54 protein-coding genes, 2 tRNA genes and 3 pseudogenes (2 of these 59 cut by a window edge) are annotated in these 57,093 nt (G+C 71.1%); 46 read left to right on the top strand and 13 right to left on the bottom strand.

The window, feature by feature from the left end:
• Positions 1–86 carry the 3' end of a GNAT family N-acetyltransferase gene (locus Sfulv_RS03965; protein ID WP_173311410.1) on the top strand. Its footprint begins 751 nt before the window's first position, so only the last 86 of its 837 coding nucleotides appear in the window; its start codon lies beyond the left edge, outside the window; its stop codon occupies positions 84–86.
• Positions 87–116: 30 nt separating this feature from the next.
• On the opposite strand, the gene Sfulv_RS03960 is transcribed toward Sfulv_RS03965, so the two are convergent.
• On the bottom strand, positions 117–632 hold the full coding sequence (locus Sfulv_RS03960; protein WP_173311407.1) for a DsbA family protein: 516 nt from the start codon (positions 630–632) through the stop codon (positions 117–119).
• Between the two features lie 154 nt (positions 633–786).
• On the opposite strand from Sfulv_RS03960, the gene Sfulv_RS03955 reads away from it, so the two are divergent.
• Both Sfulv_RS03955 and Sfulv_RS03950 read left to right on the top strand, forming a co-directional pair.
• The gene (locus Sfulv_RS03955; protein WP_173311404.1) at positions 787–1,236 is read left to right on the top strand and encodes a hypothetical protein; all 450 of its coding nucleotides are present in this window, start codon (positions 787–789) and stop codon (positions 1,234–1,236) included.
• Positions 1,237–1,398: 162 nt separating this feature from the next.
• Positions 1,399–1,554 (top strand): hypothetical protein, encoded by a 156-nt coding sequence (locus Sfulv_RS03950; protein WP_164711272.1) that lies wholly within the window; start codon positions 1,399–1,401, stop codon positions 1,552–1,554.
• 64 nt (positions 1,555–1,618) lie between these two features.
• Here Sfulv_RS03950 and Sfulv_RS03945 read toward each other — a convergent pair whose 3' ends face one another.
• Both Sfulv_RS03945 and Sfulv_RS03940 read right to left on the bottom strand, forming a co-directional pair.
• Entirely contained in the window at positions 1,619–2,191 is a 573-nt protein-coding gene (locus Sfulv_RS03945) for a CGNR zinc finger domain-containing protein (RefSeq protein WP_173311401.1), read from the bottom strand.
• Positions 2,192–2,575: 384 nt separating this feature from the next.
• Entirely contained in the window at positions 2,576–2,989 is a 414-nt protein-coding gene (locus tag Sfulv_RS03940) for an SsgA family sporulation/cell division regulator (RefSeq protein ID WP_016905455.1), read from the bottom strand.
• Between the two features lie 190 nt (positions 2,990–3,179).
• Here Sfulv_RS03940 and Sfulv_RS03935 point away from each other — a divergent pair, with 190 nt between their 5' ends.
• A complete protein-coding gene (locus tag Sfulv_RS03935) occupies positions 3,180–3,632 on the top strand; it encodes a TIGR02611 family protein (protein ID WP_173311398.1) in 453 nt (150 codons plus the stop codon).
• Positions 3,633–3,695: 63 nt separating this feature from the next.
• A tRNA-Val gene (locus tag Sfulv_RS03930) sits at positions 3,696–3,767 on the top strand.
• Between the two features lie 317 nt (positions 3,768–4,084).
• On the opposite strand, the gene Sfulv_RS03925 is transcribed toward Sfulv_RS03930, so the two are convergent.
• Positions 4,085–6,292 (bottom strand): SCO7613 C-terminal domain-containing membrane protein, encoded by a 2,208-nt coding sequence (locus Sfulv_RS03925; protein ID WP_371874625.1) that lies wholly within the window; start codon positions 6,290–6,292, stop codon positions 4,085–4,087.
• Positions 6,262–6,534 (bottom strand): hypothetical protein, encoded by a 273-nt coding sequence (locus tag Sfulv_RS31395; protein WP_371874624.1) that lies wholly within the window; start codon positions 6,532–6,534, stop codon positions 6,262–6,264. Before Sfulv_RS31395 ends, Sfulv_RS03925 begins: the two co-directional genes overlap by 31 nt.
• A gap of 114 nt (positions 6,535–6,648) precedes the next feature.
• Between Sfulv_RS31395 and Sfulv_RS03920 the strand changes: the two genes are divergently transcribed.
• Together Sfulv_RS03920 and Sfulv_RS03915 are read left to right on the top strand one after the other, a co-directional pair.
• The gene (locus Sfulv_RS03920) at positions 6,649–7,095 is read left to right on the top strand and encodes an SRPBCC family protein (RefSeq protein ID WP_173311396.1); all 447 of its coding nucleotides are present in this window, start codon (positions 6,649–6,651) and stop codon (positions 7,093–7,095) included.
• A 39-nt stretch (positions 7,096–7,134) separates the two neighbouring features.
• Positions 7,135–7,206, top strand: a tRNA-Val gene (locus tag Sfulv_RS03915).
• Between the two features lie 79 nt (positions 7,207–7,285).
• Here the strand turns inward: Sfulv_RS03915 and Sfulv_RS03910 are convergent.
• Entirely contained in the window at positions 7,286–8,011 is a 726-nt protein-coding gene (locus tag Sfulv_RS03910; RefSeq protein ID WP_173311393.1) for a 3'-5' exonuclease, read from the bottom strand.
• Positions 8,012–8,207: 196 nt separating this feature from the next.
• Here Sfulv_RS03910 and Sfulv_RS03905 point away from each other — a divergent pair, with 196 nt between their 5' ends.
• The 3 genes from Sfulv_RS03905 (at position 8,208) to thrS (ending at position 12,150) form a co-directional block, all read left to right on the top strand.
• Positions 8,208–8,804, top strand: a complete 597-nt coding sequence (locus Sfulv_RS03905) for a DUF4365 domain-containing protein (protein WP_173311390.1) — start codon at positions 8,208–8,210, stop codon at positions 8,802–8,804.
• A complete protein-coding gene (locus Sfulv_RS03900; RefSeq protein WP_173311387.1) occupies positions 8,804–10,063 on the top strand; it encodes a hypothetical protein in 1,260 nt (419 codons plus the stop codon). The genes Sfulv_RS03905 and Sfulv_RS03900 overlap by 1 nt, the downstream gene beginning before the upstream one ends.
• A gap of 110 nt (positions 10,064–10,173) precedes the next feature.
• Complete coding sequence (gene thrS / locus Sfulv_RS03895) at positions 10,174–12,150, top strand: threonine--tRNA ligase (RefSeq protein WP_173311385.1); 1,977 nt, start codon at positions 10,174–10,176, stop codon at positions 12,148–12,150.
• Between the two features lie 29 nt (positions 12,151–12,179).
• Here thrS and Sfulv_RS03890 read toward each other — a convergent pair whose 3' ends face one another.
• On the bottom strand, positions 12,180–12,857 hold the full coding sequence (locus tag Sfulv_RS03890; protein WP_173311381.1) for a potassium channel family protein: 678 nt from the start codon (positions 12,855–12,857) through the stop codon (positions 12,180–12,182).
• 65 nt (positions 12,858–12,922) lie between these two features.
• Between Sfulv_RS03890 and Sfulv_RS03885 the strand changes: the two genes are divergently transcribed.
• Positions 12,923–13,483: an HIT family protein gene (locus Sfulv_RS03885; protein WP_173311378.1), complete on the top strand. Its 561-nt coding sequence runs from the start codon at positions 12,923–12,925 to the stop codon at positions 13,481–13,483.
• Positions 13,484–13,549: 66 nt separating this feature from the next.
• On the opposite strand, the gene Sfulv_RS03880 is transcribed toward Sfulv_RS03885, so the two are convergent.
• Entirely contained in the window at positions 13,550–15,220 is a 1,671-nt protein-coding gene (locus tag Sfulv_RS03880) for an AbeC-like domain-containing protein (protein ID WP_173317567.1), read from the bottom strand.
• Positions 15,221–15,662: 442 nt separating this feature from the next.
• Between Sfulv_RS03880 and pgsA the strand changes: the two genes are divergently transcribed.
• The 15 genes from pgsA to Sfulv_RS03805 all read left to right on the top strand — a co-directional run bounded on the left by pgsA (position 15,663) and on the right by Sfulv_RS03805 (position 31,073).
• Complete coding sequence (pgsA, locus tag Sfulv_RS03875) at positions 15,663–16,334, top strand: phosphatidylinositol phosphate synthase (RefSeq protein WP_173311375.1); 672 nt, start codon at positions 15,663–15,665, stop codon at positions 16,332–16,334.
• Complete coding sequence (locus Sfulv_RS03870) at positions 16,331–17,254, top strand: phosphatidylinositol mannoside acyltransferase (RefSeq protein WP_173311372.1); 924 nt, start codon at positions 16,331–16,333, stop codon at positions 17,252–17,254. The genes pgsA and Sfulv_RS03870 overlap by 4 nt, the downstream gene beginning before the upstream one ends.
• Positions 17,251–18,411, top strand: a complete 1,161-nt coding sequence (locus tag Sfulv_RS03865) for a glycosyltransferase family 4 protein (protein WP_173311369.1) — start codon at positions 17,251–17,253, stop codon at positions 18,409–18,411. The genes Sfulv_RS03870 and Sfulv_RS03865 overlap by 4 nt, the downstream gene beginning before the upstream one ends.
• Positions 18,412–18,563: 152 nt before the next feature.
• Positions 18,564–19,109 (top strand): hypothetical protein, encoded by a 546-nt coding sequence (locus Sfulv_RS03860; protein WP_173311366.1) that lies wholly within the window; start codon positions 18,564–18,566, stop codon positions 19,107–19,109.
• 113 nt (positions 19,110–19,222) lie between these two features.
• Complete coding sequence (gene pdxS / locus Sfulv_RS03855; protein WP_173311363.1) at positions 19,223–20,143, top strand: pyridoxal 5'-phosphate synthase lyase subunit PdxS; 921 nt, start codon at positions 19,223–19,225, stop codon at positions 20,141–20,143.
• A gap of 6 nt (positions 20,144–20,149) precedes the next feature.
• A complete protein-coding gene (gene pdxT, locus Sfulv_RS03850; RefSeq protein WP_173311360.1) occupies positions 20,150–20,743 on the top strand; it encodes a pyridoxal 5'-phosphate synthase glutaminase subunit PdxT in 594 nt (197 codons plus the stop codon).
• Positions 20,744–20,804: 61 nt separating this feature from the next.
• The gene (locus Sfulv_RS03845) at positions 20,805–21,557 is read left to right on the top strand and encodes a YebC/PmpR family DNA-binding transcriptional regulator (RefSeq protein ID WP_173311357.1); all 753 of its coding nucleotides are present in this window, start codon (positions 20,805–20,807) and stop codon (positions 21,555–21,557) included.
• Between the two features lie 140 nt (positions 21,558–21,697).
• Complete coding sequence (ruvC, locus tag Sfulv_RS03840; RefSeq protein WP_173311354.1) at positions 21,698–22,231, top strand: crossover junction endodeoxyribonuclease RuvC; 534 nt, start codon at positions 21,698–21,700, stop codon at positions 22,229–22,231.
• Entirely contained in the window at positions 22,228–22,854 is a 627-nt protein-coding gene (gene ruvA / locus Sfulv_RS03835; protein WP_173311351.1) for a Holliday junction branch migration protein RuvA, read from the top strand. The genes ruvC and ruvA overlap by 4 nt, the downstream gene beginning before the upstream one ends.
• 68 nt (positions 22,855–22,922) lie before the next feature.
• Entirely contained in the window at positions 22,923–24,014 is a 1,092-nt protein-coding gene (gene ruvB, locus Sfulv_RS03830; RefSeq protein ID WP_173311348.1) for a Holliday junction branch migration DNA helicase RuvB, read from the top strand.
• A gap of 165 nt (positions 24,015–24,179) precedes the next feature.
• Complete coding sequence (gene yajC, locus Sfulv_RS03825; RefSeq protein ID WP_173311345.1) at positions 24,180–24,647, top strand: preprotein translocase subunit YajC; 468 nt, start codon at positions 24,180–24,182, stop codon at positions 24,645–24,647.
• 148 nt (positions 24,648–24,795) lie between these two features.
• Positions 24,796–26,556, top strand: a complete 1,761-nt coding sequence (secD, locus tag Sfulv_RS03820; RefSeq protein ID WP_173311342.1) for a protein translocase subunit SecD — start codon at positions 24,796–24,798, stop codon at positions 26,554–26,556.
• Position 26,557: 1 nt separating this feature from the next.
• A complete protein-coding gene (secF, locus tag Sfulv_RS03815) occupies positions 26,558–27,661 on the top strand; it encodes a protein translocase subunit SecF (protein ID WP_173311340.1) in 1,104 nt (367 codons plus the stop codon).
• Complete coding sequence (locus tag Sfulv_RS03810; RefSeq protein ID WP_173311337.1) at positions 27,658–28,209, top strand: adenine phosphoribosyltransferase; 552 nt, start codon at positions 27,658–27,660, stop codon at positions 28,207–28,209. Before secF ends, Sfulv_RS03810 begins: the two co-directional genes overlap by 4 nt.
• 194 nt (positions 28,210–28,403) lie before the next feature.
• Entirely contained in the window at positions 28,404–31,073 is a 2,670-nt protein-coding gene (locus tag Sfulv_RS03805) for a RelA/SpoT family protein (protein WP_173311334.1), read from the top strand.
• Between the two features lie 79 nt (positions 31,074–31,152).
• On the opposite strand, the gene Sfulv_RS03800 is transcribed toward Sfulv_RS03805, so the two are convergent.
• Positions 31,153–32,382 (bottom strand): DUF349 domain-containing protein, encoded by a 1,230-nt coding sequence (locus tag Sfulv_RS03800; protein WP_173311331.1) that lies wholly within the window; start codon positions 32,380–32,382, stop codon positions 31,153–31,155.
• 187 nt (positions 32,383–32,569) lie between these two features.
• Positions 32,570–33,370: a peptidylprolyl isomerase gene (locus tag Sfulv_RS03795; protein ID WP_173311328.1), complete on the bottom strand. Its 801-nt coding sequence runs from the start codon at positions 33,368–33,370 to the stop codon at positions 32,570–32,572.
• 148 nt (positions 33,371–33,518) lie between these two features.
• Here Sfulv_RS03795 and Sfulv_RS03790 point away from each other — a divergent pair, with 148 nt between their 5' ends.
• The 4 genes and pseudogenes from Sfulv_RS03790 to Sfulv_RS03775 all read left to right on the top strand — a co-directional run bounded on the left by Sfulv_RS03790 (position 33,519) and on the right by Sfulv_RS03775 (position 37,936).
• The gene (locus tag Sfulv_RS03790; protein ID WP_173311325.1) at positions 33,519–34,205 is read left to right on the top strand and encodes an MBL fold metallo-hydrolase; all 687 of its coding nucleotides are present in this window, start codon (positions 33,519–33,521) and stop codon (positions 34,203–34,205) included.
• A 15-nt stretch (positions 34,206–34,220) separates the two neighbouring features.
• Positions 34,221–35,495: a histidine--tRNA ligase gene (gene hisS / locus Sfulv_RS03785; RefSeq protein WP_173311323.1), complete on the top strand. Its 1,275-nt coding sequence runs from the start codon at positions 34,221–34,223 to the stop codon at positions 35,493–35,495.
• 373 nt (positions 35,496–35,868) lie between these two features.
• Positions 35,869–36,504, top strand: a complete 636-nt coding sequence (locus Sfulv_RS03780) for a vitamin K epoxide reductase family protein (protein WP_173311320.1) — start codon at positions 35,869–35,871, stop codon at positions 36,502–36,504.
• Between the two features lie 44 nt (positions 36,505–36,548).
• Positions 36,549–37,936: pseudogene (locus Sfulv_RS03775) on the top strand (replication-associated recombination protein A).
• A gap of 28 nt (positions 37,937–37,964) precedes the next feature.
• Here the strand turns inward: Sfulv_RS03775 and Sfulv_RS03770 are convergent.
• Positions 37,965–38,666 (bottom strand): DUF2470 domain-containing protein, encoded by a 702-nt coding sequence (locus Sfulv_RS03770; RefSeq protein WP_173311317.1) that lies wholly within the window; start codon positions 38,664–38,666, stop codon positions 37,965–37,967.
• A 193-nt stretch (positions 38,667–38,859) separates the two neighbouring features.
• Between Sfulv_RS03770 and rpsD the strand changes: the two genes are divergently transcribed.
• Positions 38,860–39,474, top strand: a complete 615-nt coding sequence (gene rpsD / locus Sfulv_RS03765; RefSeq protein ID WP_018960518.1) for a 30S ribosomal protein S4 — start codon at positions 38,860–38,862, stop codon at positions 39,472–39,474.
• Positions 39,475–39,488: 14 nt separating this feature from the next.
• Here rpsD and Sfulv_RS03760 read toward each other — a convergent pair whose 3' ends face one another.
• Positions 39,489–41,687, bottom strand: coding sequence for an ATP-binding protein (locus tag Sfulv_RS03760; protein ID WP_173311314.1), 2,199 nt, complete (start codon positions 41,685–41,687; stop codon positions 39,489–39,491).
• 237 nt (positions 41,688–41,924) lie between these two features.
• Here Sfulv_RS03760 and Sfulv_RS03755 point away from each other — a divergent pair, with 237 nt between their 5' ends.
• The 13 genes and pseudogenes from Sfulv_RS03755 (at position 41,925) to nusB (ending at position 55,041) form a co-directional block, all read left to right on the top strand.
• Positions 41,925–42,374 (top strand): DUF948 domain-containing protein, encoded by a 450-nt coding sequence (locus tag Sfulv_RS03755; protein WP_173311311.1) that lies wholly within the window; start codon positions 41,925–41,927, stop codon positions 42,372–42,374.
• Between the two features lie 7 nt (positions 42,375–42,381).
• Positions 42,382–42,720 (top strand): DUF6167 family protein, encoded by a 339-nt coding sequence (locus Sfulv_RS03750; RefSeq protein WP_173311308.1) that lies wholly within the window; start codon positions 42,382–42,384, stop codon positions 42,718–42,720.
• Positions 42,720–45,389, top strand: a complete 2,670-nt coding sequence (alaS, locus tag Sfulv_RS03745; protein WP_173311305.1) for an alanine--tRNA ligase — start codon at positions 42,720–42,722, stop codon at positions 45,387–45,389. The genes Sfulv_RS03750 and alaS overlap by 1 nt, the downstream gene beginning before the upstream one ends.
• Positions 45,389–45,865, top strand: coding sequence for a Holliday junction resolvase RuvX (ruvX, locus tag Sfulv_RS03740; RefSeq protein ID WP_173311302.1), 477 nt, complete (start codon positions 45,389–45,391; stop codon positions 45,863–45,865). Before alaS ends, ruvX begins: the two co-directional genes overlap by 1 nt.
• A gap of 94 nt (positions 45,866–45,959) precedes the next feature.
• A pseudogene (gene mltG, locus Sfulv_RS03735) lies at positions 45,960–47,629 on the top strand (endolytic transglycosylase MltG).
• Positions 47,626–48,453: a shikimate dehydrogenase gene (locus Sfulv_RS03730; protein ID WP_173311299.1), complete on the top strand. Its 828-nt coding sequence runs from the start codon at positions 47,626–47,628 to the stop codon at positions 48,451–48,453. The pseudogene mltG and the gene Sfulv_RS03730 overlap by 4 nt, the downstream one beginning before the upstream one ends.
• 146 nt (positions 48,454–48,599) lie before the next feature.
• Positions 48,600–49,784: a chorismate synthase gene (aroC, locus tag Sfulv_RS03725; protein WP_173311296.1), complete on the top strand. Its 1,185-nt coding sequence runs from the start codon at positions 48,600–48,602 to the stop codon at positions 49,782–49,784.
• Entirely contained in the window at positions 49,781–51,430 is a 1,650-nt protein-coding gene (gene aroB, locus Sfulv_RS03720) for a 3-dehydroquinate synthase (RefSeq protein WP_173311293.1), read from the top strand. The genes aroC and aroB overlap by 4 nt, the downstream gene beginning before the upstream one ends.
• On the top strand, positions 51,427–51,867 hold the full coding sequence (gene aroQ / locus Sfulv_RS03715) for a type II 3-dehydroquinate dehydratase (RefSeq protein WP_173311290.1): 441 nt from the start codon (positions 51,427–51,429) through the stop codon (positions 51,865–51,867). Before aroB ends, aroQ begins: the two co-directional genes overlap by 4 nt.
• Before the next feature lie 125 nt (positions 51,868–51,992).
• Positions 51,993–52,808 carry a Pro-rich N-terminal domain-containing protein gene (locus Sfulv_RS03710; RefSeq protein WP_173311287.1) on the top strand — a complete coding sequence of 272 codons (816 nt, stop codon included), beginning with the start codon at positions 51,993–51,995 and terminating at the stop codon, positions 52,806–52,808.
• A gap of 70 nt (positions 52,809–52,878) precedes the next feature.
• Complete coding sequence (locus Sfulv_RS03705; protein ID WP_173311284.1) at positions 52,879–53,991, top strand: M24 family metallopeptidase; 1,113 nt, start codon at positions 52,879–52,881, stop codon at positions 53,989–53,991.
• Between the two features lie 49 nt (positions 53,992–54,040).
• Positions 54,041–54,607 (top strand): elongation factor P, encoded by a 567-nt coding sequence (efp, locus tag Sfulv_RS03700; RefSeq protein ID WP_031097761.1) that lies wholly within the window; start codon positions 54,041–54,043, stop codon positions 54,605–54,607.
• A 2-nt stretch (positions 54,608–54,609) separates the two neighbouring features.
• Positions 54,610–55,041 carry a transcription antitermination factor NusB gene (nusB, locus tag Sfulv_RS03695; RefSeq protein ID WP_173311281.1) on the top strand — a complete coding sequence of 144 codons (432 nt, stop codon included), beginning with the start codon at positions 54,610–54,612 and terminating at the stop codon, positions 55,039–55,041.
• Positions 55,042–55,217: 176 nt separating this feature from the next.
• Here nusB and bldD read toward each other — a convergent pair whose 3' ends face one another.
• A complete protein-coding gene (gene bldD / locus Sfulv_RS03690) occupies positions 55,218–55,718 on the bottom strand; it encodes a transcriptional regulator BldD (RefSeq protein WP_014157378.1) in 501 nt (166 codons plus the stop codon).
• Positions 55,719–55,939: 221 nt separating this feature from the next.
• Here bldD and pyrR point away from each other — a divergent pair, with 221 nt between their 5' ends.
• Both pyrR and Sfulv_RS03680 read left to right on the top strand, forming a co-directional pair.
• Positions 55,940–56,524, top strand: coding sequence for a bifunctional pyr operon transcriptional regulator/uracil phosphoribosyltransferase PyrR (gene pyrR, locus Sfulv_RS03685; protein WP_173311278.1), 585 nt, complete (start codon positions 55,940–55,942; stop codon positions 56,522–56,524).
• A gap of 98 nt (positions 56,525–56,622) precedes the next feature.
• Positions 56,623–57,093, top strand: a pseudogene (locus tag Sfulv_RS03680) (aspartate carbamoyltransferase catalytic subunit); it runs 554 nt beyond the window's last position.

Raw genomic sequence — 57,093 nt, 5'->3', positions numbered from 1 at the left:
TCTTCGCGGCCAACACCCCGGCGCTCCGGCTGTACGAGTCCCTGGGCTACGAGACGACCAACCACAACCTGGCCAAGCCACTGTAACCGGCCCGGCCTCGTCCCCTGCGGTTCCGGTCAGCCCCGCGCGGCGACCAGCCGGTCGGCGATCTCCTCGATCCGCGCGCGCAGCCCCTCCTGGCTCTTTCCGCCGTCGAGCCGCTCGTCGCCGATCACGTACGTGGGAGTCCCGGTCACGCCGATGGCCTTGCCCTCGGCCTGGTCGGCGTCGACGATCAGGAGGTGCCGGCCGTCGATCAGGGCCGTGTCGAACTCCTCGGCGTCCAGGCCGAGTTCCCGTGCCACGTCGAGGAGCACCGACTCGCCCGCGCGGGCCAGGTCCGCGGTACGGGCGAGCAGGGCCTCGGCGTACGGCCAGCCCACGCCCTGCGCGTACGCCTCCTCGGCGGCCTGCGCGGCGGCGTAGGCGTGCTTGTGCCTCTCCAGGGGGAAGTGCCGCAGGCGTACGTCCAGCCGGTCGCCGTACCGGGCGCGCAGCGCGTGTACGTCGGTGAGGGCCTGGTGGCAGTCGGGGCACTGGAGGTCGCACCAGATGTCGAGGACGACCGGGGCCGGGGGTGTGGTTTCGCTCATGAAATCAGTCTTTCAGGCCGGAAGGGAGCTTCCCAATCGGGACCTGGGGAGGAGCGCGGCCCTGAGATGTCCCTGAGGGTGGAACGGGGTCGTGGCCCCGGCACGGGTGACGGTGCAGGATGGAAGGGACGTTTCCCACGCCCTGGAGGCCCTGATGCTTGCCGAGACCATCTGTTCAGCGGCTTCGGCGGCGGGCCTGGGCATCGCCGCGGTCACCGCCTACCGCAAACGGTTCCTCGCCGCCACCCGGATCGCCGCGTACTCGTTGATTCCGGTCGGCCTGGTGATGACCGGAGTCGTCGAGTGGGTGTCCGGCATCGCCTTCAGGCCGAGCGTCTGGCTCGGCTTCGGAGTGCTCGGACTGTCCTGGCTGCTCTTCATGACGACGCGAGCGGTGGAACGCCGGCGCGGTACCACCCGAGTGGACCGCAAGGCCGCCCGCGCGGCACGGAAGGGCAACGTGGCGCCCGCCGCCCCGGCGCCTCCGCCGGCCACGGGCAGCCCGGCCGGGCTGCCCCGCCCGAAGCCGGGGAAGGAGCGGGCCGCGGCCCCGGCCGACGACTTCAGCGACATCGAGGCCATCCTGAAGAAGCACGGTCTCTGAGGCCGGGCGGGGAAACGGGTCCCCGCGATCCCGAGGTCCCGAAAGCCTGATGGCGGATCGGACACCGGAGCGATTCATACCGGCCACGGGAGGGCTGAACTCCCTTTTCGAAAAAGTGTGTTGATCGCCAACCGGTGGTCGACTACGCCATGATCGCCCGAGATGGTGGACACATCCCGGGGCGAAGCCCCCGCACCCCCCGCCGAAGAGCCGCGTGGCTGCCTCTTCGCTCTTTCCCAGCCGCCCTTGATGATCTTCCTCACGGTGATCGGGAGCCTGCTGCTGATGGCCGCGTTGCACGACCTGTTCCTGCTGTGAGCACCGGCGCGGCACCCCGTGCCGGGGAGGGCGGCCCCGCACGCGGCGACCCGGGCCGGGCGGGTCAGCGGGCGGCTTCCTTGCGCCGGGCCCGGTACGCGGCGACGTGGAGCCGGTTGCCGCAGGTGCGGCTGGAGCAGTAGCGCCGTGAACGGTTGCGGGACAGGTCGACGAAGGCGTGCCGGCAGTCCGGTGCCTCGCACCGCCGCAGCCGTTCCTGCTCGCCCGTCACGACGATGAAGGCGAGGGCCATGCCGCAGTCGGCGGCGAGGTGGTCGGCGATCGAGGCGCCCGGGGCGAAGTAGTGGACGTGCCAGTCGTAACCGTCGTGGTCGGTGAGCTGCGGGGTGGTTCCGGCCGCGGCCACCAGCCGGTTGATGAGATCGGCCGCGGCGCGGGCGTCGGGCGCGGCGAAGATCTCCGCGAACCTGGCGCGTACGGCCCGCACGGCCCGCAGGTCCTTCTCGGCGAGCCGGGCGACACCGCTGATGAGGTGCCGCTCCGCGAAGTCGTAGAGCGCCTCCACGTCGGGGAGGCCGTCCGTCCGCTCGCTCTCCGGCAGCTCGGACTCCGGCGCGGTGTTCACCAGATCGACCACCGTGTCGAGGGCGATCCGGGTGTCGTGTGGGATCAGCACGCTTCGCTCCCTGGAATCCGGCGGGCGGGCGCCCGCCGCTGACTCTACTGGCTCACGAAGGGCCCATCCGGCCGGAGCGGGCCCGGGGACGTCGCGGCGACCAAGTGGATCAGCCGGGCGGTCCCGCGGCCCCTGGCGGCCCCGGTGGCGGCCGCGCCGGGTGCTTCGCGGGTGGAGGCGAGGGCCGGGGGCGGGAAGTGCCGGTCCGGGACCGGTGGCCGAGGCGGCTCGGAGGACGGCGGCCTGCGGGGCGCGGCCCGGACGTGCGCCGGCGCCGTCACCGCGGTGGATTCCGCGGTGACGGCGCCGGTATGTGCCCTATGAGGTTGTCCACGTGACGCCGTCGCCCCGAGTCGGACGGCGTTCCGCGGCTCTCGGCCTGGCTCAGCTCTCGGCCAGGATGTGCGAGAGCTCCGTGTCGAGGTCGAAGTGGCGATGCTCGGTGCCCGGCGGAACCGCGGCGTCGGTCCTCTTCAGGAACGACTCCAGGGCCCTCGCCGGGGCTTCGAGCAGGGCCTCGCCCTCTGGGGAGCTCAGCGCGATACAGGCGACGCCCTGGCCGTGACTACGTGATGGCCAGACGCGGACGTCTCCGGTGCCGGTGGGCCTGTGCAGCCCCTCGGCAAGGAGGTCGCGGGCGAATACCCATTCGACCGTCTCCTCCGCTCCGGTGTGGAAGGTGGCGTGCACGGCATAGGGATCGGCCGTGTCATACCGCAGGCCCGCGGGTACAGGCAGTGAGGACTCGCTCGACACAACGAGGCGCAGGTGCAGCTCGCAGCTGACCGTGGTGTTCATAAGCGCCAGGGCCTTTCGCTCAGTGTGCGCTCGGGGATTCGCACGTCGGCGAAATCGACATGCCACCTACGGTGGCGTTGTAAACCCCTCTGACCCATTTGTGGCCCTTCGGGTCCCTCGTACGGGCGTGTGTGACTTCGCGTTATGCGGCCATTCCGGTGACGGAGACCGTTCAGGTAGGTTGGTGACCATGAATGCGGAGAGTGACGAGCGGAGAGGGGCCACCGCGCAGGCCCCCCAGCCCGCCGACGAGGGTGCGGCGGGGGCCGGGCGGGAGCTGGGATCGCGGGCGCCGTCCTTCATCAAGGCGTCGAAACCCCTGCACATGAGCTGGCAGGTCGGGGTGTTCGTCATCGGCCTCGCCGTGGTGGCGGCGGGCGTCGCCATGCTGGTGCTGCCGGGTCCCGGCTGGTTCGTGATCTTCGGTGGCATGGCGATCTGGGCGACCGAGTTCGTCTGGGCGCAGCTCGTGCTGCGCTGGACCAGGCGCAAGGTCACCGAGGCCGCCCAGAAGGCCCTCGATCCCAAGGTGCGCAGGCGAAACGTCATACTCACCACGGTCGGTCTCGTGGTCGTCGCGGTGCTGGTCGCGGTGTACCTGTGGAAGTTCGGCATCGCCATGCCGTGGGAGATCGCGCAGTGATCGCGGGCCGCTCCGGATGGTCCCGGAGCGCCGGTGACATGGGGTAATGTTTGCCGTGTGCCCGGGCGATTAGCTCAGTGGGAGAGCGCTTCGTTCACACCGAAGAGGTCACTGGTTCGAACCCAGTATCGCCCACCCGGGCAGAGGGCCCGTGAGACTGAGAAGTCTCACGGGCCCTCTGGCGTTCTCCGGCCGGGCCCGCCGCGCGGCCCTCTCTCCGCCGACGGCGGCGCACCTTTTCCGCGCGTCATCCATGAGGGCGGTCACCGCTCCCACCCGCGCTGTCGCGGCGCGCGCTCCCGCGGCCGTGTCCCGCCCCGGTGACCTGATCCTCTTCCAGGGGCACTCACGCCTCGGTGCGTACGCCGCCGTGCGGACGGGCGGCGGGAAGCTCGCCGCCCGTCCCTGGGAGAAGTTCGACAACAGCGACGGCCACCGCGAATCCGCCCACGTCACCGCATCCGGCCCAGGGCCTCCCGCAGGCGCCGGGCGTCCCGCAACCGCTGCTCGTAGGTGGCCCCCACCACCAGGAGCAGCACCCCCGCCAGCGCGGGCGGAAGCCAGCGCGGCAGCGTCCCGGCCACCTGCACCACATAGGGTGCCAGCTCGTGCAGCGCGACCAGCGCCAGCACCGTACCGCCCAGCAGGAGCAGCGACTGGAGCCGGAACCGGGCCCCCGCCAACGTGATCCCCAGGGCCGCGCACCCCAGCAGCAGCGGCCGCACCCAGTACGGATCGGCCCACGCCGCGAGGAGACTCGGCACCAGCGTCGCCGCGAGGCCAGGACCGTACGCCGTCCACGAGGAGGCCGCCGGATCACGGCGCCGCCGCAGCACACCCACCACCAGGGCGGGAACCGTCACCGGCAGCGTGTACGCCTCGGGGACCGTCACCCCGGACGCGCCCAGCCGCACCCACGTGGCCGCCACGAACAGCACCGCCGAGAGGTACCCGGCGATCCGCCTGCGCTCCGGGCGCACCGCGGTACCCGCCGCCAGCACCCCGCACAGCGCCAGCACCAGGGCCAGGAACGGCGCGTCCGACGCCGACGACGCCACCGCGATCACCGCGCCGAACGCCCCCGTGAGCTCGACCGCCGACCCCACCGGGCCGCCCCGCAGCCGGAACCCGAGCAGCACGGTCACCGCCGGGACCACCAGCAGGACGGGTGCGCCCTCGTGGGCCGCCAGACCCAGCGACGTGGCCGCGGCGGACGTCACCACGATCCCGCACAGCACCGCGACGCAGGCCGACACCGCCCGCACCGAGGTCATCCGCGACCGGACCGCCGCGCCCGCGAACAGCGCCAGCAGCACCCCGGACACCGCGTACGTCGCCGCCTCCCAGGCCAGCGACAGCACACCCACCGCAGCCGCCCCGGCAACGGCGCACGCCAGCGCGGTCACCGCCACACCCGCCGGACCACGCACCGCGACCGCCAGCACCACGGCCACCAGCACCGTCTCCACGAGCACCGCCGACGCGTACCCGGCATCCAGCGCGGCCGGCACGACCAGCAGGGCGGCCCAGCCGAGGCACAGGCCACCGGCCGCCGCCCCGTCGCGCCACCCGGTGCCGGCCGCGACCGGCGCCCCGGGCGCCTGCGCGGGCCCGTACCTGTACGCCGCGCCCAGCACACCCGCCGCCACCGCGAGCACCACAGGCGAGGCCGCCATGCCCGGCCACGGCACCGTAGCCCCCATCGCCTCCCGGATTCCGTCCGGGGCGCCCGACCACACGTCCGTCAGCAGCGACATCGGACCCAGCAGCACCGCGGCCACCGGAGGAAGTGCCCAGAGCACCGCGCCCGCGACCACGATCCCGCCGGCCGTCAGCGCGCCCCGCCCCGCGTGGCCCGGGACCCGGGCCCCCAGCGCGGCCAGGAGCACCACCGCGCACACCAGGTACGCCACGACCGACCAGTCCTGCGGCACCGCCGTCCGCAGCACGCCGCCCACCGCCGCCACCGCGGCGAGCCCCGCCAGACAGCCGGTGGCCAGTGCGAACTCCCGCTGGGCCCACCTGGCCCCGGCCCACGCCACTCCCGCTCCGGCGAGCAGCAGGCACCCTGGCCACACCGCGGGCAGCGGCCCGTCCGCCGACACCGACTTCAGCAGCCCCAGCCCCAGCGCGACCAGCCCGGTCACCGCCGCGCCGGTGCCCGCGGTGACCCGCACCGCGAGCCCCTTGCCCCACAACGCGACCGCACCGTCCACGGCAGCGGTGACCAGCAGCGCCCACCCGAAGACGAGCGTGGGCGCCCCCGCCGCCCACGCCCACAGCACCAGGGGCAGCTGACCGGCCACCACGGCCGCCGGCAGCGGCAGGCGCAGTCCGCGCAGGGCCAGCCCGTATCCCGCCCACCCCACGGCCAGTACGCCGGAGGCGACGGCCGCGAAGACGAGACCGTCCGTGTCCGGCGCCGCCACCGCGTGCAGCGCGTACGCGTCGAGCACCGTCAGCACCAGTGCGAGAGCGGCCAGCGACTCGGCCGTCGAGGACAGACCGCGCTTCAGCAGGACGGCGGGCGCGACGAGGGCGCCGGCCGTCACCGCCGCGAGCACGGCGGAGCGGCCACCGATGCCCATGGCGCCCCAGCTGACCAGGGTGAACGCGATCGCCGCGATGATCAGCAGCAGGCCGCCCAGGGACAGCAGCACGTTCTGCGCACTGCGGGGCGCGGCTGCCCGGCCGGGGCCCCGGGGCGCAGCGGGGCGGCGTAGCGACCGGCGGCCGGCGGCACAGGGTGTGCGGGAAAGGGCGGGAGCGGGGTGGCCGGCTGCTGCAGCACACCGAGCAGCCAGGTACGCCGGTGCAGCAGCTGGACCCTTCGGGCGTCCAGCCGCACCAGTTCACGGTCGAGGAGCGCCAGTTCCTCGGCGGGTGGCGGCAGATGATTCATGGACGCGAGTGTGGCCCCTGCCACACCCTCGTACATGCGCTCGGATACTCAGTTCCCGGGATGTTCCGCGGCGGGTGCGACTGAGTAGGCGCCTCGGCGCGCAGACTTGAATACATGGACTGGAGTCACTACCGCTTCACGAGCGTCTGGGAAATGCCCGCACCGCCCGCCACCGTCTACACCGCGCTCGAACGCGTCGAGGAGTATCCGCGGTGGTGGCCCGAGGTGCGCGCGGTCACCGCCGCCGACGACACGAGCGGAACCGCGCGCTTCCGCTCCTTCCTGCCCTACGAGCTGGTCGTCGACCTGCGTCGAACCCGCCGGGACCCCCGCACCGGGGTACTGGAAGTGGAGATGACCGGCGATCTGGACGGCTGGGCCCGCTGGACCGTCGCTCCGCGCACCGGCGGGAGCAGAGCGGTGTACGAGCAGGAGGTCGTCGTCCGCCGCGCGCTGATGCGGCGCGTCGCCGTACCCGGACGCCTCGTCTTCCGCGCCAACCACGCCCTGATGATGCGCTCGGGGCACCGCGGACTCAGGGCCCTGCTGCGAGGAGTTTGAACCGAGCCCGCGGCGCCCTGTATGGTTCAACCCGTTCCCGGGCGATTAGCTCAGTGGGAGAGCGCTTCGTTCACACCGAAGAGGTCACTGGTTCGAAACCAGTATCGCCCACCGGGAAGAGCCGGTCCGTCAGCACCGTCGACGGGCCGGCTTCCGCGTTCCCGTACGCGCCGGGGCGGCGGTCCCGGTCTCAGGCGGCGGTGCGCAGCTCCGGGCGCAGCGGCCACGCCGGGTCCACCACCTCAGGCGTCCCGCTCCTCGCGAACCACGCCGTCAGACCACGTGCCTGCGCCGCGTGCCACACGGCCTGGAGGGTGTGGAGCTCGGCCGGGGTGAGCTGCTCCAGCCGTCCGGAGAAGCGCCGCCCCACCGCCCGTACCAGCTCCATCGAGGCCGCCGCGTCGGCCGCGGCGTCGTGCGCCTCCTCCAGCGCCACCCCGTACAGCGCGCACAGGTCCGACAGCGTGCGGCGGCCCTTGCGGTAGCGGTCCAGATGCTTGTCGAGCACGCGCGGGTCCAGCACGCACAGCGGTGAGTTCTGCAGGTAGCGGCTGAGCGACGACGCCCTGTGCCTCCTCAGCTCCCGGTCGAGCAGGGTCAGGTCGAACGGCGCGTTCATCACGACCAGCGGGCGTCCCGTCGCGCACTGCTCCGCCAGCGCCCGGGCTATCTCCTCGACCACCGGCGCGGGCCAACGGCCCCTGCGCTGGAGGTGATCGTCGGTCAGGCCGTGGATCTCGGTGGCCCCGGCGGGCACCGGGACCCCCGGATTGACCAGCCAGCGGGTGACCCGTGTGCGCCCGCCCGCGGTGTCCTGGACGACGAGAGCGGCCGAGACGATCCGGTCCTCCTCGACGTCCACGCCTGTCGTCTCGGTGTCAAAAGCGGCCAGTGGGCCTTCGAACCAGTGCATCATCCCCGAACTCCTCGCACCCGCACGGCGGATGGCATGATTCCTCCGCCCGGAACGGTGATACCCGGCGTGTTTGCCTGATACGCCGTTTACGACCCACCTCCTGCGGTGACAACACAGGTGACGGGAAAGGAAGTTGACCTGCCCGTCGGCAGAGGCCGGGTGACCGGTCGGCACAGCCCGGAAGGCACACGCAGCCATGGCGCTCGCGCAGCCGAACCCAGGAGGCCCCTCCCGCGCCGAGAACCACGGAGGAGTCCTGCCGGTGCGGCGGAACACACCGCCGCGCGGCACCCTCGCCACCACCGCCTGCATGGAGACGCTCCAGGTGGGCTACCTGCACGCGGTAGCCGCTGCGGCCGGCTGCTCCCTGTCGCAGCCGTTCCCGGACAACGGCATCGACTGGCACGTCAGCCACGGCGCCCCTGACCACGTCGTCGACGACGAGGTGACCATCAAGGTGCAGCTCAAATGCACCTACCAGCTCCCTCCGTACCCACCGGGCCCGGCGTTCTCCTTCACGCTCGACAACGCCCACCTCGTGAAGCTCGCCAGGACCCCCGTGTCGGTGCACAAGATCCTGGTCGTGATGCTCGTGCCACGCAGCCGCGAGGAGTGGCTGAGCGCCGGACACGGACAACTCGGCCTGCGGCACTGCTGCTACTGGACCAACCTGGCGGGCCACGCAGTGACGGGCCGGCACAGGACCACCGTGCGCGTTCCGACCACGCGGATCTTCGACGACCGGGCGCTCTGCGAGATCATGGCCCGGGTCGGGGCGGGAGGGAGACCCTGATGGACAGGCCGACGGACGAACCGTTCGACGGAGCGGCGCCCGCGGGCCCACGCCCGCACCCGGGGGCGCACCCGGACGGACGACGGACCACCGGGGGCGTCCCCGATCCGGCCCTCGTCGACCCCGCCGTCCTCGGCGCGCTCCTCGGCCGGCACGGCTGGCGGCGGCGCGGCGGGGCGCCGGGACGCTACAGCCGCTGGACACCGCCCGGACCGGCCGGCGGCACGACGAGCCTGCTGGTGCCCGAGACGGCCGCGTTCCCGGACAGCGAGGACCTCATAGCCGAGGCACTCACCGCGCTCGCCGGCAGCGCGCACCCCTCCGCCAGGGACGTTCTCGTCGGCCTCGCGGTGCCCAGCGACGAGATCCGGTGGTGGCGCGACGTCCCCGAGTCGGCCGCCGGGGCCGCCGGAGCGGCCGGCTGGTCCGAGGACGAGCACCTGCGCTCGGCGGCCCGGCAGATCCTGCTGGCGGGCGCCCTGGCCGTCCGCGCCCCGGCCGGCTACCACGGCGACCGCCACCGCCGGAAGGCCCGGGCGGCGCTGGACACCACCCTGGTGGGGCCCGCGCCCGGCGGGCGCAGACTCACCGCGTTCGTGCCCGTCGCCTCGGGCCGAGCCGTCGCCGTACGGCTCCACCACGCCCTGCACGCCACCCGGGAGGCCGTCGACTACCAGCGGGCCACCGGCGGCATGGACGCCTTCGGCTCCGCCGTCGCCGCGGGCGTCAGCCGGGAACTGACCGAGGCCGTCATCGCCCTGGTCCGGGGCTCCGAAGGCGCCGGGGTCGCCGTGGAGTGGGCGCCTGCCGCCGGAACGCCCGACGGCTGCCCCGCCCGTCCGGAGCCCGTCGAGTTCTCCCCCGGTGATCTGCCCGCCCTGCGCCGGGCGGGCGCCCGCTACCTCCGGGACGAACCGGCCGCCGCCGTACGCATCACCGGCGCCGTCGTCCGGATGCGCCGCTCCGGGCCCCGCGGTCCCGGGATCGTACGGCTGAGGGTGCTGGCCGGCGCGGAGGTCGCCCACGTACGGATGGAGCTGGACGAGGAGGCGTACCGCATCGCGGGCCAGGCCCACCTGGTCGGGCTGCCGATCCGGGTGGAGGGGCGGCTGGAGAGCAGGGGAGGCTTCCGGCGGCTCAGCGGCGCCTCGCAGGTGGCTCCCGTCCAGGTCGACGAGACGGAGCGGGACCGGCTGATGAAGTCGCTCCAGGAGAACCTGGACTTCTTCGAGGAGGCGTGCGCGGGGGAGGAGGCGTAGGGGGCGCCCCGGCCGTGCCGTATCCCTTTCGCTAAGGGCGCCTCCGGCTCGGTACGATCCCTCTTGCGCGCGCGATACGAGGCGCGCACCCCCTCAGTCAGGAGAGACCGGTGTCAGACGTCCGTGTGATCATCCAACGCGATTCCGAGCGGGAAGAGCGCGTGGTGACGACGGGGACTACGGCGGCCGAGCTCTTCCCCGGTCAGCGCACCGTCGTCGCCGCGCGTGTCGAGGGCGAGCTGAAGGACCTCGCGTACGAGCTGAGGGACGGCGAGACCGTCGAGCCCGTCGAGATCTCCTCCCAGGACGGCCTCGACATCCTGCGGCACTCCACCGCGCACGTCATGGCGCAGGCCGTGCAGGAACTGCACCCCGACGCCAAGCTCGGCATCGGACCGCCGGTCAAGGACGGTTTCTACTACGACTTCGACGTCGAGAAGCCGTTCACGCCCGAGGACCTCAAGGCCATCGAGAAGAAGATGCAGGAGATCCAGAAGCGGGGCCAGCGCTTCTCGCGCCGGGTCGTCACCGACGAGGCCGCCCGCGAGGAGCTCGCCGACGAGCCGTACAAGCTGGAGCTCATCGGCATCAAGGGCTCGGCGTCCTCGGAGGACGGCGCGGACGTCGAGGTCGGCGGCGGCGAGCTGACCATCTACGACAACCTGGACCCGAAGACCGGCGAGCTGTGCTGGAAGGACCTCTGCCGGGGTCCGCACCTGCCCACCACCCGGTTCATCCCGGCGTTCAAGCTGATGCGGAACGCCTCCGCCTACTGGCGCGGCAGCGAGAAGAACAAGCAGCTCCAGCGCATCTACGGCACCGCGTGGCCCACCAAGGACGAGCTCAGGGCGCACCTGGAGTTCCTGGAGGAGGCCGCCAAGCGCGACCACCGCAAGCTCGGCAACGAGCTGGACCTCTTCTCCTTCCCGGACGAGATCGGCCCCGGCCTCGCGGTCTTCCACCCCAAGGGCGGCGTCATCCGCCGGGCCATGGAGGACTACTCGCGGCGCCGCCACGAGGAGGAGGGCTACGAGTTCGTCTACAGCCCTCACGCCACCAAGGGCAAGCTCTTCGAGAAGTCCGGCCACCTGGACTGGTACGCCGACGGCATGTACCCGCCCATGCAGCTCGACGACGGGGTGGACTACTACCTCAAGCCGATGAACTGCCCGATGCACAACCTGATCTTCGACGCGCGCGGCCGGTCGTACCGCGAACTGCCGCTGCGCCTCTTCGAGTTCGGCACGGTGTACCGGTACGAGAAGTCGGGCGTCGTCCACGGCCTGACCCGCTCGCGCGGCTTCACCCAGGACGACGCGCACATCTACTGCACCAAGGAGCAGATGGCGGAGGAGCTCGACCGGACGCTGACCTTCGTCCTGAACCTGCTCCGCGACTACGGTCTGACCGACTTCTACCTGGAGCTCTCGACCAAGGACCCGGAGAAGTTCGTCGGCTCGGACGAGGTCTGGGAAGAGGCCACCGAGACACTCCGTCAGGTCGCGGAGAAGCAGAATCTGCCGCTCGTCCCCGACCCGGGCGGCGCCGCGTTCTACGGACCGAAGATCTCCGTGCAGTGCAAGGACGCGATCGGCCGCACCTGGCAGATGTCGACGGTGCAGCTCGACTTCAACCTGCCGGAGCGCTTCGACCTGGAGTACACCGGCCCGGACGGCACCAAGCAGCGCCCGGTCATGATCCACCGCGCGCTGTTCGGTTCCATCGAGCGCTTCTTCGCGGTGCTCCTGGAGCACTACGCGGGTGCGTTCCCGGTATGGCTGGCCCCGGTCCAGGCGGTCGGTATCCCGATCGGCGACGCGCACATCCCGTATCTCCAGGAGTTCGCCGCCCAGGCGCGGAAGCAGGGGCTGCGGGTGGACGTGGACGCCTCCTCCGACCGGATGCAGAAGAAGATCCGCAACCAGCAGAAGGCCAAGGTCCCGTTCATGATCATCGCGGGCGACGAGGACATGGCCAACGGTGCCGTCTCCTTCCGCTACCGCGACGGTTCGCAGGAGAACGGCATCCCGGTCGAGGACGCCCTCGCCAAGATCGCGAAGGCTGTCGAGGACCGCGTGCAGGTCTGACCGCACACCGTGAGGAGGCCCCCGGAGCGTCAACCGCGCTCCGGGGGTCTCTTCTCGTCCTCCCGGGTGAACACCTGCAGAAGCCACGAGGAGAACGAGCCGGTCACCGCCCCCAGCAGGGCGAGACCGCAGACCATCAGCAGGGCCGCGACCGTCCGGCCGCCCGGGGTGACCGGGGAGACGTCCCCGTACCCCACCGTCGTCAGCGTCGCGCACACCCACCACGCCGCGTCGCCGAAGGTGCGGATCGTGGCACCCGGCGCGCCGTGCTCCTGGTGGTAGACGGCGAGCGCGGCGGAGAAGCCGAGCAGCACCGCCGCCAGGCCGGCGTACGTCATCGCGCGCGCGTACAGGTCGAGCCGCGGGCGGTCCCGCCGCCGCTGTACGGCGGTGTAGACGCGGACCAGGCGCAGAGGGCGCAGGAGCGGCAGGAGGAGGACCACCGTGTCCAGCCAGTGGGCGCGGACGAACCGGAGGCCCAGACCGCTGAGGCGCAGCCGGACCGCGTAGTCGGCGAGGAAGAGCAGCCACGTGGCGCCGACCAGGGCGAGGGCGAGATCGCGCCAAGGTTCGGTGTTCCGTGGGGCGAGGACGTGGACCGCGTACCCGGCGAGGAAGAACAGCGAGGCGACGAACAGGGGTACTTCGGTGCGTTTCTCCCAGTGTGTCAGCCTGCCGGGGGCGGCGTGGGCGGATCGGTCGCTCATGGCCACAGCATCGCGGGCGGCTGCCGGGCCTGGCCCCGGCGACACGCTCCGCGGGCCGAAGCAATATGCTGACCGGCATGACGAGTGAGCCGGAGCAGCAGATCGGAGTGGGAACGCCCGACGCGTTCCAGCGCTTGTGGACGCCCCACCGGATGGCCTACATCCAGGGGGAGAACAAGCCCAGCGGCCCGGGCGCCGAGGACGGCTGTCCGTTCTGCGTCATCCCCGGCAAATCGGACGAGGACGGGCTGGTCGTGGCGCGCGGTGAGCGCGTCTACGCCGTGCTGAACCTCTATCCGTACACCGGTGGCCACCTCATGGTCGTCCCCTACCGGCACGTCGCCGACTACACGGACCTGGACGCCGCGGAGACCGCCGAGCTGGCCGACTTCACCAAGCGCGCCATGGCCGCGCTGCGGGCCGCCTCGGGAGCGCACGGCTTCAACATCGGGATGAACCAGGGTGCGGTCGCGGGGGCGGGAATCGCCGCCCATCTGCATCAGCACCTGGTGCCCCGCTGGGGCGGGGACACCAACTTCATGCCGGTGGTCGGCCATACGAAGGTGCTGCCGCAGCTGCTCGGGAACACCCGCGCGATGCTGGCGGACGCCTGGCCGGCGCTCTGAGCGGACGGTCCCCGTAAGCGAGGGGCGCCCCCGGCACACGCCGGGACAGCCCCTCGCGGGGCGTTCCTACGCGTCGTACACGTCGGCCTTCCTCGGAGCGGCGTCCTGCACCAGACCGCTGAGAACCATGGAGCGGTTGTCGAAGCGTTCGGTGTCGACCCCGCTCTCCTCCAGCACGCGGATCGCCGCGGCGTGCACGGCGCGCAGGACGGGGGCGGCCGCGCGCAGGGCGTCGTCCGCCATGAACCGGTGGTTCCACGGCTGCGCCGCCCAGGCGTGACGGAGGCCGAAGGGCTCGGGGAGGACTATCTTGCCGCCCAGGTAGTCCAGGAGCGGCGGGTACCAGGTCAGAGGAGCGCGCAGGGCGAGCCTGACGACCTCGTCGGCCTTGACGATCGGCAGGGTGATCTTGCGGGTCTCCCAGAACCTGACGGCCTTCTTCACCGTCCTGGTCTCGGCCTCGGGCTTGGTGAGGAAGAGCCCGTGCACGGGTCCCAGCGCGTGCCCGGTGACCTCGATGCGCAGCGTCTCGTGCAGCACGGTCACGGTGATCATCATGGTGATCACCAGCTGGCCGTCCCAGAGCGTGAACTGGACGCCCAGGTAGTGCCGGTCGCCGCTGCCGAACTGCTGGTGGTTGCAGATGCGCTGTATCTCGTGCGGCTTGACCTGGAAGGTGGCGACGTCCTCGCCGGCGGGACGGGAGACCGAGTCCGCGTTCTCGCCCACGGGGGAGACGATCCAGTGCTTCACGGACGGGGTGGGGAAGCCGCCGGTGTTGAGCGGGCCGCGTTCCAGCATCTTCAGCTGGTCGTGGATGACCCTTATCAGGTCCCAGCTGCGGAACTGGTGGATCTCCTTGCCCGGGTCCCTGGCGACGAGGTTCTCGGCGAGCTGCCAGCTGCCCCAGCGGGTACCCATGCCGAGGATGCCCTTGGGACCCGCGTAGAAGATGGAGTTGGACTGCTGCTCGGCGGAGAGCTTCTCCAGGCCCTGGCGCAGTGCTTCACGAGCGGTCTCGTTGGGGTTCTTGGGTACGGAGTCCGGGATCTTGGCGATGACGCCGGCGCCGGCGAGCAGCCCTTCCCAGCGGGAGCGCATGTCCTTCGCCGAGGCTTCCGCGATCCGCTTGGCCAGGAACCAGCCGATGGCGGGGGCGATGATCATCCCGCGCAGGTAGAGCGCGAGGAGGCCGGAGACCGGGAGCGTGATGAAGAGGACCAGGGCGCCGATGCCGAAGGCGGCGAGCAGCACGCCGCCCAGGACCCGGAATGCGGTGTCCTTCGACTTGTTGAGGGAGTCGCGCAGCCAGAAGGCGAGCACCCAGAGCAGCAGGCCGGGGAGGAACACGAAACCGCAGAGCGTGGTGACGAGGGTCAGCTTCTTGTCCCGCGCCTTGCGGAGGCCGTTCGCGGACAGGCAGTGTTCGACGACGGTCTGCGGGTCGGTGCCGAAGGACTGGATGAGCGCCTTGCGGCCACCGCCCAGCGTGCGTTCCTGGACGGCGCGGGAGAACGCCTCACCGAGATTCGGCTTGAAGTAGGCGGACTTGAAGAGCTTGGAATCGCCCGCTTTCACTTCCGATCTGTGCCGATCGTTGTTGGCCTTGAGGATGTCCTCGACCGGGCTGTCGCGGTACGCGGCGGAGGCGAGGGCGTTGGTCGCCACCGCCTGTCCGGCCGAGCCCTGGAGCGGGATCTGCGCTCCAGGAGAGAAATCGAATCCGTCGTTGGCCACTGCCGCCCCCACTCGCCGCACGGTCTGCCCTAGGCGCTTTTCCCAACTACCGTACGCGGCACACCTTCTGAGCTGGGCCCTCAGCGTATCGTTCCGGCCCGGCCGGCGTCCCGCCGCGTGTCGCCCGCGTCGAGGCGGGCGGCACGCCTCCTCCTCCCCTTCCGCCCGATGCCCGTTCGCCGGCGACGCCGCGACGGCCTGCCAGGGCGGTCCCGGTGCCGGGGTACGTCCTGTCGCCATGGGGTGAGCCGTCCGCGGCGCCCGCGGCCGGTCCGGGCTTTCCACTCCCACGGGGCGGCGTCGGACACGTCACGCGTGGGCGGCCGGGGCGCCGACACACTTCCGGAGCGGGTGCCCGGCCGGTAGAGCACACGGGTCGTGACTACGATGGGCCAGCCGGTGGCCGCAGTGGCCGCACGGCCCGCCGAACCTCGGGAAGGCCATGCTGAACAAGTACGCGCGTGCATTCTTTACGCGTGTCCTCACACCGTTCGCCGCTCTGCTGCTCCGCCTAGGGGTCAGCCCCGACGCGGTCACGCTCATCGGCACGGCCGGAGTGATGGCAGGTGCGCTGGTCTTCTACCCGATGGGGGAGTTCTTCTGGGGCACGATCGTCATCACGCTCTTCGTCTTCTCGGACCTCGTCGACGGCAACATGGCCCGGCAGGCCGGGATCTCCAGCCGGTGGGGCGCGTTCCTCGACTCGACGCTCGACCGTGTCGCGGACGGGGCGGTCTTCGCCGGGTTCGCGCTCTGGTACGCGGGCGGCGGTGACGACAACGTGCTGTGCGCGGTGGCGATCTTCTGTCTGGCGAGCGGCCAGGTGGTCTCGTACACGAAGGCGCGCGGAGAGTCGATCGGCCTGCCGGTCGCGGTCAACGGTCTGGTGGAGCGCGCCGAGCGGCTCGTGATCTCGCTGGTCGCCGCCGGGCTCGCGGGACTGCACGCCTTCGGTGTCCCCGGGATCGACGTCCTGCTGCCGGTCGCCCTGTGGATCGTCGCCGCCGGAAGCCTGGTGACACTGATCCAGCGAGTGGTGACCGTGCGCCGGGAGTCCGCGGAGGCCGACGCGGCCGCCGCGTCGACGGAGCAGGGGAGCGAGGCCGCCCAGTGAGCGGTACGGACGACGGGCTGCGGGAACGGCTGACGGACAGGCTGTACGGGCTGGGCTGGGGAGCGGTCAAGACGCTCCCCGAGCCGGTGGCCCGGGCGCTCTTCCGTACCCTCGCCGACCAGGTGTGGAAGCGGCGCGGCAAGAGCGTGCTGCGGCTGGAGTCGAATCTGGCGCGGGTGGTGCCCGACGCGGACGCCGCCCGCCTCGCCGAGCTGTCCAAGGCCGCCATGCGCTCGTACATGCGCTACTGGCTGGAGTCCTTCAGGCTGCCGACATGGAGCCCCCGGCGGATCAAGGACAGCATCGAGGTGCGGGACACCCACCACCTGACGCGTGCCCTCGACGCCGGGCGGGGCGTCGTCGTGGCCCTTCCGCACCTGGCCAACTGGGACCTCGCCGGCGCCTGGGCGACCACCGAACTCAAGATCGGCCTCACCACCGTCGCGGAACGCCTCAAGCCGGAATCGCTCTACGACAGGTTCGTCGCCTACCGCGAGAGCCTCGGTATGGAGGTGCTGCCGCACAGCGGCGGCGCCGCCTTCGGCACCCTGGCGCGGCGGCTGCGGGCCGGCGGCCTCGTCTGCCTGGTCGCCGACCGGGACCTGTCGGCGTCCGGGGTCGAGGTGACGTTCTTCGGCGACACCGCCAGGATGCCGGCGGGGCCGGCACTGCTGGCCCAGCAGACCGGGGCGGCCCTGCTCCCCGCCACGCTCTGGTACGACGGCACACCGGTCATGAAGGTGCGCATCCACCCGCCCGTGGAGCCGCCGGCCACGGGCAACCGCGTCGAGAAGGCCGCGGTGATGACACAGGCGCTGGCCGATGCCTTCGCCATCGGAATCGCCGAACACCCGGAGGACTGGCACATGCTCCAGCGCCTCTGGACCTCCGATCTGGAGCCCCGAGGGGAACAGCCGTGAAGATCGGCATCGTCTGCCCGTACTCCTGGGACGTCCCGGGTGGCGTGCAGTTCCACATCCGCGACCTCGCCGAGCACCTGATCCGCCTCGGCCACCAGGTCTCGGTACTGGCGCCCGCCGACGACGAGACCCCGCTGCCGCCGTACGTCCTCTCGGCGGGCCGGGCCGTCCCCGTCCCGTACAACGGCTCCGTCGCCCGGCTGAACTTCGGCTTCCTGTCGGCGGCGCGGGTGCGCAGGTGGCTGCATGACGGCACCTTCGACGTGATCCACATCCACGAACCCACCTCGCCCTCGCTGGGACTGCTCGCCTGCTGGGCGGCCCAGGGGCCGATCGTCGCCACCTTCCACACCTCCAACCCGCGGTCCCGGGCGATGATCGCGGCCTATCCGATCCTCCAGCCCGCGCTGGAGAAGATCCGCGCGCGGATCGCGGTGAGCGAGTACGCCCGCCGGACCCTTGTCGAGCATCTGGGCGGCGACGCCGTCGTCATCCCCAACGGCGTCGACGTGGACTTCTTCGCCCGGGCCGAGCCCAAGGCCGAGTGGCAGGGCGGGACGATCGGGTTCATCGGGCGCATCGACGAGCCGCGCAAGGGCCTGCCGGTCCTCATGAGGGCCCTGCCGGCGATCCTGGCCGCCCGCCCGGAGTCGAGGCTGCTGGTTGCCGGCCGGGGTGACGAGGAGGAGGCGGTCGCCTCCCTGCCAGGAGAACTGCGTGACCGCGTCGAGTTCCTCGGCATGGTCAGCGACGAGGACAAGGCACGCCTGCTGCGCAGCGTCGACGTGTACGTCGCGCCGAACACCGGGGGCGAGAGCTTCGGCATCATCCTGGTCGAGGCGCTCTCGGCGGGGGCGCCGGTGCTCGCCAGCGATCTGGACGCGTTCGCCCAGGTGCTCGACCAGGGCTCGGCCGGTGAGCTCTTCGCCAACGAGGACGCGCACGCGCTGGCCACGGCCGCGATCCGCCTCCTGGGCGACCCGGAGCGGCGCGAGGGGCTCCGCCGGCGGGGCAGCGCGCACGTGCGCCGCTTCGACTGGACGACGGTGGGCGCGGACATCCTGGCGGTGTACGAGACCGTGACGGACGGGGCCGCCTCGGTGGCCGCGGACGAGCGCACGGGGCTCCGGGCGCGGTTCGGGCTGGCCCGGGACTGAAGGCCGGCCGTCCGGCCGGTGACTTCACATCCCCTCGCACCCCCTCCCCTCCACCGTGGCCCGCTGCCCCGCTGCCGGAAAGGACTCCGGTCCGGGCCCCGGTGGGCGGGGGCGGCCGGGGAGCGGCCCGTACGACGGTAGCCTTGCCGCCCGTGACCGAAACCCTCATCTGGATCGCCGTCGCGCTGGTCGCGATCGGCCTGTACCTCAGCTGGACCGCCGGAAGGCTGGACCGGCTGCACGCCCGGATCGACGCGGCCCGGGCCGCGCTCGACGCCCAACTGCTGCGCCGCGCCTCGGTCACCCAGGAACTGGCCACGTCCGGTGTCCTCGACCCGGCCGCCTCCATCGTCCTGTACGAGGCCGCGCACGCCGCCCGGCAGGCCGAGGAGGAGCAGCGGGAGGTCACCGAGAGCGAGCTGAGCACCGCGTTGCGCGCCGTCTTCGGTGAGACCGTCCAGGTGGAGGCGGTGCAGGAGATCCCCGGCGGCGTCGAGGCGGCCGCCGAGCTCGCCGCCGCCGTGCGCAGGGTGCCGATGGCGCGGCGCTTCCACAACGACGCGGTGCGCGCCGCCCGTGCGCTGCGCAGGCACCGTTCGGTGCGGCTGTTCCGGCTGGCCGGACACGCGCCCTTCCCGCTCGCTTTCGAGATGGACGACGAGCCACCGGTGGCGCTCGCGGCCCGTCCCGGATCCTGAGACCGGGGCCGGAACGATCCACGGGGTGCTTATTGGCCCTTGCTGTGGACTGGTCCGGGGGCGTTTGCTCGACCTTGCACCAGTCAGCTGTCTTTCCCCAGTGAGGTCGATCCGTGTCCACGCTTCCCAGCACGCAGCAGTCCACCGACTCCCCGGCCATCGGCACCAGCCGCGTCAAGCGCGGTATGGCCGAGCAGCTCAAGGGCGGCGTGATCATGGACGTCGTCAACGCCGAGCAGGCGAAGATCGCCGAGGACGCGGGCGCCGTGGCCGTCATGGCTCTGGAGCGGGTGCCCGCCGACATCCGCAAGGACGGCGGCGTGGCCCGGATGTCCGACCCGAACATGATCGAGGAGATCATCGAGGCCGTCTCCATCCCGGTCATGGCCAAGTCGCGCATCGGCCACTTCGTCGAGGCCCAGGTCCTGCAGTCCCTCGGCGTCGACTACATCGACGAGTCCGAGGTCCTGACCCCGGCCGACGAGGTCAACCACAGCGACAAGTTCGCCTTCACGACCCCGTTCGTCTGCGGCGCCACCAACCTGGGCGAGGCCCTGCGCCGTATCGCCGAGGGCGCGGCCATGATCCGCTCGAAGGGCGAGGCCGGCACCGGCAACGTCGTGGAGGCCGTCCGCCACCTGCGTCAGATCAAGAACGAGATCGCCCGGCTGCGCGGCTACGACAACAACGAGCTGTACGCCGCCGCCAAGGAGCTCCGCGCCCCGTACGAGCTGGTCAAGGAGGTCGCCGAGCTCGGCAAGCTGCCCGTCGTCCTCTTCTCCGCGGGCGGGGTCGCGACCCCCGCCGACGCCGCGCTGATGCGCCAGCTCGGCGCCGAGGGCGTCTTCGTGGGCTCCGGCATCTTCAAGTCCGGCGACCCGGCCAGGCGCGCCGCCGCGATCGTGAAGGCCACCACCTTCTACGACGACCCGAAGATCATCGCGGACGCCTCCCGCAACCTGGGCGAGGCCATGGTCGGCATCAACTGCGACACCCTGCCCGAGGCCGAGCGCTACGCCAACCGCGGCTGGTAGTCACTGATGAGCGACACCCCTGTGATCGGAGTCCTGGCTCTCCAGGGCGACGTACGGGAGCACCTGATCGCCCTGGCCTCGGCTGACGCCCTGGCCAGGCCGGTCCGGCGGCCCGAGGAGCTCGCCGAGGTCGACGGCCTGGTCATACCCGGCGGCGAATCCACCACCATGTCCAAACTCGCCGTGCTCTTCGGCATGCTGGACCCGCTGCGCGAGCGCGTCGGCGCCGGGATGCCCGTCTACGGCACCTGCGCCGGCATGATCCTGCTCGCCGACAAGATCCTCGACCCGCGCTCGGGCCAGGAGACCGTCGGCGGTATCGACATGATCGTGCGCCGCAACGCCTTCGGACGGCAGAACGAGTCCTTCGAGGCGGCCGTCGAGGTCGAAGGCGTCGCGGACGGCCCGGTCGAGGGCGTGTTCATCCGGGCCCCCTGGGTCGAATCCGTCGGGGCGCGGGTCACGGTCATCGCCGAGCACGGCGGCCACATCGTCGCCGTACGGCAGGGAAACGCCCTCGCCACGTCATTCCACCCGGAACTGACCGGAGACCACCGGGTTCACGCACTCTTCGTCGACATGGTGCGCGCAGTCCGCTGACTCGACCCCGGTAGGATCTCTCGGGTTCGGATCGATTTTGGTGACGCGAAGGAGAAGGCAGATGTCCGGCCACTCTAAATGGGCTACGACGAAGCACAAGAAGGCCGTGATTGACGCCAAGCGCGGCAAGCTCTTCGCGAAGCTGATCAAGAACATCGAGGTCGCGGCCCGCTCCGGCGGTGTCGATCTCGAAGGCAACCCGACGCTCGTCGACGCCATCCAGAAGGCGAAGAAGAGCTCCGTCCCGAACAAGAACATCGACTCCGCGGTCAAGCGCGGTGGCGGTCTTGAGGACGGCGGCGCCGACTACGAGACGATCATGTACGAGGGCTACGGACCGAACGGCGTCGCGGTGCTCATCGAGTGCCTCACCGACAACCGCAACCGCGCCGCCTCCGACGTACGGGTCGCCATGACCCGCAACGGCGGTTCGATGGCCGACCCGGGTTCGGTCTCCTACCTCTTCAACCGCAAGGGCGTCGTGATCGTCCCCAAGGGCGAGCTGACCGAGGACGACGTCCTCGGCGCCGTGCTCGACGCGGGTGCCGAGGAGGTCAACGACCTCGGTGACACGTTCGAGGTCGTCAGCGAGGCCACCGACATGGTCGCGGTCCGCACCGCTCTCCAGGACGCCGGAATCGACTACGACTCCGCCGAGGCCAACTTCCTGCCCACCATGCAGGTAGATCTCGACGAAGAGGGCGCACGCAAGATCTTCAAGCTCATCGACGCGCTGGAGGACAGTGACGACGTGCAGAACGTCTTCGCCAACTTCGACGTGTCCGACGAGGTCATGGAGAAGGTCGACGCCTGACATCCGGGCAGTCGCCGCACCGACGACGCGACGGGCCGACGGGGACACACCCCGTCGGCCCGTCGCATTGTCAGTGCGAGCCGATAGCCTGCGGGAACAGTTGACCGATCGGTGAAGTCGGCGGAGGGAGGGGGCGCTTCATGCGTGTACTCGGTGTGGACCCGGGGTTGACCCGGTGCGGGGTGGGAGTCGTCGAAGGCGTCGCCGGACGCCCTCTGACGATGATCGGCGTCGGAGTCGTGCGCACCCCGGCCGACGCGGAGCTCGGCCACCGGCTGGTCGCCATCGAGCGCGGCATCGAGGAATGGCTCGACACGCACCGGCCCCAATTCGTCGCCGTGGAGCGGGTGTTCAGCCAGCACAACGTGCGTACGGTGATGGGCACCGCCCAGGCCAGCGCGGTCGCCATGCTGTGCGCCTCACGTCGCGGCATCCCCGTCGCCCTGCACACGCCCAGCGAGGTCAAGGCCGCCGTCACCGGTTCAGGACGTGCCGACAAGGACCAGGTCGGCGCCATGGTGACCCGCCTCCTGCGCCTGGACGCGCCGCCGAAACCCGCCGACGCCGCCGACGCCCTCGCACTCGCCATCTGCCACATCTGGCGGGCCCCCGCGCAGAACAGACTCCAGCAGGCCGTCGCCGCCCATCGCACCCTGAAAGGCCGTACCGCGTGATCGCCTTCGTATCGGGCCCGGTTGCCGCCCTCGCCCCGACCACGGCCGTGATCGAGGTCGGCGGCATCGGCATGGCCGTGCAGTGCACCCCCCACACCCTCGCCGGCCTGCGGATCGGCAAGGAGGCCAAGCTCGCCACCTCCCTCGTCGTACGGGAGGACTCGCTCACGCTCTACGGCTTCGCCGACGACGACGAGCGCCAGGTCTTCGAACTGCTCCAGACCGCCAGCGGCGTCGGCCCCCGGCTCGCCCAGGCCATGCTCGCCACCCACAGCCCCGACGCCCTGCGCACCGCCGTCGCCACGGGTGACGAGAAGGCGCTCACCGCCGTCTCCGGCATCGGCAAGAAGGGCGCCCAGAAGCTCCTCCTGGAGCTGAAGGACAGGCTCGGGGAGCCGGTCGGCGCCCGCATCGGGCAGCAGGGCATCGGCACCCCGGTCACCTCCGGCTGGCGCGACCAGCTCCAGGCGGCCCTGATCGGACTCGGGTACGCGACCCGTGAGGCGGACGAGGCGGTCGCCGCCGTCGCCCCGCAGGCCGAGGCCGCGATCGCGGACGGCGCCCGGCCGCCCGTACCGCAACTGCTGCGCGCCGCTCTCCAGACGCTCAACCGTGCACGCTGAACCCGGGCACCACACCGGTCCGGCGCCGCACGGCCCGGCACCGAGACACCCTAGGCGGGACTGACCGAATGAACTGGGACGAGACCGGACCCGACACCGACGAGCGTCCGCATCTGGACGACCCGCTGGACGACCGGCTGGTCGACGCCGGGGCAGACGGCGAGGACACCGCGGTCGAAGCGGCGCTGCGCCCCAAGGACCTCGACGAGTTCGTCGGCCAGGAGAAGGTCCGCGAGCAGCTCGACCTCGTCCTCAAGGCCGCCCGCGCCCGCGGAGCCACCGCCGACCACGTCCTGCTCTCCGGCGCTCCCGGCCTCGGCAAGACCACGCTCTCCATGATCATCGCGGCCGAGATGAACGCCCCGATCAGGATCACCTCCGGCCCCGCCATCCAGCACGCGGGCGACCTCGCCGCGATCCTCTCCTCACTCCAGGAGGGCGAGGTCCTCTTCCTCGACGAGATCCACCGCATGTCGCGGCCCGCCGAGGAGATGCTCTACATGGCCATGGAGGACTTCCGGGTCGACGTCATCGTCGGCAAGGGCCCCGGTGCCACCGCGATCCCCCTGGAACTGCCGCCCTTCACCCTGGTCGGCGCCACCACCCGGGCCGGCCTGCTGCCGCCCCCGCTGCGCGACCGCTTCGGCTTCACCGGGCACATGGAGTTCTACAGCCCCGTCGAGCTGGAACGCGTCATCCACCGTTCCGCCCGCCTCCTGGACGTCGAGATCGACGTGGTGGGCGCCGCGGAGATCGCCGGCCGCTCCCGGGGCACCCCCCGCATCGCCAACCGGCTGCTGCGCCGGGTCCGTGACTACGCCCAGGTCAAGGCCGACGGCAGGATCGACCGGGACATCGCGGCCGCGGCCCTGCGGGTGTACGAGGTCGACGCCCGCGGCCTGGACCGGCTGGACCGCGCGGTGCTCGGCGCCCTGCTGAAGCTCTTCGGCGGCGGGCCCGTGGGCCTGTCCACCCTCGCCGTCGCGGTGGGGGAGGAGCGCGAGACCGTCGAGGAGGTCGCCGAGCCCTTCCTCGTACGGGAGGGACTGCTGGCCAGGACCCCGCGCGGCAGGGTCGCCACCCCCGCGGCCTGGGCACATCTGGGCCTTGTCCCGCCACCTCACGGCGGAAAGGGACAACAGGGCCTGTTCGGGGCGTGAAGAATCACGGGTTGGCCCCCAGAGGAACCACGGTGCCATGCTGGGCGTTGTTCCAATGATGCGGACTCGCTTAGACTCCGCCGATGCCGCCCGTACAGGGTGGCGTACCCACCCCCGTAGACCAGGCCGCATCCCGACGCGGTCGTGCGAAGGAATTCCCGTCCCGTGAATATCGTGACTCTCCTCCCCTTCATCGTGCTCATCGGGGCCATGTTCCTGATGACCCGGTCCGCCAAGAAGAAGCAGGCGGCGGCTGCGCAGATGCGTAACGACATGCAGCCCGGCACCGGCGTCCGGACGATCGGGGGCATGTACGCCACCGTCAAGGAGCTTCACGACGACACGGTTCTCCTCGAGGTCGCGCCCGGCGTCCACGCCGTCTACGCCAAGAACTCGATCGGTGCCGTGCTGGACGACGCGGAGTACAACCGCATCGTCCACGGCGACGCCGAGGACCTGAAGTCCGAGGGCGCGATCGTGCCCGACGACGCCTCCTCGCTCACCGGCACGCCGGACACCGCGCGGATCGACCTGGGCAAGAAGGCCGAGGACGACGAGGTCGAGGAGAAGGCCGTGGAGAAGGACGTCGACCCGAAGGACGCCAAGGCCGACGGCGAGGGCGACACGAAGTAGTTTCACGATCCCGGGACGCCGCGCGCCTACAGGCACGCGGCGTCCGACGGAACGTGCGGTCTTCTGCGGGGGGCAGGTCCCCACATCACTTCGTGGCCGCTCGGGCGCGTACCCGGCGCGGGGCGGTTGGACAGGGAGAAACGAGAAGGTGGCAGCACCGAAGAAGGGCCGAGGGCCGGCGGGCGGTCAGAGCAGGCCGGGGCGTGCCCTGGTACTGATCCTGATCGCCATGGTCGCGCTCACCGGCGGGATGTTCCTGTCCGGTCACACCACGCCCCGGCTGGGCATCGACCTGGCCGGCGGGACATCGATCACGCTCGAAGCCAAGAACCAGCCCGGCAAGCCGAACGCGATCAACCAGACCAACATGGACACCGCGGTCAGCATCATCGAACGCCGTGTCAATGGTCTGGGTGTCTCGGAGGCCGAGGTCCAGACCCAGGGCGAGCGCAACATCATCGTCAACATCCCCAAGGGGACGAACTCCAAGCAGGCGCAGGAGCAGGTCGGCACGACCGCCCAGCTCTACTTCCGGCCCGTCCTCACGGTCACCGCCGGAACGCCGACGCCCACGGGTTCCGAGAGCCCCTCGGCAACCGGTTCGAGCACGCCCAAGGCCACGCCCAGCGCGAAGGCAGGCGACGGGGAGACCGCTTCCGGTTCGAAGCCCACTCCCTCATCGAGCGCCACCTCCCAGGGCCGTGCGGTCACGGACGCCCTGAAGAAGGACGAGACGCCGACCCCCGGCGCGAGCAAAACGGACGCCCCGGCGCCGACGGAGCCGCCCGCCGCCGAGACGCCCGACCCGGCCAGCGCCGCACTGCAGAAGAAGTTCACCGAGCTGGACTGCACCGACGCCGAGGCCCGCGTCGTGGCCGGCGAGGGAGTCAAGCCCGAGGACCCCACGGTCGCGTGCAGCGCCGAGGGTGACGCCAAGTACATCCTCGGCCCGGCCGAGGTCTCCGGTACGGACGTCGACGACGCCAAGGCCCAGTTCGACCAGCAGCGGGGCATCTGGCTGGTCTCCATGGAGTTCAGCGACAAGGGCTCCAAGAAGTTCCAGTCGATCACGCAGAAGCTCTCCGCGCAGCAGTCGCCGCAGAACCAGTTCGCGATCTCCCTCGACGGCGAGGTCGTCTCCGCGCCGCAGGTGAACGAGACCCTCAGCGGCAGCGCCGAGATCTCCGGCAGCTTCACCCAGCAGTCCGCCGAGGACCTGGCCAACGTCCTGTCCTACGGTGCCCTCCCGCTCTCCTTCGAGCAGCAGAGCGTCACCACCGTGACGGCCGCCCTCGGTGACGAGCAGCTGAAGGCCGGTCTCATCGCCGGTGCCATCGGGCTCGCCCTGGTCGTCATCTACCTGGTCGCCTACTACCGCGGACTGGCGCTCATCGCGCTCTTCAGCCTCGCGGTGTCCGGCATCCTGACGTACACGATCATGGCCCTGCTCGGCCCGGCCATCGGCTTCGCGCTGAACCTGCCCGCGGTCTGCGGAGCGATCGTCGCGATCGGGATCACGGCGGACTCCTTCATCGTGTACTTCGAACGTGTCCGTGACGAGATCCGCGAGGGCCGCACCCTGCGTCCGGCCATCGAGCGCGCCTGGCCCCGTGCCCGGCGCACCATCCTGGTCTCCGACTTCGTGTCGTTCCTCGCCGCCGCGGTGCTCTTCCTCGTGACGGTCGGCAAGGTCCAGGGCTTCGCGTTCACGCTCGGCCTGACCACCCTGCTCGACGTCGTGGTGGTGTTCCTCTTCACCAAGCCCCTCATGACCCTGATGGGCCAGACGAAGTTCTTCTCCAGCGGCAACTCGTGGTCCGGGCTGGACCCCAAGCGTCTCGGCGCCAAGCCGCCGCTGCGCCGCACCCGCCGGATCAACGTCCCCACCGACCACCCGAAGGAGGCGTGAGATGTCGCGACTCGGCAATCTCGGCGCCCGGCTCTACCGAGGCGAGGTCGGTTACGACTTCATCGGCAAGCGCAAGATCTGGTACGGCGTCTCGATCCTGATCACCATCACGGCCATCGTCGGCCTGGCGGTCAGCGGCCTCAACATGGGCATCGAGTTCAAGGGCGGCGCGGTCTTCACGACCGACGAGAAGCCCAAGGTCTCGGTCTCCCAGGCGCACGAGAGCGCCGTCGAGGCATCCGGCCACGAGGCGATCGTGCAGGAGCTCGGCAACGGCAACATGCGTATCCAGATCACCGAGGTCGGGACCGCCAAGGCCAACGAGATCAAGACCCAGCTCGCCGAGGACCTCGGTGTGCCCGAGGCGAAGATCAACGCGGACCTGGTCGGCCCCAGCTGGGGTGAGCAGATCGCCAACAAGGCGTGGACCGGTCTCGGGGTCTTCATGATCCTCGTGGTGGTCTACCTCGCCATCGCCTTCGAGTGGCGGATGGCCATCGCGGCCCTGATCGCGCTGATCCACGACATCACGATCACGGTCGGTGTCTACGCCCTGGTCGGCTTCGAGGTCACCCCGGGCACCGTGATCGGTCTGCTGACGATCCTCGGTTACTCCCTCTACGACACGGTCGTCGTCTTCGACAGCCTCAAGGAGGGCCAGAGGGGGATCACCAAGCAGACCCGCTGGACCTACAGCGAGGTCGCGAACCGCTCCATCAACAGCACCCTGGTCCGCTCGATCAACACCACCGTCGTCGCGCTGCTGCCCGTCGCCGGCCTGCTGTTCATCGGTGGCGGTGTGCTGGGCGCGGGCATGCTCAACGACATCTCGCTGTCGCTCTTCGTCGGCCTCGCCGCCGGCGCGTACTCCTCGATCTTCATCGCCACCCCGCTGGTCGCCGACTTCAAGGAACGCGAACCGCAGATGAAGGCGCTGAAGAAGCGGATCCTCGCCAAGCGCGCGGCCGCCGCCGCCAAGGGCGAGTCCCCCGAGGACGAGGGCGACGACCAGCCGCAGGACGACTTCGCGGACGAGGCCGAGACCGCGGGTGCCGTCGCGGGCCAGCGCAGGGGCCACGGCCGGACGCCGGGGAACCGTCCATGACCAGCACCACGGATTCCACCCGCGAGCTGCTGCTCAGCCGCATCCGCGACGTCGCCGACTATCCGAAGCCGGGCGTGATGTTCAAGGACATCACCCCGCTGCTCGCGGACCCGGTGGCCTTCACGCTGCTGACCGACACCCTCGCGGAGCTGTGCGTACGCCACGGCGCCACCAAGATCGTCGGTCTGGAGGCGCGCGGCTTCATCCTCGCGGCACCGGTCGCGGTCCGCGCGGGCCTCGGCTTCGTACCGGTCCGCAAGGCCGGAAAGCTGCCCGGAGCCACGCTCAGCCAGGCGTACGAGCTGGAGTACGGGACCGCGGAGATGGAGATCCACGCGGAGGACCTGTCGCCCGACGACCGGATCATGGTCATCGACGACGTCCTCGCCACCGGCGGTACCGCCGAAGCCTCGCTGGAGCTCATCCGGCGGGCCGGCGCCCAGGTCGCGGCCGTCGCGGTCCTCATGGAGCTCGGCTTCCTCCCGGGCCGCGCACGCCTGGAGCCCGCGCTGCGGGGCGCGCCGCTGGAGGCCCTGATCACCGTCTGAGCGGCGGCAGGACCGACAGCAGGACCCACGGCGTACGGCATTCGCACGCTCAGGACGGGCGCCCGGGAACACCCGGGTGCCCGTCCCGCGTCGTGCGGGGTCCCCCGCCGGTCCCGCGGTCCCCGGGCGTCGGCGCGCCACCGGGTCGATACCATGGGGTTTCCGGGTACCCCGGTTCCGCACGAGGAGCGCTCTTGCCAGACGAGGCCCAGCCAGCAGCCGCCCCGCAGCCCGACAAGCCCGCGGCGGACCGAGCCATGCCAGGGAACGCGCGGCCGGCGGGCCCGCCGGCCGCGCCTTCGGAGCGGGAGCCCACGGACGGCGTGAAGTCACCGGGCCCCGCGCACACCGGGCCCGTGTGGCCCGCCGGGGACACACCGGCCGGGCCCGCGTCCGACGCCCCGCCCGTGCCCCCGAAGCCCGCGGCCGACGCGCCGCCGAGCTCCCCGGCCGGGCCCGCCAGGCCCGCGGACACCGCCGGGCACGTGAACCCCGTACCCCCGGCGGGACAGGCCGCGAGGAGCCCGGCGAAGCCCGTGGTGCCGGCCGGCGCGGTGCCCCGCTCCGGCGGATCGTCCAACCGCGTACGGGCCCGCCTGGCCCGCCTCGGCGTCCAGCGCTCCAGCCCGTACAACCCCGTGCTCGAACCGCTGCTGCGGACCGTCCGGCACAACGACCCCAAGATCGAGTCGGCGACGCTGCGCCAGATCGAACACGCCTACCAGGTCGCGGAGCGCTGGCACCGGGGCCAGAAGCGCAAGAGCGGCGACCCGTACATCACGCATCCGCTCGCCGTCACGACGATCCTCGCCGAGCTCGGCATGGACCCCGCCACGCTGATGGCCGGGCTGCTGCATGACACGGTCGAGGACACCGAGTACGGCCTGGACACCCTGCGCAAGGACTTCGGCGACCAGGTGGCGCTGCTGGTCGACGGCGTCACCAAGCTCGACAAGGTCAAGTTCGGCGAGGCCGCGCAGGCGGAGACCGTACGCAAGATGGTCGTCGCCATGGCCAAGGACCCCCGCGTCCTCGTCATCAAGCTCGCCGACCGCCTGCACAACATGCGCACCATGCGCTACCTCAAGCGGGAGAAGCAGGAGAAGAAGGCCCGCGAGACCCTGGAGATCTACGCACCCCTGGCTCACCGGCTGGGCATGAACACCATCAAGTGGGAGCTGGAGGACCTCGCCTTCGCGATCCTCTACCCCAAGATGTACGACGAGATCGTCCGCCTCGTCGCGGAGCGGGCCCCCAAGCGCGACGAGTACCTCGCCATAGTGACCGACGAGGTCCAGTCCGACCTGCGCGCCGCCCGCATCAAGGCCACCGTCACCGGACGCCCGAAGCACTACTACAGCGTCTACCAGAAGATGATCGTCCGCGGCCGTGACTTCGCTGAGATCTACGACCTGGTGGGCATCCGCGTCCTCGTCGACACGGTCCGCGACTGCTACGCCGCCCTCGGCACCGTCCACGCGCGATGGAATCCGGTCCCCGGCCGGTTCAAGGACTACATCGCGATGCCGAAGTTCAACATGTACCAGTCACTGCACACCACGGTGATCGGTCCCAGCGGCAAGCCCGTCGAACTCCAGATCCGTACGTTCGACATGCACCGCCGCGCCGAGTACGGCATCGCCGCGCACTGGAAGTACAAGCAGGAGGCCGTCGCGGGCGCCTCCAAGGTCCGTACCGACGTCCCCCGGAACACCGGCCGCGGCCAGGACACCGTCAACGACATGGCGTGGCTGCGCCAGCTCCTGGACTGGCAGAAGGAGACCGAGGACCCCAGCGAGTTCCTGGAGTCCCTGCGCTTCGACCTCTCGCGCAACGAGGTCTTCGTCTTCACCCCCAAGGGCGACGTCATAGCGCTGCCCGCCGGGGCGACCCCCGTCGACTTCGCGTACGCGGTCCATACGGAGGTCGGCCACCGCACGATAGGAGCCCGGGTCAACGGGCGCCTCGTACCGCTCGAATCGACACTGGACAACGGCGACCTCGTCGAGGTCTTCACCTCCAAGGCGGCGGGCGCCGGGCCCTCCCGGGACTGGCTCGGCTTCGTCAAGTCGCCCCGCGCCCGCAACAAGATCCGCGCCTGGTTCTCCAAGGAGCGCCGCGACGAGGCGATCGAGCAGGGCAAGGACTCCATCGCGCGGGCCATGCGCAAGCAGAACCTTCCGATCCAGCGGATCCTGACCGGGGACTCCCTGGTCACGCTCGCCCACGAGATGCGCTATCCCGACATCTCCTCGCTGTACGCGGCGATCGGCGAGGGCCACGTCTCGGCGGCGGGCGTCGTACAGAAGCTGGTGCAGGCCCTCGGCGGCCACGACGAGGCCAACGAGGACCTGGCCGAGTCCACCCCGCCCTCCCACGGCCGCAGCAAGCGCCGCGCCAACGCCGACCCCGGCGTGGTCGTCAAGGGCGTGGAGGACGTGTGGGTCAAGCTGGCCCGCTGCTGCACCCCCGTACCCGGCGACCCGATCATCGGCTTCGTCACACGCGGCAGCGGCGTCTCCGTACACCGCGCCGACTGCGTCAACGTCGACTCACTGTCGCAGCAGCCGGAGCGCATCCTCGAAGTCGAGTGGGCGCCGACCCAGTCCTCGGTGTTCCTGGTCGCCATCCAGGTCGAGGCGCTGGACCGCTCCCGCCTGCTCTCCGACGTCACCCGCGTCCTGTCCGACCAGCACGTCAACATCCTGTCGGCGGCCGTCCAGACGTCCAGGGACCGGGTGGCCACCTCCCGCTTCACCTTCGAGATGGGCGACCCGAAACACCTCGGCCACGTCCTGAAGGCCGTGAGGGGCGTGGAGGGCGTCTACGACGTGTACAGGGTGACCTCGGCGCGCCGGCCGTAGCCGTCCCGGCGGGACGAACACGGAAGAGGCCCCTGTACCCGAGGTACAGGGGCCTCTCCGCGCGGTGGTCCGGAGAAGATCAGCCGCTGAACTCCTCCAGGCCCTTCAGCGCCTGGTCCAGCAGCGCCTGGCGGCCCTCCAGCTCCTTGGCCAGCTTGTCGGCCCTGGCGTTGTTGCCCGAGGCGCGCGCCGTGTCGATCTGCTTACGCAGCTTGTCCACGGCCGCCTGGAGCTGACCGGTCAGACCCTCGGCGCGCGCCCGCGCCTCCGGGTTCGAGCGGCGCCACTCGTTCTCCTCGGCCTCCTGGAGCGCGCGCTCCACCGCCTGCATCCGCCCCTCGACCTTCGGGCGGGCGTCACGGGGCACGTGGCCTGCGGCCTCCCAGCGCTCGTTGAGGGCACGGAAGGCGGCCCTGGCCGCCTTCAGGTCCTTCACCGGCACCAGCTTCTCGGCCTCGGTGGCGAGCTCCTCCTTCACCTTGAGGTTCTCGCCCTGTTCCGCGTCCCGCTCGGCGAACACACCGCTGCGGGCCGCGAAGAACACGTCCTGCGCGCCGCGGAAGCGGTTCCACAGCTCGTCCTCGGACTCGCGCTGCGCGCGGCCCGCGGCCTTCCACTCCGTCATCAGGTCGCGGTACCGGGCGGCCGTCGTGCCCCAGTCCGTGGAACCGGAGAGCGCCTCGGCCTCGGCGACCAGCTTCTCCTTGGCCTTGCGGGCGTCCTCACGCTGGGCGTCCAGCGCCGCGAAGTGGGCCTTGCGACGCTTGGAGAACGCCGAACGGGCATGAGAGAAGCGGTGCCACAGCTCGTCGTCCGACTTGCGGTCGAGGCGCGGAAGCCCCTTCCACGTGTCGACCAGCGCGCGCAGCCGTTCCCCTGCCGAACGCCACTGCTCGCTCTGCGCCAGCTCCTCGGCCTCGACGACGAGCGCCTCCTTGGCCTGGCGGGCCTCGTCGGTCTGCTTCGCCTTCTGGACCTTGCGCTCCTCGCGCCGGGACTCGACCGTCGCGACGAGCGCGTCCAGCCGGACGCGCAGCGCGGCCAGATCCCCCACGGCGTGATGCTCGTCGATCTGCTTGCGCAGGTGATCGATGGCTGCCATCGCGTCCTTGGACGAGAGATCGGTGGTCTTCACCCGCCGCTCCAGGAGGCCGATCTCGACCACCAAGCCCTCGTACTTGCGCTCGAAATAGGCCAGAGCCTCCTCGGGAGTCCCGGCCTGCCACGATCCGACGACCTGTTCGCCGTCGGCTGTACGCACGTACACGGTGCCCGTCTCATCGACGCGGCCCCACGGGTCGCTGCTCACAGCGCCTCCTCCACCTGATGCCTGCGAGGGGGTTCGCCCCCGGGCATCGTCCACAGTTCCTGGGGCGGGCATCGCCCGCCCTGCACAACGTCAATCTAGGCGACCGGCCACCCGGCTGTCCGCACTCAGCGCGGCTGAGATTCTCCGGTGCGCGGCACGTACGGGGCGGGCCGGCCGCCCGGCCCGGTCAGACCTTGTCGACGGCGGCCTTCTCGACGGTGACGGTCTTCTTCGGCGCACCGTCGCCCGTCCCGCCGGTGACGCCCGCGGCGGCGACCTTCTTGACGGTCTTCAGACCGGCCTCGTCCAGGGTGCCGAACGGCGTGTAGGTGGGCGGCAGTTTGGTGTCCTTGTACACGAGGAAGAACTGGCTGCCGCCGGTGCTCGGCTGGCCGGTGTTGGCCATCGCCACCGTGCCCGCGGGGAAGGTGACCGTGCCGTCCTTGCCCGCCTTGCCCAGCGCGGTCAGGTTCTCGTCCGGGATCGTGTAGCCGGGACCGCCGGTGCCGTCACCCTTGGGGTCGCCGCACTGGAGGACGAAGATGCCCTCCGTGGTCAGACGGTGACACTTGGTGCCGTCGAAGTACCCCTTGTCCGCGAGCGCCTTGAAGGAGTTCGTGGTGTGCGGAGTCTTCGCCGCGTCCATGGTGAACGCTATGCCGCCCTGGCTGGTCTTGAGCGACATGGAGTACGAGGCGGTCTTGTCGATCTTCATCGCGGGTTCCGGAGCCGCGCTCCCGGTCTCGGAGGGCGATGGTGAGGGGGTCGCGCTCGCCGCCGTGTCCTTGGCGTCCTTCGTGTCCTTGCCGCCGTCGTCGTTGCCGACGGAGACGTACGCGCCGGCGACGACGACCGCCACCACGGCCAGCGCGGACGCGATGACCACCGTGAGACGCCTGGTCCTCCGGCGGGCTTCCTCCCGGCGCTGCTGCTGCCGCTCGAACTTCTCACGGGCGAGCTGACGCCGCCGCTGATCGCTGCTGACCACCGGGTGATCTCCCTTGTACGTCGTGTGATCCGGCCTGGGTTGCCCCGTACCGTATATGGGTTAGCTGTGGGATGAGGAGCGCCGGTAGGCTCTGATCTGCTGGATCCGTCCCAGCACCCTCTCCCGTCGACGAACATTAAGGACGATCGTGCTCATTGCCGGGTTCCCCGCCGGGGCCTGGGGGACCAACTGCTACCTGGTCGCCCCCGCCGCAGGCGAGGAGTGCGTGATCATCGATCCCGGGCACCAGGCCGCCCGAGGCGTCGAGGAGACGCTGAAGAAGCATCGGCTCAAGCCCGTCGCCGTCGTCCTCACCCACGGCCACATCGACCACGTCGCCTCGGTCGTCCCCGTCTGCGGCGCCCATGACGTCCCCGCCTGGATCCACCCGGAGGACCGGTACATGATGAGCGACCCGGAGAAGGGCCTCGGCCTCTCCTTCGGGATGCCTCTCATGGGCGAGCTGACCGTGGGTGAACCGGACGACGTCAGGGAACTGACCGACGGTGCCGTGCTGGAGCTGGCCGGTCTGGAGTTCGGTGTCGCGCACGCGCCCGGCCATACCAAGGGGTCGGTGACGTTCGGGATGCCCGAGGCCGCGGACGTTCCGCAGGTCCTCTTCTCGGGCGACCTGCTCTTCGCCGGCTCCGTCGGACGCACCGACCTGCCCGGCGGCAGCCAGGCCGAGCTGCTGGAGTCGCTGGCCCGTGTGTGCCTGCCGCTCGACGACTCGACCGTGGTGCTGTCCGGCCACGGCCCCCAGACGACCATCGGCCGCGAGCGCGCCTCCAATCCGTATCTGCACGGCATGGACGCGCCCCGCCGAGGAATGTGACGAGAGAGAAACCCTGTGAGCACCTTCCAGGCCCCCAAGGGCACGTACGACCTGACCCCGCCGCGCTCCGCGAAGTTCCTCGCGGTGCGCGAGGCCATCTCCGCACCCCTGCGCGACTCCGGCTACGGCTACATCGAGACGCCCGGCTTCGAGGACGTGAACCTCTTCGCGCGCGGTGTCGGCGAGTCCACCGACATCGTGTCCAAGGAGATGTACGCCTTCGAGACCAGGGGCGGCGACAAGCTGGCTCTGCGCCCCGAGGGCACCGCGTCCGTGCTGCGCGCCGCGCTCGAGGCCAACCTCCACAAGGCGGGCAACCTCCCCGTCAAGCTCTGGTACTCCGGCTCGTACTACCGCTACGAGCGGCCGCAGGCGGGCCGCTACCGCCACTTCTCCCAGGTCGGCGCCGAGGCCATCGGCGCGGAGGACCCGGCGCTCGACGCCGAACTGATCATCCTGGCCGACCAGGCGTACCGCTCGCTGGGCCTCACGGAGTTCCGCATCCTGCTGAACTCGCTGGGTGACAAGGAGTGCCGTCCCGCCTACCGCGAGGTGCTCCAGGACTTCCTGCGCGACCTGGACCTGGACGAGGAGACCCGCAGGCGCATCGAGATCAACCCGCTCCGGGTGCTCGACGACAAGCGGGCCGACGTCCAGAAGCAGCTCGTCGGCGCCCCGATGCTGCGCGACCACCTCTGCGACGCCTGCAAGGCGTACCACGAGGAGGTCCGTGTCCTGCTGACGGCGGCCGGCGTGGTGTACGAGGACGACGAGAAGCTCGTGCGCGGCCTCGACTACTACACGCGGACGACCTTCGAGTTCGTCCACGACGGCCTGGGCTCGCAGTCCGCGGTGGGCGGCGGCGGCCGGTACGACGGCCTGTCCGAGATGATCGGCGGCCCGGCGCTCCCGTCCGTGGGCTGGGCCCTCGGTGTGGACCGCACGGTTCTCGCGCTGGAGGCCGAGGGCATCGAGCTGCCGATCCCCGCCGCCACCAGCGTGTACGCGGTGCCGCTCGGCGAGGAGGCCCGCCGGGTGCTCTTCGGCGTCGTCACGCAGCTGCGGCGCGAGGGTGTGGCGGCCGACTTCGCGTTCGGGGGCCGCGGCCTCAAGGGCGCGATGAAGAGCGCGAACCGGTCGGGCGCACGCTTCACGATCGTCGCGGGCGAGCGCGACCTGGCCGAGGGCAACGTCCAGCTCAAGGACATGGAGTCGGGCGAGCAGGAAGCGGTGGCCCTGGCCGACGTGACCGGCACGATCCGCGGAAAGCTGAGCGCTTCGGACGGATGACGCCCGGGGGAGAGGGCGGGCGAAGCGGGGCACCACCTGGCGGAGCGTCAACTCGGCGGGGCGCCGCTTCATCCTTCGAGGGACACCGGCCCCGGGGGCGATGACAGGCGGCCCCGACGGCGGGCCGTAGCCCAGCTCCCGTGACGCCCTCTCCTCCCCCTCCGTCGTACACCCAGGACCGCGAACACCCCACCAGGCACGATCCGCGGTCCGGGCCGTTCAACGCGCCTCCTGCGACGGGCCGCGCGTCCGCTGGAGCCGCCCGTCCCGGGCCGGACGTGCGCACACAGGTGTGTCCGTCGAACGGTTGACGGCGCGGCCGGTGCGGCAGAATGACGGTGCCCAGCTGGCTACTCAGTGACGGAACGGCGATATGACGACTGCAGCGGTAGATCATCCCTCCCCGGGCCAGGCGGAGGACGGTGGGAAGCGGGCCATCGGGGGCAGTCGCGCGCTGGCACTGCTCCTGGTGATCACGGGTGCGGCCGGTCTGCTCTCCGCCTGGGTGATCACCATCGACAAGTTCAAGCTGCTGGAGGACCCCGGCTTCACCCCGGGATGCAGCCTCAACCCGGTCGTCGCGTGCGGCAACATCATGAAGAGCGACCAGGCGTCCGCCTTCGGGTTCCCCAACCCGATGCTCGGACTCGTCACCTACGCGATGGTGGTCTGCATCGGCATGGGGCTGCTGGCCGGCGCCCGCTACCGCCCCTGGTTCTGGCTCGGCCTCAACGCGGGCACCCTGTTCGGCGTCGGCTTCTGCACCTGGCTCCAGTACCAGTCGCTCTACGAGATCAACTCGCTCTGCCTGTGGTGCTGCCTCGCCTGGGTCGCCACGATCGTCATGTTCTGCTACGTCACCACGCACAACATCAAGCACCGCGTCCTGCCCGCTCCCGGCCGGCTGCGCAACGCCCTCACGGAGTTCCACTGGGTCCCGCCCGTCCTGTGGATCGGCGTCATCGGCATGCTGATCCTGACCCGCTGGTGGGACTTCTGGACCAGCTGACGGACCCGGCGGCGTTGTCAGTGGGGTGACATAGGCTGCACGACGTGGAGCCCGATCTCTTTACCGCAGCCGCCGAAGACCGCCAGGAGAAGGACCCGTCCGCCAGCCCGCTCGCTGTGCGGATGCGTCCCCGTACGGTCGACGAGGTCGTCGGACAGCAGCACCTGCTCAAGCCGGGCTCACCCCTGCGCCGCCTCGTGGGGAGGGCAGCGGCGGCCCCGCCGGACCGTCCTCGGTGATCCTCTGGGGCCCTCCGGGCACCGGGAAGACGACACTGGCGTACGTGGTCAGCAAGGCGACGAACAAGCGCTTCGTGGAGCTCTCCGCGATCACCGCGGGCGTCAAGGAGGTCCGCGCCGTCATCGAGGGCGCCCGCCGTGCCACCGGGGGGTACGGCAAGGAGACCGTCCTCTTCCTCGACGAGATCCACCGCTTCTCCAAGGCCCAGCAGGACTCGCTCCTCCCGGCGGTGGAGAACCGCTGGGTGACGCTGATCGCGGCCACCACCGAGAATCCGTACTTCTCGATCATCTCCCCCCTGCTCTCGCGCTCCCTGCTGCTCACCCTGGAGCCGCTCACCGACGACGACCTGCTGGCGCTGATCACCCGCGCGCTGAGCGACGAGCGCGGACTCGGCGGAGCGGTGACGCTGGCCGAGGACGCGCAGGCGCATCTGCTGCGCATCGCCGGGGGCGACGCCCGCCGGGCCCTCACCGCGCTGGAGGCGGCGGCCGGTGCCGCGCTGGCCACGCACGAGCAGGAGATCTCCCTCCAGACCGTCGAGTCCACCGTCGACCGGGCCGCGGTGAAGTACGACAGGGACGGCGACCAGCACTACGACGTGGCGAGCGCCCTGATCAAGTCGATCCGCGGCTCGGACGTGGACGCGGCCCTGCACTATCTGGCCCGGATGATCGAGGCGGGGGAGGACCCCCGCTTCATCGCGCGCCGGCTGATGATCTCCGCCAGCGAGGACATCGGCCTCGCCGACCTGACGGCGCTGCCCACCGCGGTCGCGGCGGCCCAGGCCGTGGCGATGATCGGCTTCCCGGAGGCGGCGCTCACCCTCAGCCACGCCACCATCGCCCTGGCGCTGGCCCCCAAGTCGAACGCGGCGACGCTGGCGATCGGCGCGGCCCAGGAGGACGTGCGGAAGGGACTCGCGGGGCCGGTCCCGGCGCATCTGCGCGACGGCCACTACAAGGGCGCGGCCAAGCTGGGCCACGCACAGGGCTACGTCTATCCCCACGACGTCCCCGGGGGCATCGCCGCCCAGCAGTACGCCCCGGACGCGGTGCGCGACAAGCGCTACTACACACCCACGCGGTACGGGGCGGAGGCCCGGTACGCCGACGTGGTGGACCGGGTCAGGGAGCGGCTCGGCAGGACCGGTTCAGCAGACGGTGCGGCTGGGGACAAGGGGCCGGCCTGACCGGCCCCGCACGACCGTTCGCGCCGGGTCAGCAGGAGGCCGCCTCGAAGAGGGTGTACATGGCGCGGCGCAGCCCGACGACGTCCCGCACGGGTTCGGGGAACTCGAAGCGCGCGTCGAAGCAGGAGCCCTGCCCCTCGACGAAGCGCACCCGCAGGCCGAAGCGGTCGAGGGCCACCGGAACCGCGGAGGGCCGATGGGCCGGACAGTCACAGGCCGCGCGCTCGCCCAGCAGCGCGTGGAGCATCCCCATCCGCTCGCCGTGCGCCGCGTGCAGATGCTGGAGCAGCTCCGCCTCGTGCACGACGAGCGGGTCCGGGGCGGCGTCGCGGAAGGCTTCGGGCTCGACGTCCTGCGCTCCCCAGAGATCGTCGACGAACGCCTCCGCCGTCTCCAGCCGCAGCATCATCCGGCCGGGACCCGCCATTCCCGGTACGGCGGTGAGCCGGCCCGAGATCCAGGCGCGGCCACGGACGCGGTGCGGGACGGAGACCGGTGCGACGTCCGTGAGCTCCAGCACGGCGTTGAGCTCGTCACCCTCGGCGCGCGTCGCGGCCCGTACGGCCGGCGAGCCGGCCGGGAACTCCAGGAACAGGCCACCGTCCGGACCCACGCTGCGGGAGCTGGGCAGCAGGTGGTCGGCGGAGGTCACATCGAGCCCCGGTACGACCAGTGCCGCGGAGCAGGTACTCTGTACGAGAGTTCGTGTGCGCTCGGCTGCTGACGGCATCCGAGTGTTTTCAAGCCCGCTGGGACGCGGCTGACCACGATCAGATCGGCCTTCCGTCGTAGCAGCGCCCTCGTGCGCGCTGCCGCTGTCCGTGTTGTCCGTGACGTCTGTGGTGTTCCCAGGGCGAGACATGCGATCTCCTTGAGTAAGGTAAGCCTTACCTAACTTAACCTACAACGGAGGTCTGGAGAACGTGCCTAACCAGTCGCGTCCCAAGGTCAAGAAGTCGCGTGCCCTCGGCATCGCCCTGACGCCTAAGGCTGTCAAGTACTTCGAAGCCCGTCCGTACCCGCCGGGCGAGCACGGCCGTGGCCGCAAGCAGAACTCGGACTACAAGGTCCGTCTGCTCGAGAAGCAGCGTCTGCGCGCGCAGTACGACATCAGCGAGCGCCAGATGGCCCGCGCCTACGACCGCGCCAAGAAGGCCGAAGGCAAGACGGGCGAGGCGCTGGTCGTCGAGCTCGAGCGCCGCCTCGACGCCCTGGTCCTGCGTTCGGGCATCGCCCGCACCATCTACCAGGCCCGCCAGATGGTCGTTCACGGCCACATCGAGGTCAACGGTGGCAAGGTCGACAAGCCGTCGTTCCGCGTCCGTCCCGACGACGTCGTGATGGTCCGTGAGCGCAGCCGCTCCAAGGTCCCCTTCCAGGTGGCCCGCGAGGGTGGTTACGACACCGACGGTGAGACCCCGCGCTACCTCCAGGTGAACCTGAAGGCCCTGGCCTTCCGCCTGGACCGGGACCCGAACCGCAAGGAAATCCCGGTCATCTGCGACGAACAGCTCGTCGTCGAGTACTACGCCCGCTGATCCCGGCGTAGCTCTCACCCGAGCTCGGGCCCGCCCCTCCCTGTTGTCCGGGAGGCGGCGGGCCTTCGCGTTCCCCCCGGCGCCGCGGGAGTGCCGGTCCCCGCCGGGCCCGGCAGCCGCGGGCCGCCGGACAGTGCCCTCGACACGGCCGCGTCCAGGCTCAGGTGCTCACCCGTACGCCGCCGCGCCTCGTACGCCTCCTCACCCAGCTCTCCGCGGGCACGTTCCTCGCACTGGGCCCGAGGCAGCCCGTAATGCGCCGAACCGAACAGCGGCAGACCCACCGAGGGCCAGATCCCCCCGGCCGCCCCCTGCAGTACGGCGGCCTCGGCCGCGTCCCCGTCGACCGCGGTGACCAGGGCGAGGAGCTCCAGGGTCAGTACGGTGGCGAGCAGATCGTGGAAGGTCCGGCCGATGCCCAGGCACTCCAGGAGCATCCGGCGCGCGAGGCGGGTCTCCCCCCGCTGAAGGGCCGCGTACGCCAGCACGTACAGCGCGTAGGCGAGCGCCCACCGCTCCCCGTGGTCGTCGCAGATCTCCCTGACCTCCTCGCAGATCGCGACCGCGCCGTCCAGATCGCCGAGGAAGGCCACCGCCATCGCCAGCTCGACCTGGCCCATCAGCACATTGCTGTTGAGTTCACCCGCCTCCCGGTAGCGCTCCAGCGCGTCGCGCAGCAGCTCCTGCGCCCGCGCCATGTCATCGGTGACGAGCGCCAGGCAGCCCATCCGGTGCACCGCGTACGCCACGGCCGAGGCGTCACCGACCCGCTCCCCCTCCTCCCGGCACTCCTGGAGCGCGGAGACGGCGCCTACCGCGTCCCCCTGGAGCACCGCCACGTACCCGAGCACCCACAGTGCCTTCAGCCGGGACGCGTCGTAGGGCGACTCCTCCTCCAGTACCTGGTCCAGCCAGTGCCGTCCCTCGGCGAGACGGCCGCAGCCGACCCAGTAGAACCAGAGGGTGCCCGCCAGGTACTGGGCGAGATGGACCTCCTCCGGGCACTCCATGGAGCACTCCATCGCCCGCCGCAGGTTGGGCAGTTCACTGTCGACACGGGCCGCGACCTCGCTCTGCCGCGGGCTGAACCAGTCCAGCTCGCACCAGGTCGCCAGCCCCACGAACCAGTCCCGGTGCCTGCGGCGCAAGCGGTCCGTGTCCCCGGTGGCGGCCAGCCACTCGGCGCCGTACTCGCGCACGGTGTCCAGCAGCCGGTAGCGGCAGCCGGCCGCCGAGTCCTCACGCACCACGACCGACTGGGCGAGGAGCGCGTCGAGCACGTCGAGCACCGAGTCGGCCGGCAGCTCGGGGCCGCTGCAGATGTACTCCACGGCCTCCAGGTCGAACTGCCCGGCGAAGACCGACAGCCGTGCCCACAGCAGGCGCTGCTGCGGGGCGCACAGCTCATGACTCCAGCCGATGGCCGTACGGAGGGTCCGGTGGCGGGCCGGAGCGACGGGGCTCCCGCCGGTCAGCAGGCGGAACCGGTCGTCGAGGCGGTGCAGTATCTGCTCCACCGACAGGGCACGCATGCGTCCCGCCGCCAGTTCGATCGCCAGCGGAAGCCCGTCGAGGCGGCGGCAGAGCTCCCCCACGGCGGCCCGGTTGCCGTCGGTGAGCCGGAACCCGGGCTGTACGGAGCGGGCCCGCTCGGCGAACAGCTCCCACGCGTCCCGCTCGCTCATCGGCGCCAGCGGGAAGGTCAGTTCGCCCTCCACCCGGAGGGGGCGCCGGCCGGCGGCCAGGACGCTCAGCCCGGGGGCACGGCGCAGCAGTTCGGTCACGAGCTCGGCCGTGGCCTCGGTGATCTGCTCGAAGCCGTCGAGTACGAGCAGGAGTTGACGTGCGGCCAGGTGTTCGACGAGCGTGGCGCGCGGCGGTCTGCTGGTGTGGTCGGTGAGCCCGAGCGCGTCGACCAGCGCGTGTTCGAGCAGTCCGGCATCCTGGACGGCGGACAGCTCGGCGATCCAGACGCCATGGCAGTACCGTTTCTCCAGCAGCGAGGCGAGCCGGGTCGCACAGCGGGTCTTGCCCGCTCCCGCCACCCCCGCGAGCGTCACCAGCCTGGACTCCTCCAGCAGGCGCCCCAGTTCGGCCAGCTCGTCGTCGCGCCCCACGAACCTGTTCAGCTCCGCGGGGAGATTGCCCCGGACGCGGGAGGGGCGTGAACCCGGGTCGCCGGGTGGGGAGAAGGAGCGCTGAAGGCGTCGCATAAGACACGCAGAGTACGGGCTCGGAAGCTCTCCGTACAATCTGCCTCCGATGCGTCCCGTCTTCACCCACCGGTAATGCGGTACAGGGCCTGACGCCCGGCGCGATAGGCTCGTGGGACGACGATCGCCTGTGATGACAGGGGTCGCCGGCCGAGCAGAGACACGCAGAGACAAGCAGACAGGCCCCCCACGGGGCAGGCGACGAGCAGAGAGCGGTGCACTGTGTCCGGTGGAGAGGTGGCCGGGATCCTGGTGGCCGTCTTCTGGGCGATCCTGGTTTCGTTCCTCGCCGTGGTGCTGGCGAGGCTCGCCCAGACGCTCAGGGCGACCACGAAGCTCGTGGCGGACGTGACCGAGCAGGCCGTCCCGCTGCTCGCCGACGCGTCCGTGACGGTCCGCTCCGCGCAGACCCAGCTCGCCAAGGTCGACGCGATCGCGACGGACGTCCAGGAGGTCACCTCCAACGCCTCCGCGCTCTCCTCCACCGTCGCGTCGACCTTCGGCGGCCCGCTCGTCAAGGTCGCCGCCTTCGGCTACGGGGTCCGGCAGGCGATCGGCCGCCGGTCCGTCCCCGAACCCGAGCCGGCCGGCCGGCCCTCCCGTCGTACGGTGGTCGTCGGCCGTACTGTGCCGTCCGCCCGAGCCAAGAAGCGGAACGGCCGCAGTTCCCGCGGACAGAAGGACTGACGCAGCGATGTTCCGCCGTACGTTCTGGTTCACCGCCGGCGCCGCAGCCGGCGTCTGGGCCACCACCAAGGTCAACCGCAAGATCAAGCAGCTGACCCCAGCGAGCCTTGCGGCGCAGGCCGCCGACAAGGCGATCGAGACGGGTCACAAGCTCAAGGACTTCGCCCTCGATGTGCGCGAAGGCATGATCCGGCGCGAGGCCGAACTGGGCGGGGCGCTGGGCCTCGAGGCACCGGCCGATCCCGAGCTCCCGGTACGGCCGCACTTCGCCGTCGAACCGGCGGACCCCGCCGGCACACCCCGCACCCTTCCCCGTACGCCGCACAACCGGAATGAGGACCACTGATGGAGTCGGCTGAAATTCGCCGCCGCTGGCTGAGCTTCTTCGAGGAGCGCGGTCACACCGTCGTCCCTTCGGCGTCGCTCATCGCGGACGACCCGACTCTGCTGCTGGTCCCCGCGGGCATGGTTCCCTTCAAGCCGTACTTCCTCGGTGAGGTCAAGCCGCCCGCCGCGCGCGTCACCAGCGTGCAGAAGTGCGTCCGCACGCCGGACATCGAAGAGGTCGGCAAGACCACCCGGCACGGCACGTTCTTCCAGATGTGCGGCAATTTCTCCTTCGGGGACTACTTCAAGGAAGGGGCCATCCAGTACGCCTGGGAGGCCCTGACCAACTCCGTCGAGGACGGCGGCTTCGGGCTCGACCCCGAGCGTCTGTGGATCACGGTCTACCTCGACGACGACGAGGCCGAACAGATCTGGCGCGACAGGATCGGCGTCCCCGCCGAGCGCATCCAGCGCCTGGGCAAGAAGGACAACTTCTGGTCCATGGGCGTCCCCGGCCCCTGCGGCCCCTGCTCCGAGATCAACTACGACCGCGGCCCCGAGTTCGGCGTCGAGGGCGGCCCGGCCGTCAACGACGAGCGGTACGTGGAGATCTGGAACCTGGTCTTCATGCAGTACGAGCGGGGCGCGGGCGACGGCAAGGAGGACTTCCCGATCCTCGGGGACCTGCCGTCCCAGAACATCGACACGGGTCTCGGCCTCGAACGCCTCGCCATGATCCTCCAGGGCGTACAGAACATGTACGAGACCGACACCCTGCGCGTCGTCATGGACAAGGCCACCGAGCTCACCGGTGTGCGCTACGGCGCCGAGCACGCGTCGGACGTCTCGCTGCGCGTCGTCGCCGACCACATCCGCACCTCCGTCATGCTCATCGGCGACGGCGTCACCCCCGGGAACGAGGGCCGCGGTTACGTCCTGCGCCGCATTATGCGCCGCGCCATCCGCAACATGCGGCTCATGGGCGCCACGGGCTCGGTCATCCGGGAACTGGCCGACGTCGTGATCACCACGATGGGGCAGCAGTACCCGGAGCTCCTGACCGAGCGCAAGCGCATCGAGACGGTCGCACTCGCCGAGGAGGCCGCCTTCCTCAAGGCCGTCAAGGGCGGCACCAACATCCTCGACACCGCCGTCACCGAGACCAAGGCCGCCGGTGGCCAGGTCCTCTCCGGCGAGAAGGCGTTCCTGCTCCACGACACCTGGGGCTTCCCGATCGACCTCACCCTCGAAATGGCCGCCGAACAGGGCCTCTCCGTGGACGAGGAGGGCTTCCGCCGTCTGATGACGGAGCAGCGGGACCGCGCCAAGGCGGACGCCAAGGCCAAGAAGACCGGCCACGCCGACATGTCCGGCTACCGCGAGATCGCTGACGCCGCCGGTGAGACCGACTTCATCGGGTACGACCACACCGCCGGGGAGTCCACCGTCGTCGGCATCCTCGTCGACGGCGTGCCCTCGCCCGCCGCCACCGAGGGCGACGAGGTCGAGATCGTCCTGGACCGTACGCCGTTCTATGCCGAGGGCGGTGGCCAGATCGGCGACACCGGCCGCATCCGGCTGGACTCGGGCGCCGTCGTCGAGGTCCGCGACTGCCAGAAGCCGGTCCCCGGCGTGTACGTCCACCGGGGCGTCGTCCAGGTCGGTGAGGTGACCGTCGGAGCCCCGGCCCAGGCCACCATCGACCTCCAGCGCCGCCGGGCCATCGCCCGCGCCCACAGCGCCACGCACCTGACGCACCAGGCACTGCGCGACGCGCTGGGCCCCCAGGCCGCCCAGGCCGGTTCGGAGAACCAGCCCGGCCGTTTCCGCTTCGACTTCGGCTCCCCGGCCGCCGTTCCCGGCACCGTGCTGACCGACGTCGAGCAGAAGATCAACGAGGTGCTCAGCCACGAACTCGACGTGAGCGCCGAGGTCATGAGCATCGACGAGGCCAGGAAGCAGGGCGCCATCGCCGAGTTCGGCGAGAAGTACGGCGAGCGGGTCCGCGTCGTCACCATCGGCGACTTCTCCAAGGAGCTGTGCGGCGGCACGCACGTCAGGAACACCGCCCAGCTGGGCCTGGTCAAGCTGCTCGGTGAGTCGTCCATCGGTTCCGGCGTGCGCCGCATCGAGGCCCTGGTCGGCGTGGACGCGTACAACTTCCTGGCCCGCGAGCACACGGTCGTCGCCCAGCTCCAGGAGCTGGTCAAGGGCCGTCCCGAGGAGCTGCCGGAGAAGATCTCCGCGATGCTCGGCAAGTTGAAGGACGCCGAGAAGGAGATCGAGAAGTTCCGTGCGCAGAAGGTCCTCCAGGCCGCCGCCGGTCTCGCCGAGGGCGCCCAGGACGTACGGGGCGTCGCCCTGGTCACCGGCAGGATTCCGGACGGCACCGGCGCCGACGACCTGCGCCGGCTCGTCCTCGACGTGCGCGGACGGATTCCGGGCGACCGCCCCACCGTGGTGGCCCTCTTCACCACGGCCAACGGCCGCCCGCTGACCGTCATCGCCACCAACGAGGCCGCCCGCGAACGTGGCCTCAAGGCCGGTGACCTCGTCCGCACGGCCGCCAAGACCCTCGGCGGCGGCGGTGGCGGCAAGCCGGACGTCGCCCAGGGCGGCGGGACGAACCCGGACGCCATCGGTGAGGCCGTCACCGCTGTCGAGCGCCTGGTCGGCGAGACCGCCTGATGAGTGCGCTGCTGAGGCGGGGCCGCCGGCTGGCGATCGACGTCGGTGACGCCAGGATCGGGGTCGCCTCGTGCGATCCCGACGGCATCCTCGCCACGCCGGTGGAGACCGTGCCGGGACGCGACGTCCCGGCCGCCCACCGGCGGCTGGGGCAGATCGTCGAGGAGTACGAGCCGATCGAGGTCATCATCGGTCTGCCCCGTTCCCTCGGCGGCGGCGAGGGCCCGGCAGCCGTGAAGGTGCGGGCGTTCGCTCAGGTGTTCGCCCGTGCGGTCGCACCCGTTCCGGTGCGGCTGGTGGACGAGAGGATGACCACAGTGACGGCCACTCAGGGACTGCGCGCCTCGGGCGTGAAGTCCAGGAAGGGGCGGTCTGTCATCGACCAGGCTGCCGCTGTGGTGATCCTCCAGAACGCTCTGGAGTCCGAACGGGCGTCAGGCCGGGCGCCCGGCGAGGGCGTCGAAGTGGTTGTCTGATCGCGATACGGTAACGTTCCGCGCGATGCGGCGGTGTTCGAACAAACACTGCACAGCAAGAGGCGGAACGTCGTCTCGCGGCACTAGGGGATCGATGACTGAGTATGGCCGGGGCCCCGGCTCCGAACCGTGGCATCCCGAGGACCCCTTGTACGGGGACCAGGGATGGGACAGCCGGCAGGCTGCCCACGGCCAGAGCCAGTACGGCAACGAGCAGCAGCCCTGCCCCCAGGACCCGTACGCCCAGCAGCCGCAGCAGCAGCCGTACCCGTATCCGCAGCAGGAGCAGTACGGCACCCCGCAGGACCCGTACGGCCAGCAGCCGCAGCAGGAGCAGTACGACGCCGGCTGGGACCCCGGCCAGCAGGCCGCCATGCCGTACGGCGGGCAGCCCCAGGACCCGTACGGGCAGCAGCCGGCCGGCTACGGCGAACAGCAGGACTACTACGGCACGCCCGAGGCGTACCCGCCGCCGCAGCCTCCGGGCCGCCGTGAGGCCGTGCCCGAACAGCAGGCGCGGGAGTGGAACCCGGACGTACCCCAGGAGGAGACGCACCCCTTCTTCACGGGTACCGACGAGCCGGTGGGCCGTGACGCCCGGGACGACGAGGAGCCCGAGGACGACTCGCGCGCCTCGCGCCGCGGCGGGCGCGGCGGAAGCGAACGCCGGGGCAAGGGCAAGAGGAAGAGCAGGAACGGCTGCGCCTGCCTGGTGGTCTCGGTGGTCCTCGTCGGCGGCCTGGGGGAGTGGCGTACCTGGGCTACTCCTACTACACGGAGCAGTTCGGCGCGGCGCCCGACTACGCGGGCGAGGGCTCCGGCCAGGTCGAGGTCGAGATCCCCAAGGGGGCCCTCGGCAACGAGATCGCGAACATCCTGAAGAAGAAGGGCGTCGTCAAGTCCATCGACGCCTTCGTCTCGGCGCAGAACTCCAATCCCCGGGGCAAGACCATCCAGGCCGGCGTGTATCTCCTCAAGGAGGAGATGTCGGCGGACAGCGCCGTGAAGCTGATGCTGGACCCGAGGAGCCAGAACGCCCTCGTCATTCCCGAGGGAACCAGGAACGTCACGGTCTACGCCATGATCGACAAGCGGCTCGGGCTCGCGAAGGGCAGCACCGCCGAAGTCGCCGAGACGAACGCGGAGAGTCTGGGGCTGCCCGAGTGGGCCGAGGACAATCCCGAGGTCAAGGACCCGCTGGAAGGATTTCTCTACCCGGCGGCCTACCCGGTGTCCAAGGGGTCGAAGCCCGAGGACGCCTTGCGGCGCATGGTCTCCCGCGCCAACGAGGAGTACCAGAAGGCCGAGGTGGAGGAGAAGGCGACCGAGCTGGGTCTGAAGAACCCCTGGGAGCTCATCACGGTCGCGAGCCTCGTGCAGGTCGAGGGCAAGTACAAGCACGACTTCGACAAGGTCGCGCGGGTGGTCTACAACCGCCTCGAGCCCGGGAACACCGAAACGGTGGGCAGGCTCGAATTCGACTCCACGGTCAACTACATCAAGGGCCAGAGCACCCTGGACCTCGGTCCCGTGGACGAACTCCGGAAGATCGCCGATCCGTACAACACGTACAAGATCCAGGGCCTTCCGGCCGGTCCGATCAGCAATCCCGGTGCGGACGCGCTGCACTCCTCGATGAACCCGACGCCCGGCCCCTGGTACTACTTCGTCTCCGTGACCGAGGACAAGACCGTCTTCGCCGTGACGAACGACGAACACGAGCGCAACCGGCAGAAGTACGAGGACGAGAAGGCCAAGCAGTGAGCACCGCCCGCCGGGCCGCCGTCCTCGGTTCGCCCATCGCCCACTCGCTCTCCCCGGTCCTGCACCGGGCCGCCTACGCGGAGCTCGGCCTCGCCCACTGGTCGTACGACCGCTTCGAGGTGGACGAGGCCGCGCTGCCCGGATTCGTCGAGGGGGTGGACGGTTCCTGGGCCGGGCTCTCGCTGACGATGCCGCTCAAGCGCGCGATCCTTCCTCTGCTGGACGAGATCAGCGCGACCGCGGCCTCGGTCGAGGCGGTCAACACCGTGGTCCTCGACGAGGACGGCCGGCGCTTCGGGGACAACACCGACATCCCCGGCATGATCGCGGCGCTGCGGGAACGCGGGGTGGAGAAGGTGGACTCGGCCGCCGTCCTCGGCGCCGGAGCCACCGCCTCCTCCGCGCTCGCCGCGCTCGCCGTGATCTGCACCGGACCGGTCACGGCCTACGTACGCAGCCCTCAGCGGGGCGCCGAGATGCGCGCCTGGGGTGAGCGCCTCGCCGTGGACGTACGGATCGCCGACTGGGCGGACGCGGCGCGGGCGCTGCAGGCACCGCTGGTCGTCGCCACCACGCCGGCCGGTGCCACGGACGCGCTGGCCGGGGCGGTACCCGAGGCTCCCGGCGCGCTGTTCGACGTGCTCTACGAGCCCTGGCCCACCGCGCTCGCAGCGGCCTGGACGGCCCGGCAGGGATCAGTGGTCGGAGGTCTCGACCTCCTCGTGCACCAAGCGGTCCTCCAGGTCGAACACATGACGGGCTGTGTCGCGGCCCCGCTGGCCGCCATGCGCCACGCGGGAGAACGGGCGCTCGCGGCCCGCTGAGGCCCCCTGCCGCGCCCACCGAGCCCGTCCGTCTGCTGGACCGGCGGCCGGAACACCTCCCGGTCGTGGGAGGATCGGGGCGGCGGGCCAGGGCCGCGCACCCGGTCGCGCCGTTGGATTTTCAGGCGCGAGCATGAGGAGCACCGTTGAGCAGGTTGCGCTGGCTGACCGCGGGGGAGTCCCACGGACCCGCACTCGTGGCGACGCTGGAGGGTCTTCCCGCCGGTGTCCCGGTCACCACGGAGATGGTGGCGGACGCGCTCGCCCGGCGTCGGCTCGGTTACGGCCGCGGCGCGCGGATGAAGTTCGAGAAGGACGAGGTCACCTTCCTGGGCGGTGTCCGGCACGGTCTCACCATGGGCTCGCCCGTCGCCGTCATGGTGGGCAACACCGAGTGGCCCAAGTGGGACCAGGTGATGTCGGCCGACCCCGTGGACCCCGAGGAACTGGCCAAGCTGGCCCGTAACGCCCCGCTCACCCGCCCCCGCCCCGGCCACGCCGACCTGGCGGGCATGCAGAAGTACGGCTTCGACGAGGCCAGGCCGATCCTGGAGCGTGCCAGTGCCCGCGAGACCGCGGCCCGCGTCGCGCTCGGCGCGGTCGCCCGCTCGTACCTCAAGGAGACCGCGGGCATCGAGATCGTCAGCCATGTCGTCGAGCTGGCCACCGCGAAAGCGCCCTACGGCGTCCACCCGACGCCCGCCGACGTCGAGAAGCTCGACGCCGATCCGGTGCGCTGCCTGGACGCCGACGCCTCCAAGGCGATGGTCGCCGAGATCGACCAGGCGCACAAGGACGGCGACACGCTCGGCGGAGTCGTCGAGGTGCTCGCGTACGGAGTCCCGGTCGGCCTCGGTTCGCACGTGCACTGGGACCGTCGTCTCGACGCCCGTCTGGCGGCGGCGCTGATGGGTATCCAGGCCATCAAGGGCGTCGAGGTCGGCGACGGCTTCGACCTGGCCCGCGTGCCCGGCTCCAAGGCGCACGACGAGATCCTGGTCACCGAGGACGGCATCAGGCGCGCCTCCGGGCGCGCCGGGGGCACCGAGGGCGGTCTGACCACCGGAGAGCTGCTCCGGGTCCGTGCCGCGATGAAGCCCATCGCCACCGTGCCCCGTGCGCTCGCCACCGTCGACGTCGTCACGGGCGAGGCCGCCAAGGCGCACCACCAGCGCTCCGATGTCTGTGCCGTTCCGGCCGCGGGCATCGTCGCCGAGGCGATGGTCGCCCTGGTCCTGGCGGACGCGGTCGCGGAGAAGTTCGGCGGCGACAGCGTCCCGGAGATTCGCCGCAACGTCCGGTCGTACCTCGACCACCTCCAGATCCGATGAGCGGCCCCCTGATCGTGCTGGTCGGCCCCATGGGGGTCGGCAAGTCCACGGTCGGCGAGCTGCTCGCCGAACGGCTCGGCACCACGTACCGGGACACCGACGCGGACGTCGTGGCCGCGGCGGGCAAGCCGATCCCGGAGATCTTCTACGACGAGGGCGAGGACCACTTCCGTGCGCTGGAGCGACAGGCCGTGCGGGCCGCGCTCGCCCAGCACACGGGTGTCCTCTCCCTCGGCGGCGGCGCCGTACTCGATCCGACGACCCGCGGGCTTCTCGCGGGGCACACCGTCGTCTACCTGTCGATGGACGTCGACGAGGCGGTGAAGCGGGTCGGGCTCAACACCGCCCGGCCGCTCCTCGCCGTCAACCCGCGCCGGCAGTGGCGCGAGCTGATGGAAGCCCGCCGCCACCTCTACACCGAAGTGGCCGGCGCGACCGTCGCCACCGACGACCGCACCCCCGACGAGGTCGCGCAGGCGATCATCGACGCACTGGAACTGCCGGAGCGGGCGGGCAGCGGCCCCGTACCGTCCGGCCGGGAGAAGACAGGTATGACGGAGCAGGAACCCACGCGCATCCGGATCGCGGGCACGGCGGGCACCGACCCGTACGAGGTGCTGGTCGGCCGCCAGCTGCTCGGCGAGCTGCCCCACCTCATCGGCAACCGTGCGAAGCGGGTCGCCGTCCTGCACCCCGAGGCACTCGCCGGAACCGGTGAGGCGGTCCGTGAGGACCTCGCATCCCAGGGGTACGAGGCCATCGCCGTCCAGCTGCCGAACGCCGAGGAGGCCAAGACGGCTGAGGTCGCGGCGTACTGCTGGAAGGCGCTCGGCCAGACCGGTTTCACCCGCACCGACGTCATCGTCGGCGTCGGCGGCGGCGCCACCACCGACGTGGCGGGATTCGTCGCCGCCACCTGGCTGCGCGGCGTCCGCTGGATCGCCGTACCCACCACCGTGCTCGGCATGGTCGACGCGGCGGTCGGCGGCAAGACCGGCATCAACACGGCCGAGGGCAAGAACCTGGTAGGCGCCTTCCACCCGCCCGCCGGGGTCCTCTGCGACCTCGCCGCCCTGGACTCGCTGCCGGTCAACGACTACGTGTCCGGCATGGCCGAGATCATCAAGGCCGGCTTCATCGCCGACCCGGTCATCCTCGACCTGGTGGAGGCCGATCCCGAAGGCGCCCGCTCGCCCGCCGGACAGCACACCGCCGAGCTGATCGAGCGGTCCATCCGGGTCAAGGCCGAGGTCGTCTCCAGCGACCTCAAGGAGTCCGGCCTCCGGGAGATCCTCAACTACGGGCACACGCTCGCGCACGCCATCGAGAAGAACGAGCGCTACAAGTGGCGCCACGGCGCTGCCGTCTCCGTGGGCATGGTCTTCGCCGCTGAGCTGGGCCGGCTGGCCGGCCGGCTCGACGACGCGACGGCCGACCGGCACCGCGCCGTCCTCGAATCCGTCGGGCTGCCGCTCACCTACCGCGGCGACCAGTGGCCCAAGCTGCTGGAGAACATGAAGGTCGACAAGAAGTCCCGCGGCGACCTGCTGCGCTTCATCGTCCTGGACGGCCTGGGCAAGCCCACGGTTCTGGAAGGCCCCGACCCCGCCGTCCTGCTCGCCGCCTACGGGGAGGTCTCCGCGTGACGCGCAGGGTCCTCGTGCTCAACGGACCGAACCTGGGGCGCCTGGGCTCCCGTGAACCCGACGTGTACGGCGCCACCTCCTACGCCGGACTCATCGAGACCTGCCAGGCGCTCGGCAAGGAGCTCGGCTTCGACGTGGACGTACGCGAGACCAACGACGAGGGCCAGATGATCCGCTGGCTCCACGACGCGGCGGACGGTTCGATTCCGGTCGTTCTCAACCCCGGTGCGTTCACGCACTACTCGTACGGCATGCGGGACGCGGCAGCCCAGCGGACCGCCCCGCTGATCGAGGTGCACATCTCCAACCCGTACGCACGGGAGGAATTCCGCCACACCTCGGTCGTCGCGCCCGTGGCCACCGGGACCGTGGCCGGATTCGGCATCGGCTCCTACCGCCTCGCCCTGCGGGCCCTGGCCGACGAGCTCGACGTCTGATCAGCCGGCCCCACCGGCCGGCGGGCACTCCGGGCCGTCCCCGTCCGTTCACCTCGCGGTGGCGGGGACGGTACGGTTGCCGTTCCACCAGCGCCAGTTGCCTGTACGAGACGGAGTGGCACCGGATGCAGCACGCAGTGGGGGCCCCGCTGCCGCCGCCCCAGGGTCCCGGAAACGGACCCGTCGGCCGGCCGTACCAGGCCCAGCACCCCGGCCATCCCGGCCCGCCGCCGGTCCAGCCTCCACCCCCGGGCCAGGGCTGGTCCGGCCCCGCCCCGCGCCACGCCCCCGTGCCGTCATCGCGCGAGACCACCGGTCACGTACCGCTGCCCCCCGGCGGCCCGGTACCCCTGCCCGCGCCGCCCGTCGAGCCCGGAACCGGGGCGGCGACCCTCGCCGTGCTCCTGATCGGCCCCGCGGGCGCCGGGAAGACCACCGTGGCGAGGCTCTGGGCCGCTCGCCGCCGGGTCCCCACCGCGCACGTCTCCCTCGACGACGTACGCGAATGGGTCTGCTCCGGGTTCGCCGACCCGCAGGCCGGGTGGAACGACCACTCCGAGGTTCAGTACCGGCTGGCCCGGCGCACCTGCGGCTTCGCCGCCCGCAACTTCCTGGCCAACGGGATCTCCTGCATCCTCGACGACGCGGTCTTCCCCGACCGGCCCGTGGTCGGCCTCGGCGGGTGGAAGCGCCACGTCGGCCCCGGTCTTCTGCCCGTCGTCCTCCTGCCCGGCCTGGAGGTCGTCCTGGAGCGCAACGCGGAGCGCAGCGGGAACCGGCGGCTGTCCGACGAGGAGGTGGCCCGCATCCACGGCCGGATGGCCGGCTGGTACGGCTCCGGGCTGCCCATCATCGACAACTCCGGCTTCGACGTGGAGACGACGGCACGCGTCCTGGACGACGTCCTGGCCCGCTCCATAGCCACTCCTCCGACCTGGTAGCCGCCCGGCGGTCCCCCCGGTCGGGTGCGCTGGCCGGGCGTTCCCAGGGACCCGCTCGTAGGCTCGGAACATGTCAGAGGTGTACGCCGTCCGCCGTGGCCTGCTCCGCGACCGGTGCGCCGCCGCGGGGTCCGCGGCCGCCCTGGTCACCCGCCCCGCCAACGTCCGCTATCTCGCGGGCGCGGCCCCCAGGGGGGCCGTCCTGCTGCTCGGACCCGCACCCTCCGAGGACACCCTGCTCTGCCCCCGCGCGCCCGCCAAGGACCCCGCCGACGGGCGCCCCGACGAGGCGCTGCGCCAGACCGTGCTCCCGGCGCCCGGCGGCGACCCCGTGGTCGCCGCCGCTGATCTGGCCATGGCTCTGGGCGCGGAGTCCCTCGCGGTCGAGGAGCACGATCTGACGGTCGCCCGGCACCGTGCCATGGGCTCGGTCGCCCCCCGGCTACGGCTGGCCGACCTCGGCTCCGCCGTGGAGCAGCTGCGGGTCGTCAAGGACGAGGAGGAGATCGCCTGCCTGCGGATCGCCGCCGAGATCACCGACCACGCGCTCGGTGAGCTCCTGGAATCGATCCTGGTGGGCAGGACCGAGCGCCACCTCGCCCTGGAACTGGAACGCCGCCTGGTGGACCACGGCGCGGACGGCCCGGCCTTCGCGACCTCCGTCGCCACCGGGCCCCATTCGGGCCGTGGCGGTCACAGGCCATCGGACCGGCGGGTGGAGGAAGGCGATTTCCTCTCGGTCCGCCTCGGCGCGAACTACCGCGGCTACCGTTGCGCGATCGGCCGCACGTTCGTGATCGGGACGACTCCCGCGGACTGGCAGATCGAGCTCTACGACCTTGTTTTCGCCGCTCAGCGGGCCGGCAGGGAGGCGCTCGTGCCCGGCGCCGCCTACCGCGACGTCGACCACGCGGCCCGCCATATCCTGGAGTCCGCGGGCTACGGTGAGGGCCTCGCACCCTGGACCGGGCACGGGGTCGGGCTCGAAATAGACGAGGACCCGCAGTTGGCACCGGCAGCCATGGGTAAACTGGACGCTTGTGTGCCGGTCACCGTCGAACCCGGGGTCCACCTCCCGGGCCGGGGCGGGGTCCGGATCGATGACACGCTCGTCGTGCGCCCTGAGGCGGACGGCGGACCCGAGCTACTCACCATTACGACCAAGGAGCTGCTCGCGCTCTAGCGCGCATCCTCGGTCGTCCACCAGCTTCAGTCCAGGAGATTCCGCAACCGTGGCTTCCACGAACGACCTCAAGAACGGCCTGGTGCTCAAGCTCGACGGGGGCCAGCTCTGGTCCGTCGTCGAGTTTCAGCACGTCAAGCCCGGTAAGGGCCCGGCCTTCGTGCGCACCAAGCTCAAGAACGTGCTCTCCGGCAAGGTCGTCGACAAGACGTTCAACGCCGGCGTGAAGGTCGAGACGGCCACCATTGACCGCCGCGACATGCAGTTCTCGTACATGGACGGCGAGTACTTCGTCTTCATGGACATGAACACCTACGACCAGCTGATGGTCGACCGCAAGGCTGTCGGCGACGCCGCCAACTTCCTGATCGAGGGCTTCACCGCCTCCGTGGCCCAGCACGAGGGCGAGGTGCTCTACGTCGAGCTGCCGGCCGCCGTCGAGCTGACCATCCAGCACACCGACCCGGGTGTCCAGGGTGACCGCTCCACCGGTGGCAGCAAGCCCGCCACCCTGGAGACCGGTTACGAGATCGGCGTCCCGCTCTTCATCACCACGGGCGAGAAGATCAAGGTCGACACCCGCACGGGCGACTACCTCGGCCGGGTGAACAGCTAACCGTGGCTGCCCGGAACAAGGCTCGCAAGCGCGCCTTCCAGATCCTCTTCGAGGCCGACCAGCGCGGTGAGTCCGTGCAGACGGTCCTCGCGGACTGGGTGCGGCTCTCGCGGACCGACGACCGTCAGCCCCCGGTCGGCGAATTCACGATGGAGCTCGTCGAGGGGTACGCGCAGTACGCGGACCGCATCGACGACCTCATCGTCACCTATGCCGTGGACTGGGAGATCGACCGCATGCCGGTCGTCGACCGGAGCATTCTGCGGCTCGGTGCGTACGAGCTGATCTGGATGGACGGGACGCCGGACGCCGTCGCGATCGACGAGGCGGTCCAGCTCGCCAAGGAGTTCTCCACCGACGACTCCCCGTCGTTCGTGAACGGGCTGCTGGCCCGCTTCAAGGACCTCAAGCCGGACCTCCGCCGGGAGCAGTAGCCTCCGGCGCGTTCGCCACGAAGGGCCCATGGTCGGTGACCGTGGGCCCTTCGGCGTGTCCGGGGCGGGCTGGTCCGCGCGGCCGCGCACCCGGCGCGGGGACCGGGCACGCGGACGCCGGGTGGGCGGGGCCGGAGCCCCCGCCCACCCGGCGGTACGTTTCTTCTGCGGAGCGGTCAGCCCTCGTCGTGGGCGACCGCGCGGCGCGCGTCCGCGTCCAGGACACCCCAGCTGATCAGCTGCTCCGTGAGGACGGAAGGCGACTGGTCGTAGATCACGGCAAGCGTGCGCAGATCGTCCTGGCGGATCGAGAGCACCTTGCCGTTGTAGTCACCGCGCTGGCTCTGGATCGTCGCCGCGTACCGCTGCAGCGGCCCGGCCTTCTCCGGCGGGACGTGAGCCAGGCGCTCCAGGTCCAGGACGAGCTTCGGCGGCGGCTCGGCGGCCCCGCCGGGCGTCGTCCCGGGCAGCAGCTCCTGCACCGGAACCCCGTAGAAGTCGGCCAGCTCGGCAAGGCGCTGTACGGTCACCGCGCGGTCGCCACGCTCGTACGAACCGACCACGACGGCCTTCCAGCGGCCCTGGGACTTCTCTTCCACGCCATGGAGGGAGAGGCCCTGCTGGGTGCGGATGGCACGGAGCTTGGCCCCGAGCTGCTTTGCGTATTCGCTGGACATAAGGCTCCCCGGACGCTGGAACAGTTTGCGGCTCCGCCGCGTGGCTGGTAACTCACTGTGAGGTTACGCAGCGTTACTTGGATGCGTCAAGCTGAATGGTCCGTACCGGTACCTCCCGGGGGTCCCGCCCGGGGCCCGTACTCGCCCTGGTAACGTGGGTGACGCAATTTCGACGTCCTTTAACGTCCGTCCGGTGAGGCGGAGAAGGAGGTCCGTTTCATATGGACACACAGCACGACGCCATCGGCGACGCGGCCCGCCCCGTCCTCGAGGCTTCCGACATCGCCCGGGTACTGACCCGGATCGCCCACGAGATCGTCGAACGCGCCAGGGGCGCCGACGACGTGGTGCTCCTCGGCATTCCGACGCGCGGCGTCTTCCTCGCCCGCCGGCTCGCCGACAAGCTTCAAGAGATCACCGGCCGCACGATGCCGGTCGGATCGCTCGACATCACGATGTACCGCGACGACCTGAGGATGCGCCCCGCGCGCGCCCTGGCCCGTACCGACATCCCCGGCGAGGGCATCGAGGGCAGGCTGGTCGTCCTCGTCGACGACGTGCTCTTCTCCGGCCGTACGATCCGCGCCGCACTCGACGCGCTCGGCGACATCGGACGCCCCCGCGCCGTGCAGCTCGCGGTCCTCGTCGACCGCGGTCACCGGGAACTGCCCATCCGGGCCGACTACGTCGGCAAGAACCTCCCCACGTCGCTGCGGGAGACGGTCAAGGTCCAGCTCGCCGAGGAGGACGGGCGCGACGCCGTACTGCTCGGTGTCCAGCAGGCGGCCCCGGCGGCCGAGCAGTAGCCGCCGAGAACCCGTACGCCGCCCGTCAGGCCGTACAGCGGCTTCCGCACGCCCGCGTGTGCCCGCACCCCTCCCTCAGCAATCCGGAGAACCCCCAGATGAAGCGTCACCTCATCTCGGCCGCCGACCTCACCCGCGACGACGCCGTCCAGATCCTCGACACCGCCGAGGAGATGGCCCGGGTCGCGGACCGGCCGATCAAGAAGCTCCCCACCCTGCGCGGACGTACGGTCGTCAACCTCTTCTTCGAGGACTCCACCCGTACCCGCATCTCCTTCGAGGCCGCCGCCAAGCGCCTCTCCGCCGACGTCATCAACTTCTCCGCGAAGGGGTCCTCCGTCTCCAAGGGCGAGTCGCTCAAGGACACCGCCCTGACCCTGGAGGCGATGGGCGCGGACGCCGTCGTCATCCGGCACGGCGCCTCCGGTGCCCCTACCGGCTGGCCACCTCCGGCTGGATCGACGGCGCCGTGGTCAACGCGGGGGACGGCACCCACGAGCACCCCACCCAGGCCCTGCTGGACGCCTTCACGATGCGCCGCAGACTGGTCGGAGCCGACGCCGGTCTCG

This window comes from Streptomyces fulvorobeus (assembly GCF_013167895.1).
Lineage (GTDB): Bacteria > Actinomycetota > Actinomycetes > Streptomycetales > Streptomycetaceae > Streptomyces > Streptomyces fulvorobeus.
This window is presented reverse-complemented; position numbering and strand designations above follow the sequence as displayed.

Coding starts and splice junctions, on each gene's coding strand:
- pyrR (WP_173311278.1), top strand. CDS start 55,940: ATGGACACACAGCACGACGCCATCGGCGACGCGGCCCGCCCCGTCCTC.
- Sfulv_RS03885 (WP_173311378.1), top strand. CDS start 12,923: ATGCTGACCGGCATGACGAGTGAGCCGGAGCAGCAGATCGGAGTGGGA.
- Sfulv_RS03780 (WP_173311320.1), top strand. CDS start 35,869: ATGACGACTGCAGCGGTAGATCATCCCTCCCCGGGCCAGGCGGAGGAC.
- Sfulv_RS31395 (WP_371874624.1), bottom strand. CDS start 6,534: ATGAATCATCTGCCGCCACCCGCCGAGGAACTGGCGCTCCTCGACCGT.
- Sfulv_RS03710 (WP_173311287.1), top strand. CDS start 51,993: ATGCAGCACGCAGTGGGGGCCCCGCTGCCGCCGCCCCAGGGTCCCGGA.
- ruvX (WP_173311302.1), top strand. CDS start 45,389: ATGAGTGCGCTGCTGAGGCGGGGCCGCCGGCTGGCGATCGACGTCGGT.
- Sfulv_RS03770 (WP_173311317.1), bottom strand. CDS start 38,666: ATGCCGTCAGCAGCCGAGCGCACACGAACTCTCGTACAGAGTACCTGC.
- Sfulv_RS03910 (WP_173311393.1), bottom strand. CDS start 8,011: ATGATGCACTGGTTCGAAGGCCCACTGGCCGCTTTTGACACCGAGACG.
- Sfulv_RS03900 (WP_173311387.1), top strand. CDS start 8,804: ATGGACAGGCCGACGGACGAACCGTTCGACGGAGCGGCGCCCGCGGGC.
- Sfulv_RS03935 (WP_173311398.1), top strand. CDS start 3,180: ATGAATGCGGAGAGTGACGAGCGGAGAGGGGCCACCGCGCAGGCCCCC.
- pdxT (WP_173311360.1), top strand. CDS start 20,150: ATGAGCGACACCCCTGTGATCGGAGTCCTGGCTCTCCAGGGCGACGTA.
- secF (WP_173311340.1), top strand. CDS start 26,558: ATGTCGCGACTCGGCAATCTCGGCGCCCGGCTCTACCGAGGCGAGGTC.
- Sfulv_RS03920 (WP_173311396.1), top strand. CDS start 6,649: ATGGACTGGAGTCACTACCGCTTCACGAGCGTCTGGGAAATGCCCGCA.
- pgsA (WP_173311375.1), top strand. CDS start 15,663: ATGCTGAACAAGTACGCGCGTGCATTCTTTACGCGTGTCCTCACACCG.
- Sfulv_RS03960 (WP_173311407.1), bottom strand. CDS start 632: ATGAGCGAAACCACACCCCCGGCCCCGGTCGTCCTCGACATCTGGTGC.
- Sfulv_RS03810 (WP_173311337.1), top strand. CDS start 27,658: ATGACCAGCACCACGGATTCCACCCGCGAGCTGCTGCTCAGCCGCATC.
- ruvC (WP_173311354.1), top strand. CDS start 21,698: ATGCGTGTACTCGGTGTGGACCCGGGGTTGACCCGGTGCGGGGTGGGA.
- aroB (WP_173311293.1), top strand. CDS start 49,781: ATGAGCGGCCCCCTGATCGTGCTGGTCGGCCCCATGGGGGTCGGCAAG.
- Sfulv_RS03940 (WP_016905455.1), bottom strand. CDS start 2,989: ATGAACACCACGGTCAGCTGCGAGCTGCACCTGCGCCTCGTTGTGTCG.
- Sfulv_RS03705 (WP_173311284.1), top strand. CDS start 52,879: ATGTCAGAGGTGTACGCCGTCCGCCGTGGCCTGCTCCGCGACCGGTGC.
- ruvB (WP_173311348.1), top strand. CDS start 22,923: ATGAACTGGGACGAGACCGGACCCGACACCGACGAGCGTCCGCATCTG.
- Sfulv_RS03750 (WP_173311308.1), top strand. CDS start 42,382: ATGTTCCGCCGTACGTTCTGGTTCACCGCCGGCGCCGCAGCCGGCGTC.
- Sfulv_RS03890 (WP_173311381.1), bottom strand. CDS start 12,857: ATGAGCGACCGATCCGCCCACGCCGCCCCCGGCAGGCTGACACACTGG.
- Sfulv_RS03950 (WP_164711272.1), top strand. CDS start 1,399: ATGGTGGACACATCCCGGGGCGAAGCCCCCGCACCCCCCGCCGAAGAG.
- alaS (WP_173311305.1), top strand. CDS start 42,720: ATGGAGTCGGCTGAAATTCGCCGCCGCTGGCTGAGCTTCTTCGAGGAG.
- Sfulv_RS03845 (WP_173311357.1), top strand. CDS start 20,805: ATGTCCGGCCACTCTAAATGGGCTACGACGAAGCACAAGAAGGCCGTG.
- bldD (WP_014157378.1), bottom strand. CDS start 55,718: ATGTCCAGCGAATACGCAAAGCAGCTCGGGGCCAAGCTCCGTGCCATC.
- Sfulv_RS03760 (WP_173311314.1), bottom strand. CDS start 41,687: ATGCGACGCCTTCAGCGCTCCTTCTCCCCACCCGGCGACCCGGGTTCA.
- Sfulv_RS03955 (WP_173311404.1), top strand. CDS start 787: ATGCTTGCCGAGACCATCTGTTCAGCGGCTTCGGCGGCGGGCCTGGGC.
- Sfulv_RS03905 (WP_173311390.1), top strand. CDS start 8,208: ATGGCGCTCGCGCAGCCGAACCCAGGAGGCCCCTCCCGCGCCGAGAAC.